Raw genomic sequence first — 54626 nt, 5'->3', positions numbered from 1 at the left:
ATCTCGCGTCAGGGCCGTCGGATTTCCGGGAGGTGCGTGACGGGCGGCACGGCGGGGACGCCCACCGGGTGCCGTTCTCCGGTCCCGGGGCGGCCGGGGAGGAGCGGTTGCGTCAGCCCGGAGGACGTGGTGGGGCGGGGGGCCTCGGAGCGGTCCTCAGTTGCGGTAGGCCTCGACTTCGGAGGCCGGGCGCAGGGCGGCCGTGTCGGGGTCCTCGCCGAACTCCGCCTTCGCGCGGCGCTGGCGCAGCAGGTCCCAGCACTGGTCGAGGCGCACCTCCAACTCGGCGAGCCGGGTGCGTTCCTCGGGAAGGAGGCCGCCGGTCCGCTGCCGCAGGGCCCGCTCCTCTTCGACGAGGGCGCCGATGTCGTCCAGGATCTCCTCGTTGTCCATGCCTTCCAGCGTGGCCGATCAGCGCTCGCCGCGCAGGTCGAGAGCGGCGAGGACGGCGCGGTGGTCGGAGCCGGCGAGGTCGAGGAAGCGGAGGCGGTCGACTGTGAAGTCCTCGCTGACCAGGACGTGGTCGATCTGGACGTACGGCGGGAGGGGGGCGTCCGTGGGCCAGGTGGGGGTGCGGCTGGAGTGCGCCAGCCGGGCGGCGTCCTGGAGCCGGCCGGCGCGCAGGACCGCACGGAAGGCGGCGTGGTCCTGGGAGGCGTTGAAGTCTCCCGCCATCAGGAACGGCTGGTCGGGGGCGCGTCCGGCGGCGGTGTCCGCGAGCCGGCCGAGTTCCCGCTTCCACCGGTGCACCTGGCGGGGCAGCGGCGGCAGCGGGTGGGCCAGTTGGAGCCGGACCGGCCGTCCGGCGATCTCGACGGTGGCGCCCGGCATGCCCATGGCCGCGGGAACGACCCGTTCGTCGCGCAGCGGGTAGGCGCTGAGCAGCACGGAGCCGACGGAGCCGTCCGCGTCGACGGCGGCCCGGTGGGGGAGCTCGGCGGCGAGTGCGGTGGCGAGGGACCGCCCGCAGGCGCGGTCGCACTCGGAGACGAAGACGAGGTGGGGGCGTTCGCGTCGGACGGTGGCGACCAGTGCGTCGGTGGCCCGGCCGAACTGCACGTTGGCGGCCAGCACGCGGACCCGGGCGAGCGGCAGCCCGTACGAGGTGACCAGGCGCGGCGTGTGGGGCAGGGAGGCCCAGCCGGTGGCGGTGAGGACGAGGACCGAGAGGAAGACGAGGGCGCGCCGGCGGGCGGCGGCGGCGAGCAGCACGGCGAGGCCGGCGGGGAGGGCGAGCCAGGGGAGGAAGGAGAGCAGTTGCGGCACGGGGGTGACGGCATCCGTGTCGAGCGCCCGGCAGGTGGCGGCCAGGGCGGGGGCGAGGAGGAGCAGCCCTGCGGCCCGGGCGGCGAGTCGTCGTCCGGGCCGGAGCGGTGGCGGCTCGGGGGCCGCCGGGACGGTGTGCGTGTGCGTGTCCGTGACGGGGTCGGTGGGCCGGTCGGGCTCGATCGGCTCGGTGGGCCGGTCGGGTTCGGGGGGCCCGATCGGCTCGGTGGTGAGGGCTCGGTCCACGTGCTTCAGTGTCGCAGCGCCTGCCCGACCTCCGCCGTGGGTTCGCCCGAGAGGGTCCGATTGCTGCGTGCCGTACCGGACTTGGAGGCGCCGGGTTCGACGCCGTTGATGTTGAGGACGACGGCGTCGAGCAGATTGCCGTCCTTGTCGCGGAAGTTGACCAGGATCGTGTAGTCGGCGCTCTTGTCCTTGGGGTTGGTCGCGGTGATCTCCGCGACCGTGCGGTCCCCGTCGGTGCTCGTCGGCCCGGCGGTCACGTCCGCGCCGGCGTTCACCCCGTCCTTGACCTCGTCCAACTTCTCCTGGGCGGCCGAGGCGACGGCGGCCGTGGCGGACGAGACGATCTCGCCCGCCTTGTCGCCGACGCTGTCGCAGCCGCTGAGGGCGAGGAGGGTGGCGGCGGCGAGTGCGGCTCCGGTGGTGCGTCGCATGTCCCGGCGCCTCAGAAGGTCTCGTTCGAGCCGTACGACTCGTCCGTGGCCAGCGCCCAGATCACGAAGATCGAGATGGCCATGGAGAAGAGCGCCCACCAGGGCTGGTACGGCAGGAAGAGGAACTGGAAAAGGATGTTGAGGGAGGCCAGGGAGATGCCGGCGATCCTGCCCCATTCGGCGCCCTTGAGGATGCCGAAGCCGGTGACGGCGATGATGACGCCGAGGATCAGGTGGATCCAGCCCCAGGTGGTGAGGTCGAACTTGAAGACGTAGTCGCCGATGCGGGTGTAGACCTCGTCCTCGGCGATGCCGGCGATGCCCTGGAAGATGTCCATGAAGCCGATGACCAGCATGAGGACGCCGGCGAAGAGCGTGCCGCCGGCGGCCCAGGCGCCGGCGGTGCTCGGCTTGCGGGGTGCGGTGTTCTGGCTCATGTCCCCATCGTCGGGGCGCTTTCCGGTGCGCGATCGTTCAACGGGTCCGAACGAGTGAGCCGAGGAAGGCGTCGAGTGCCGCGTCGAACTCCTCGGGCCGTTCCAGGTTGGGCAGGTGGGCGGCCCGTTCGATGACGGCGAGCGTGGAGTGCGGCAGCAGGGCGTGCATCTCCTCCGCGTCCGCCACCGGCGTGTAGGTGTCCTCCCGGCCGACCACGACCAGCGCGGGGACCGCGAGCGCGGCGAGCGTCTCCCGGTAGTCGGGCCGCTCGGCCCGACCGCGCAGCGCGGCGGCTGCGGCGACCGGGTCGGTGGCGCACATCATGCGGTGGACGTGGGGTGCGGCATGGGTGTTGTGCGGGGCGACCATCCGGTCGAGGACCTCGTCGGCGTACCCCCGCATGCCCTCCCGCAGGAGCCGGTCGGCCAGGGCGTTCCGGGCCCGCTTGCCGTCCTCGGTCTCGGCGGCGGGGAAGGTGTCGGCGAGGACGAGGCCCCGGACGCGCCCGGGGTGGCGGCGGACCAGTTCCATGGCGATCTGGCCGCCCATGGACAGGCCGGCGAGGACGCACTCCTCGATGCCCAGGTCGTCGAGGAGGGCGACGAGGTCCTCGGCGAAGACGCCGAGCTCGGTGGAGCCGGGGGAGGCGCCGAGCGGGCTGTCGCCGTAGCCGCGCAGGTCGGGGGCGAGGACCCGGTGTCCGGCGCGGGAGAAGCGGTCGACCTGCGGCTGCCACATGGTGCGGTCGAAGGGGTGGCCGTGGACCAGCAGGAGGGCGGGTCCGGAGCCCCGGTCCGTGTAGGAGGTCTCGGCGTGGACGGTGCGGGAGACGGGCATGGCGGCAGGCTAGGCAGCCCGCACCGATCGGTGCAATAAGATCTTTGCTCTCGGTGCAATGGGGGAGGGGTTCGCATGGACGAGTACCGCAGGATCGCGGACCGGGTCGAAGCGGCCGTGCGGGGCGGGCGGCTCAAGCCCGGCGATCGGATGCCCCCGCAGCGCGTCTTCGCCCGCCGCCACGGGATCGCGAACTCGACGGCGATCCGCGTCTACGGGGAGTTGGCCCGCCGCGGCCTGGTCGTCGGAGAGGTCGGTCGCGGCACCTTCGTCCGGGCCGCGCCCCCGCTGCCCGGCCCGGCCCTCGCCGAGGCCACCGGCGCCGCGCCCGTCGACCTCCAGCTCAACTACCCGACCGTGCCCGGGCAGTCGGAGCTCATGGCCCGTGCGCTCGCCGCCCTCGCCCGGCCCGACGTCCTCGCCGAGGCCGTCTCCCGCCCCGCCGCCGCCGGCGGCACCCCGCAGGCCCGGGAAGCGGCGGCGACCGTGCTCGCCCGGCCCGGTTGGGCTCCCGATCCCGAAGGGGTCCTCTTCGCCGGGAACGGCAGACAGGCCCTCGCCGCCGCGCTCTCCGCGCTCGTCCCGACCGGCGGCCGGCTCGGCGTCGAAGCGCTCACGTACCCCCTGGTCAAAGCGGTCGCGGAGCGGCTCGGCATCCGACTCGTCCCGCTCGCCCTCGACGCGGAGGGCGTACGGCCCGAGGCCCTGGAGGCCGCCCACCGGTCCGCACCCCTCGCCGCCGTCTACCTCCAACCGACCCTGCACAATCCGCTCGCCACCACCCTCGGCGAGCAGCGGCGCGCCGAACTGGCCGAACTCCTCAGGCACTTGGACCTGACGGCCGTCGAAGACACCACCTGGGCCTTCCTGGTCCCCGACGCGCCCGCCCCGCTCGCCGCCCACGCCCCCGAACGCGTCCTCCTCGTCGACAGCCTCTCCAAGCGGCTCGCCCCCGGGCTGACCGTCGGCTACGTCGTGGCGCCGGGACGGCTGCGGAACACGGTGGCCGACGCCCTGCGCTCCGGCGCCTGGACGGCGGGCGGCCTCGCCCTCGCCGCCGCGACCCGATGGGCCGGCGACGGAACGGTCGCCGAGGCCGTCGCCGCCAAGCGGGCCGATGCCAGGGCCCGGCACGCCCTGGTCGCCCGCCACCTCGGCGACCGGACCGTCCGGACCTCGCCCCACGCCTACTCCTGCTGGTGGGAACTGCCCGCCCCGTGGCGCGCCGAGACCTTCACGGCCGCCGCGGCGGCCCGTGCGGGCGTGGCGGTCACCCCGGGCAGCGCCTTCGCCGTGGGCCGCGGCGGCGCGCCCGATGCGATCAGGATCGGGCTCGCCTCCCCGCCCCACCCGGTCCTGGACGAGGCCCTGGCCCGGCTGGCGGCCCTGGCCGCCGGGGGCCCGGCGACCGGACCCGGCCCTGATCCACTTGCGGGCCGTCCGGCGGGGGTGTGACCTGGAGGGTGCGGGAACCAGGGGGGCGAGAGACGAAGGAGCTCCTGCCATGGCCGCACACGCAGCGGCGCCCACCAGGCGCCGGATCAGCATGAACGGCTGGGGAGGCCCGGTCACCATCGGCGTCCTGTACGGCCTCTACGCCGCCACCGTCGCGCGCCAGGGCGGCCCCACGACCCTGGGACAGCTGTGGCTCGGCCTCGTCTCGGCCGTGGTCCTCGCCGTCGCCATCGTCGCCCTGCGGCACTACGGCCGTGCCCTGCCCCGCGAGCCGCGCGCCGCCGCCTGGGGCGCGCTCCCCGGCATCGCGGTCGGCTTCCTCTACAGCCTGTCCGGCGCGAGCGTCTTCTCGTCGAGCGGGCTGGGACTGATGACGGCCCTGGTGTCCGGCGCCGCCGCCTACTACCTCTTCTACACGCACGAGGACGCCACGGGGCATCCGGCTCCCTGGTGAGCCGGGGCGCGCGCACCCTCCTGGTGCTCCCGCTGCTGGGCGCGGCGCTCGCCGCCTCGTGCGTCCTCGCCCCCGAGCGCTCCGCCGCCGCGCCCCGGCCGGCGCCCCCCGGCCCGTCGGCGAGCGCCCCGAGCCCCGAGCAGGCCGTGCGTGCGGCGCTCGACGGGCTCGGCCCGTCCCCCGGCCGGTACGCGCTTGCGGTCGAGGACCTGACCTCGGGCCACTGCGTGACGTACGGGGCGGTCACGGAGCCGTTCGTCTCCGCGAGCCTCATCAAGGTCGACATCCTGGCCGCCCTGTTGCTGCACGTGCAGGACCGCGGGACCCCGCTCACCGCCGGGGAGCGGCAGCTCGCTTCCGCCATGATCCGCCGGAGCGACAACGACGCGGCCCAGCAGCTCTGGATCGAGGTGGGCAGGCGCCCGGGCCTGGACGCCGCCAACGAACGGCTCGGCTTCAGCGGGGCGCACGCCGGGCAGCAAGGTCCCTGGGGGCTCACCCGGACCACGGTCCTCGACCAGCTGAACCTGTTGAGGCGCGTCTTCACCGAGGACTCGCCGCTGACCGCCGGGTCCCGGGCCTATCTGCGGTCCCTGATGGGCGGGGTCTCCGCCGGGCAGGACTGGGGCGTCAGCGCGGCGAGCTCTCCCGCCGGTGCGTTCGCCCTCAAGAACGGTTGGCTGCAGCGGGACGCGACGCACCGCTGGGTCGTCCACAGCATCGGCAGGGTGGAACACGGGGGGCACGTCCTGCTGGTGGCCGTCCTCACCGACGGGCAGCTCGCGTACGAGGACGGGGTCTCGCTCGTCGAGCGGACCGCGGCGACGGCGGTCCGCGCCCTGACGGAGAACTCCTGAGGAGAACTCCTGACGCCGGGCCCCGGCCTCCGACCGTGGGCGGCCTCCGACCGTGGGCGGTCGGCGGGCCGGCGCCGGGGGCCGGCACCGGCCCGGGACGTCGCTCCCGGAGCGGATCAGTCGAGCCGCAGGTCCGCCAACTGCTGCTCGAACGGGATGACCTCGTCCTCCTCCGCCCGCCGGGCGGGCCGTGCCGCGACCGCGTCCGCGAACTCGTTCCCGGCCCGGGTGATCCGGGTGGGCAGCCCCTCCTGCCCGAAACCGGTCGGCGCCGCGCCGCCGCCGGTGCCCCAGTCCTCGGAGGCCGCGTAGACCGCGGTGGGGACGACGAGGGCCCGCAGGTGGGCGAAGAGCGGTCGCAGGGCGTGGTCCAGGACCAGGGAGTGGCGGGCCGTGCCGCCGGTCGCTCCGAGGAGGACCGGGGTGCCGGTCAGCGCGGCCGGGTCCATCAGGTCGAAGAAGGACTTGAAGAGCCCGCTGTACGAGCCGGTGAAGACCGGGGTCACCGCGATGACGCCGTCCGCTCCGGTCACCGCGTCGATCGCCTCCTGCAGAGCGGCCGACGGGAATCCCGTCACGAAGTGCTTCGCGACGTCCACGGCGAGGTCGCGCAGTTCGACGACCCGGACGTCGACGGCGTACTCCTGCTCGGCGAGCCGGTACCGGGCCGCCCGGAGCAGCCGGTCGGTGAGGAGCCGGGTCGAGGACGGGCTGCTGAGTCCGGCCGAGACGGCGACCAGCTTCAGGGTCTGCATGGCCTCAGGCCTCCTTCTTCGCGGAAACGGCGGGGTGGAGCGGGGCGGTCTCCGGCACGCCGGCCGGACGCAGGTTGGCGAACTCCTTGCGGAGCACCGGGACGACCTCCTCGCCGAGGAGGTCGAGCTGCTCCAGGACCGTCTTGAGGGGGAGTCCCGCGTGGTCGATCAGGAACAGCTGGCGCTGGTAGTCGCCCACGTACGCGCGGAAGGACAGGGTGCGCTCGATGACCTCCTGCGGGGAGCCGACGGTCAGCGGGGTCTCCCGGCTGAACTCCTCCAGGGAGGGGCCGTGGCCGTAGACCGGTGCGTTGTCGAAGTACGGGCGGAACTCCCGTACGGCGTCCTGCGAGTTCTTCCGCACGAAGACCTGTCCGCCCAGGCCGACGATCGCCTGCTCGGGGGTGCCGTGGCCGTAGTGCGCGTACCGCTGCCGGTAGAGGCGGACCATCTTCTCGGTGTGCTGCTTGGGCCAGAAGATGTGGTTCGCGAAGAAGCCGTCGCCGTAGTAGGCGGCCTGTTCGGCGATCTCCGGGGAGCGGATGGAGCCGTGCCAGACGAACGGCGGGACGCCGTCGAGCGGGCGCGGGGTGGACGTGAAGCCCTGGAGCGCGGTGCGGAACGTGCCCTCCCAGTCGACCACGTCCTCCCGCCACAGCTTGTGGAGGAGCGCGTAGTGCTCGATGGCGAGCGGGATGCCCTGTCGGATGTCCTGGCCGAACCACGGGTAGACCGGGCCGGTGTTGCCGCGGCCCATCATCAGGTCCACCCGGCCGTCGGCGAGGTGCTGGAGGGTCGCGTAGTCCTCGGCGATCTTCACCGGGTCATTGGTGGTGATGAGGGTCGTGGAGGTGGAGAGGACCAGGTCCTCGGTGCGGGCGGCGATGTGCCCGAGGAGGGTGGTGGGGGAGGACGGCACGAACGGCGGGTTGTGGTGCTCCCCGGTCGCGAAGACGTCGAGCCCGACCTCCTCGGCCTTGAGCGCGAGGGCGACGGTGTTCTTGATGCGCTCGTGCTCGGTGGGGGTGCGGCCGGTGGTGGGGTCGGTCGTCACGTCGCCGACGGTGAAGATCCCGAACTGCATCGTGCTCACCTCTCGCCCTTCGATGCCTGGAAGCCGGTGGTTGAATATTGAATCATCGGCTTCAACGGCACGCCCCCCTTCCCTATTCCGGCCCGTACCCTGGACCGCATGACGACACCCGAGACCGACGGCGAGCGCTGGAAGGAGCGGGGCGTGATGCTCCGCGTCTTCGTGTACGTCTTCGCCACCCACGCCTTCGCCGGCTTCGTCTGGCTGCTCTTCTACGTCGGGCAGAACGCCCAGAAGTAGGAGCCGACCGGGGCTCACGTAGAGTCGCCGACGTGAACGGTGCGATAGCGGTCGTCGGAATCGGCGCGGACGGCTGGGACGGACTCCCCGAGACCTCCCGCCGCGTCCTGGGCGCCGCCGAGGTCCTCCTCGGCGCCCCCCGCCAGCTCGACCTGCTGCCCGCCGCGGACTGCCCCGGCGAACGGATCGCCTGGCCCTCCCCCCTCCGCCCCGCCGTCCCCGGACTGCTCGCCGCCCACCGGGGCCGCGCCCTCGCCGTCCTCGCCAGCGGGGACCCCTCCTTCCACGGCATCGCCCGCACCCTCCTGGAGTCCGGGGCCGCCGACGCCGAACGGCTCCGCATCCACCCGCACCCGTCCTCCGTCTCCTACGCCTGCGCCCGCCTCGGCTGGCCCCTGGAGGACACCGAGACCGTCTCCCTCGTCGCCCGCCCCCTCGCCGCGCTCTCCGCCGCCCTCCACCACGGCCGCCGCCTCCTCGTCCTCAGCGAGGGCGCCGACACCGCCGCCCGGGTCGCCGAACTGCTGCGCGCCACGGGCTGGGGCGGCACCCGCATCCGGGTCCTGGAGCAGCTGGGCGGTCCCGCCGAACGCCTCCTCGACGGCACGGCCGAGCACTGGCCGCACGGCCGCACCGCTCCCCTCAACGTCCTCGCGCTCGACTGCGCCCGCGACCCGGAGGCCCTCCGGCTCGGCTCGGCGCCCGGGCTCCCCGACGCGGCGTACGAGCACGACGGGCAGCTCACCAAGCGCCACGTGCGGGCCGCCACCCTCGCCGCCCTCGCCCCCGCCCCCGGCGAACTGCTCTGGGACGTCGGCGGCGGCTCCGGCTCCATCGGCGTCGAATGGATGCGTACCCACCGCTCCTGCCGGGCGATCGCCATCGAGAGGTCCCCCGAGCGGGCCGCCCGGATCACCCGCAACGCGGACGCCCTCGGCGTCCCCGGCCTGCGCGTCGTCCGGGCCGCCGCACCGGAGGGCCTCGCCGGCCTGGAGACCCCCGACGCCGTCTTCATCGGCGGCGGCCTCACCGTGCCCGGCCTGCTCGACGCCTGCTGGGACGTCCTGCCCCCCGGCGGTCGGCTCGTCGCCAACACCGTGACGCTGGAGTCCGAGGCCCTGCTCGCCGACCGCTACCGCCGCCACGGCGGCGAACTCGTCCGGCTCGCGGTCTCCACCGCCGTGCCCGTCGGCGGCTTCACGGGCTGGCGCCAGGCCATGCCCGTCACCCAGTGGTCCGTAACGAAAGGTTCTGAAGAGGGATGACCGTCTACTTCATCGGCGCGGGCCCCGGCGCGGCCGACCTGATCACCGTGCGCGGTGCGCGGACCCTCGCGGCCTGCGGCGTCTGCCTCTACGCCGGCTCCCTCGTCCCCACCGAGCTCCTCGCCGAGTGCCCGCCGGACGCCAAGCTCGTCGACACGGCCCGGCTCGACCTGGACCAGATCATCGCCGAGATCACCGCCGCCCACGAGGCCGGCCGGGACGTGGCCCGACTGCACTCCGGCGACCCGTCCGTCTTCAGCGCCGTCGCGGAGCAGATGCGCCGCCTCGACGCCGCGGGGATCCCCTACGAGGTCGTGCCGGGCGTCCCGGCCTTCGCCGCCGCGGCGGCGGCCCTCAAGCGGGAACTCACCGTCCCCACGGTCGGCCAGACCGTCATCCTCACGCGGATCGCCCAGCAGGCCACGCCCATGCCCGAGGGGGAGGACCTCGCCACCCTCGGCCGCAGCGGCGCCCTGCTCGTCCTGCACCTCGCCGCGCGCTACGTCGACCGGATCGTCACCGAACTCGTCCCCCACTACGGCGCCGACTGCCCGGTCGCCGTCGTCGCGATGGCCAGCCGCCCCGACGAGGTGGTGCTGCGCGGCACCCTCGACGACATCGCGTCCCAGGTGAAGACCGCGGGCATCACCAAGACCGCCGTCATCATCGTCGGCCGCACCCTCGCGGCCTCGGAGTTCCGCGACAGCCACCTCTACGACCCGGCCCGGGACCGTCACAGCTGCTGACCGCCCCGGACCGGCCGGAATCAGGCGTTGGGCCGCTTGCCGTGGTTCGCCTTCTTCTTCTTGCGGGCCCGCTTCTTGTTGCCGCGCTTCGCCATGGGACTCCCTCTCACCCAACTCACTAGGGGACGGTGCCCTGGCAAGCCTAGGGTCGGGGTGCAGGGCCCGCACGTCGATCCGTCGAAGCCGTGCGGTCTCATGGAGGCATGACCGTCTACGACGTGGCCCGGGCGCTGCCGGGCATCGAGGAACTGCGCGACCACAGCCGGGCGCTCGCCATGGCGGAGGCCGTGCTCTGCCCGGAGTGGGAGGGCCGCTCCTACTCCTTCGACGCCCACTGGTCGGAGGACGAGCAACTGGCGTCGATGAGGGACGGTGAGGGCGGCGAGTACACGATCGTCCTCTCCCCCGCGGGGGCCTTCGCCCGCGCCTTCGACCACGAGTCGCCGCTCAGCCCGTTCGGACCGCTCGCGGACGGCCGGACCTGGCCCGGCCTGCTCGACGGGGTTCCGGAGCCCTTCGGGGAGTACCTGACCGAGCCCGCGTTCACCGACGAGGACGGGGTCCACGTGACCACCGCCTGCCTGTGGCGGGAGGCCGCGGACACCGCCTGGAGCACCGGGCCGGTCGAGTTCCCGGACCTGGACGGGCACCCGGACCCGGACGGCTCCGGCCGTCTCTTCCGCCTGCTGACGGACCGCTCGGCGGAGGCGTACGCGGAGTGGGCCGAGGAGTACTACGAGCGCCCGGTGGACCGCGGGGCCGTCCGCCGGCTGCTCGCCCTGCACCCGCTGACGGCGGAGCTCGTCGCCGCCCTCAACCCCGAGGTGACGCTCGCGGACCTCGCCGAGGACATCCAGGAGATCGGCTACCCGACGGCCTGAGCACCGCCCGGCCGCGCTCCGGCGGGGCGGGCCGCCGGGGCGCAGCGGGTCAGGGGCCCTGCACCGCCGACCGTCCCACCACGACCCCCGCGCGGTCGATGCAGACCACGTCCACCGCGATCGGGGCGCCCCGCAGCACGGACAGGGCCTCGTCGCGGGCGCGGGCGGCCACCAGGTCGCCCAGCGGGACGGCGGCGGCCTCGCAGAGGCGGAGGGCGGCGAGGCCCGTGTTGGCGGCGGCGACCTCCGCCGCCAGGGGCTCCGGGGCACCGCCGGCGCGGGCCAGCTCCGCCAGGAACGCCTTGTCGACCTGCGAGCGGGCCGAATGGAGGTCCAGATGACCGGCGGCGAGCTTGGAGAGCTTGGCGAAGCCGCCGCAGAGGGTGAGCCGGTCGACCGGATGCCGACGGAGGTACTTGAGGACGGCGCCCGCGAAGTCGCCCATGTCCAGGAGCGCGATCTCCGGCAGCTCGTACAGGCCCCTCACCGTGCGCTCCGAGGTCGAGCCCGTGCAGCCCGCCACATGGGTGAGGCCGCCGGCACGGGCCACGTCGACGCCCCGGCGGATGGAGTCGATCCAGGCCGAGCAGGAGTACGGGACGACGACCCCGGTCGTGCCGAGGATCGACAGGCCGCCGAGGATGCCGATGCGGGGGTTCCAGGTGGAACGGGCGATCTCGGCGCCGTTGTCGACGGAGATCGTGACCTCCACGTCGCCGGGGGCGCCGTGCGCGGCGGCGACCGCGGCCACGTGCTCCCGCATCAGCTGCCGGGGCACCGGGTTGATCGCCGGCTCGCCGACGTCGAGGGGCAGCCCGGGCAGGGTGACCGTGCCGACCCCGGGGCCCGCCCGGAAGACCACGCCGGAACCGGCCGGCAACAGCCGCACCGTGGAGCGGATCACGGCCCCGTGGGTGACGTCCGGGTCGTCGCCCGCGTCCTTGACCACCGCCGCCATGGCGGTGCCGCCCGCCAGGGACTCCGCCGTCAGCGCGAAGGACGGCGTCTGCCCCTTCGGCAGGGTGATGGTCACCGGGTCGGGGAACCCGCCGGTCAACAGGGCCGTGTACGCGGCGGTGGTGGCCGCCGTCGCACAGGCACCGGTCGTCCAGCCCGGGCGGAGGCCGGTGTGCTTGAGTTGGGCCTCACGCCCGCCGCCTGACGTCACCGAGGGGCTCCTGTGCACGTACTCATTCTCGGGGGGACCACCGAGGCCCGCGCCCTCGCCGGACTGCTGCACGGCGAGGTCCGGGTGACCAGCTCCCTCGCGGGGCGGGTCGCGAGTCCCCGCCTGCCGGCCGGGGAGGTCCGGATCGGTGGCTTCGGCGGTGCCGAAGGGCTGGCCACGTGGGTGCGGGAGCACGCCGTGGACGCGGTCATCGACGCCACCCATCCCTTCGCCGAGCGGATCAGTTTCAACGCGGCCCGGGCGACCGCCACCGCCCATGTTCCCCTGCTGGCGCTGCGCCGTCCCGGCTGGGTCCCGGCGGAGGGCGACGACTGGCGTTCGGCGGCGACCCTGGAGGAGGCGGCCCGGGCCCTCGGCGACCTCGGCGACCGGGTCTTCCTGACGACGGGCCGCATGGGCCTCGCCGCCTTCGCCGACTGCCCGCAGTGGTTCCTGGTCCGCTCGGTGGACGCCCCGGACGTCCCCGTGCCGGCCCGCACCGAAGTCCTCCTCGACCGGGGCCCCTTCACCCTGGACGGCGAGCGGGAGCTCCTCGCCCGGCACCGCATCGACGTCCTGGTGACGAAGGACAGCGGAGGCGCGGCGACCGCCCCCAAGCTGACCGCCGCCCGGGAGGCGGGCATCCCGGTCGTGGTGGTCCGCCGCCCCCCGGTCCCGGACGGGGTCGCGGTGGCGGCGACCTCCGAGGAGGCCGCCGCCTGGGTGCGCGGTCGCGGACGTCAGCCGTAGCGGCGCGGCGTCCACGCGATCGTGCGGCCGTCGCCCCGTTCGACCGCGCGGGTCTGCGAGGACCCGATGAGGAGCAGGGTGCGCATGTCGACCTCGGAGGGGTCCAGGGTCTTGAGGGTCAGCACCCGGACCGACTGCTCCGGCCCGCCCACGTCACGGGCGACGACCACCGGGGTCTCGGGGGAGCGGAGTTCGAGGAGGAGGTCGCGGGCGGCGGCCACCTGGTGGGTGCGGGACTTGGAGCCCGGGTTGTAGAGGGCGATGACCAGGTCGGCCGAGGCGGCTGCCCGGAGCCGGGCCTCGATGACGTCCCAGGGCTTGAGCCGGTCGGAGAGGGAGATCGTGGCGTAGTCGTGGCCCAGGGGGGCGCCGGCCGCCGCGGCGGCGGCGTTGGCCGCGGTCACGCCCGGGAGGACCCGGACGGGCACGTCCGCGTACGCCGGCTCGCAGGCGACCTCCAGGACCGCCGTCGCCATGGCGAAGACGCCGGGGTCGCCGCCCGAGACGACCGCCACCTTCCGGCCGCGCCGGGCCAGGTCGAGGGCGAACTCGGCGCGCTCGGACTCGACCTTGTTGTCGGAGCCGTGCCGGATCTGCCCGGGCCGCAGCTCCGGCACCCGGTCGAGGTAGGTGGTGTAGCCGACGAGGACGTCGGCGTTGACGAGGGCGCCGCGCGACTCGGGGGTGAGCCAGGGCGCTCCGGCGGGCCCGGTGCCGACGACGGTGACCTCGCCCGCCTCCCGTACGGGGGGCTCCTGGTCGATGCGGGAGGGCAGCACGGCGACCGAGAAGTACGGGACGGACGCGGGGTCGACCTCCGTCAGCTTCTCCGTCCGCTCGCCGGCCATGAACGCCCGCTCCACGTACCGCGCGTCGTCCAGGCGGCCGGCCCGTTCCAGGGCCCGCTTCACGGTGGGGAAGGTGCGGCCGAGCTTCATGACGACCGCCGAGTCGGTGCCCGCGAGGCGGGCCGTCAGCTCGTCCTCCGGCAGGGTGCCGGGGATGATCGTGAGGACCTCTTCCGCCTCGCACAGCGGCTCGCCGAGCCGGGCGGCGGCGGCGCTCACCGAGGTGACGCCGGGGATGACGGTGGTGTCGTAGCGGTCGGCGAGCCGCTTGTGCATGTGCTGGTAGGAGCCGTAGAAGAGCGGGTCGCCCTCGGCGAGGACGGCGACGGTGCGGCCGGCGTCGAGGTGGGCGGCGAGGCGGGTCGCGGCCTCCTCGTAGAAGTCGTTCAGGGCCCCCCGGTAGCCGCCGGGGTGGTCCGTGGTCTCCACCGTGAGCGGGTACACCAGCCGCTCTTCGAGGTGGTCCTCGCGGATGTGCTCGGCGGCGATGGAGCGGGCGATGGAGCGGCCGTGGCGGGCGGAGTGGTAAGCGATGACGTCGGCTTCGGCGATCGCCCTCACGGCGGCCACGGTCATCAGGTTCGGGTCGCCGGGGCCGAGGCCCACGCCGTAGAGCTTGCCGGTCACTGCTGGATCTCCGCTTCGTGGGCGAGGGCGTTGAGCGCGGCGGCGGTCATCGCGCTGCCGCCGCGCCGGCCCCGTACGACCAGGTAGTCGAGGCCGAGGGCGTTTTCGGCCAGCGCCTCCTTGGATTCGGCGGCGCCGATGAAGCCGACGGGTATGCCGAGGACGGCGGCGGGCTTCCCGGCCCCCTTCGCGATCATCTCCAGGAGGTGGAAGAGGGCGGTGGGGGCGTTGCCGATGGCGACGACGGACCCTTCGAGCCGGTCCCGCCACAGCTCGAACGCGGCGGCGGAGCGGGTGGTGCCGAGCTCGGCGGCGAGGCCCGGGACGGCCGGGTCGGAGAGGCCGCAGAGCACCTCGTTGTCGGCGGGCAGCCGCTTGCGGGTGACGCCGCTGGCGACCATCTGCGCGTCGCAGAGGATGGGCGCACCGGCGCGGAGGGCGGTGCGGGCGCGGGCGACGACGCCGGGGGAGTACGCGATGTCCTGCACGAGGTCGGTCATGCCGCAGGCGTGGATCATCCGGACCGCCACCTGGGCGACGTCGGCGGGCAGGCCCGCGAGGTCCGCCTCGGCGCGGATGGTGGCAAAGGACCGGCGGTAGATTTCCGTCCCGTCCTTCTCGTAGTCGAACATCCTGTTGTTCTCGCTCATCTCGTGTGGGTCGGCAGGCTGCGGGCCGCCGAGACTGCTGCGGTCAGGGAGGTGCGGGGGGTGGGGACGCCGTCCACCAGGTAGCCGTCGTCGCCGGTGGCGAGGACGTCGATCCAGGTGCCGTGCGGGTGTCCGCAGCGGCGTGCGCAGCCGGAGAAGTGCACGGGCAGGGGTCCGGGGGGTGCGGCGGGGGCGTCGGCCCGGACGTCGGCGAGGGACTTGGCGCAGCCGGGCCGTCCGGTGCAGGCGGTGACCCGGGCGCCGGGTGCGTCGGAGCGGGTGAGCAGGCCGTGTGACGCCAGCTCGGCGAGCCGCGCCGGGAGGGAACCGACCGGGGTGCTTCCGCCGGCGGCCGGGGTGGGGGCGGAGGCTCGCCCGGCGGCCGGGACGGCGGCGGGGCGGTCCGCGGCCGGGGCGGCTGCGGCGCCCACCACGACGACCCCCCGCCACGGCGTGAGCCGGATCTCGGCGGCCGGCAGCAGGGCCCGCAGCTGGACGGCGGTGAGCCGGCCGAGCGGGGCGAGGACGTGCAGGGCGCCGTCGCCGAGCGGCCCGGGTTCGGGCGACCGGGGCACGGGCAGGGGCGGTACCGGTACGGGCTCGGCGGTGATCCCGGCCCGTGTCAGGGCGCCGGCCCAGTCCGGCAGGTGCCCCTCGGGCAGTTCGCGGGGGCGCCAGGCCCCGTTCCCGGCGGCCCCGGCGGCGTCCAGGAAGGCGAGGGCGGCGGTGAGGGCGGCCCGGACGGCGTCCGCGGCGGCGAGCCGGAAGGCCCGCGAGCCGAGCCGCAGCAGGACCGATCCGTCCGGTTCTGCGATCAAGCTCACATCGCCGCCCAGCCCGGCCACGTCTCCGCGCCCGTCGTCCAGGACGAACAGGAACCGCCCCGAAAGGGACGCCGCCCGGGCCTCGGCACACAGCGCGGCGTCCAGCTCGCGCGCCCACAACTGCACGTCGGCGTGGCCGAGTCCGTCGAGGCCCGCAGCGGGCGAGGCCACGATGTTGCGGACCCGTTCGTGGGTGGGGGAGGGCAGCAGGCCCGCCTCCGCCAGGAGCTCCGCCAGCCGCGCTCCGCAGTCCTCGGCGAGGCCGCGCAGCTCCGCGTTGCCGCGCGAGGTGATGCTGATCCGTCCGTCGCCGAGGGCATCGGCCGCACCGGCCAGGACCTCCACCTGAGCTGCCGTCAGACGGCCCGCGGGCAGGCGGAGTCGGGCCAGGCGGCCGTCGTCGGCGGCGTGCAGGCGCAGCGCCCCGGGGCAGGCGTCGCCACGGTCCCGCGTGCGGGCCTCGCCCGCTTCGGGCTTCGGGGGTGGGGTGGGCGGCATGGCGGCGAGCATACCCACGGGGAACCGGCCGGCCACCGGGTGTGATCCGGTCGACGTCCCCGCTCCCTGGGGGCCCGCCGGCGCCACGATCTAGGATGCAGACCGGCATGGGGTCCCAGGACCCCGGGGAGGAAGCCCGGTGAGATTCCGGCGCGGTCCCGCCACTGTGAGCCCGTACCAGCGATGGGGCGGGTGAGTCAGGAACTCCCTTTCCCGCGCTCTCGGCTTCGGCCGAGCGAGGGGAGGCCCCCATTCACACGACCACCCGGGGCGCGGACAACCCCGAGGAAGGCCTGAGCTCGCCATGCTCCTGCTGCTGTCGCACTCCGACACCGACCTGCTCAGCGCCCGTGCGGCGAACGCCGCGGCGCCCGGGGACGGACCGGTCGAGTACCGCTTCGCCAACCCCTCCCGCCTGCCCCTCGCCGACCTGCCGGCCCTGCTCGACGGCGTCGACCTGGTCGTCGTCCGCCTCCTCGGCGGCCTCCGCTCCTGGCAGGAGGGGCTGGACGTGCTCCTCGCCGCCGGAAAGCCGGTCGTCGTGCTCAGTGGCGAACAGGCCCCCGACGCCCAGCTGATGGCGGCCTCCACCGTGCCGATCGGCGTCGCCACCGAGGCGCACGCCTACCTGGCGCACGGCGGCCCGGCCAACCTGGCGCAGCTGGCCCACTTCCTCTCCGACACCGTGCTCCTCACCGGCCACGGCTTCGAGGCCCCGGCCGCCACCCCCACCTGGGGCCCCCTGGAGCGCACGGCGCGGAACGAGACCGGCCCGACCGTCGCCGTGCTCTACTACCGCGCCCACCACATGAGCGGGAACACCGCCTTCGTCGACGCCCTGTGCGGGGCGATCGAGGACGCCGGGGCCCGCGCCCTGCCGCTCTACGTGGCCTCCCTGCGCGCCCCCGAGGCGGAGCTCGTCGACACCCTCCGCACCGCCGACGCGATCGTCACCACCGTCCTCGCGGCCGGCGGCACCAAGCCGGCCGAGGCGCAGGCGGGCGGGGACGAGGAGGCCTGGGACGCGGGGGCGCTCGCCGCGCTCGACGTGCCGGTGCTGCAGGCGCTGTGCCTGACCGGCTCGCGCTCCGCCTGGGAGGAGAACGACGAGGGCCTGTCCCCGCTGGACGCGGCCAACCAGATCGCCGTGCCCGAGTTCGACGGCCGGCTGATCACCGTGCCGTTCTCCTTCAAGGAGATCGACGCGGACGGCCTGCCGGCGTACGTGGCGGATGCCGAGCGCGCCGCCCGGGTGGCCGGGATCGCCGTCCGGCACGCCCGGCTGCGGCACGTCCCGAACGCCGAGAAGAAGCTGGCCCTCGTCCTCTCCGCGTACCCGACGAAGCACTCCCGCATCGGCAACGCGGTCGGCCTGGACACCCCGGCCTCCGCCGTCGCCCTGCTGCGGCGCCTGATCGCGGAGGGGTACGACTTCGGGCCCGAGGAGGAGCTGCCCGGTCTGGTCTCCGGCGACGGGGACGAGCTGATCTACGCCCTCATCGAGGCCGGCGGCCACGACCAGGACTGGCTCACCGAGGAACAGCTCGCGAAGAACCCGGTCCGCATCCCCGCCGCCGACTACAAGCGCTGGTACGCGCTCCTCCCGGAGGAGCTGCGCACCGAGGTCGAGGAGCACTGGGGCCCGCCGCCGGGCGAGATGTTCCTGGACCGCTCCCGCAACCCCGAGGGCGACATCGTCCTCGCCGCCCTGCGGCGCGGGAACCTGCTGGTCCTCATCCAGCCGCCGCGCGGCTTCGGGGAGAACCCGATCGCGATCTACCACGACCCCGACCTCCCGCCGTCCCACCACTACCTGGCCGCCTACCGCTGGATCGCCGCCGGCGCCGAGGACGGCGGCTTCGGCGCCGACGCCATGGTCCACCTGGGCAAGCACGGCAACCTGGAGTGGCTGCCGGGCAAGAACGCCGGCCTGTCCGCGGCCTGCGGCCCCGACGCGGCCCTCGGCGACCTGCCCCTGGTCTACCCGTTCCTCGTCAACGACCCGGGCGAGGGCACCCAGGCCAAGCGGCGCGTGCACGCGACCCTCGTCGACCACCTGGTGCCCCCGATGGCCCGCGCCGACTCGTACGGCGACATCGCGCGCCTGGAGCAACTGCTCGACGAGTACGCCCAGATCTCTTCCATGGACCCGGCGAAGCTGCCCGCGATCCGCGCCCAGATCTGGACCCTGATCCAGGCCGCCAAGCTCGACCACGACCTCGGCCTCGACGAGCGCCCCGAGGACGACGGCTTCGACGACTTCCTGCTGCACGTCGACGGTTGGCTGTGCGAGGTCAAGGACGCCCAGATCCGCGACGGCCTGCACGTCCTCGGCGGCGCCCCGGTCGGGGAGGGCAGGGTCAACCTGGTGCTCTCCATCCTGCGGGCCCGCCAGATCTGGGGCGGGACGCAGGCCCTGCCGGGGCTGCGCGAGGCCCTGGGCCTGGACGAGTCGGCCGCCACCCGCACCACCGCCGACGAGGCCGAGGCGAAGGCCCGCGAGCTGGTCGAGGCGATGGAGGCCGCCGGTTGGGACGCGGCGGCCGTCCCCGAGGGGTACGGCCCCGAGGTCCAGGCCGTGCTGCGCTTCGCCTGTGAGCAGGTCGTGCCGCGGCTGGCCGCCACCACGGACGAACTGGCGCACGCCGTGCACGCCCTGAACGGCGGCTTCGTCCCGGCCGGCCCGTCCGGTTCCCCGCTGCGGGGCCTGGTCAACGTGCTGCCCACCGGCCGCAACTTCTACTCCGTCGACCCGAAGGCGGTGCCGTCCCGGCTCGCCTGGGAGACCGGCCAGGCGCTCGCCGACTCGCTCCTGGAGCGCTACCGCACGGACAACGGCGAGTGGCCGACCTCGGTGGGCCTCTCCCTGTGGGGCACGAGCGCGATGCGCACCGCCGGCGACGACGTCGCCGAGGCCCTCGCGCTGCTCGGCGTCCGTCCGCTGTGGGACGAGGCCTCGCGCCGCGTGAACGGCCTGGAGCCGATCCCGCTCGCCGAGCTCGGTCGCCCGCGCATCGACGTCACGCTGCGCATCTCGGGCTTCTTCCGGGACGCCTTCCCGCACGTCATCGGCCTCCTGGACGACGCCGTACGGTTGGTGGCCGGGCTCGACGAGCCGGCCTCGGACAACCACGTGCGGGCGCACGCGCAGGCCGACCTGGCCGAGCACGGCGACGAGCGGCGCGCCACCACCCGCATCTTCGGCTCGCGGCCGGGGACGTACGGCGCGGGCATCCTCCAGCTGATCGACTCGCGCGACTGGCGCACGGACGCCGACCTCGCCGAGGTGTACACGGTGTGGGGCGGGTACGCGTACGGCCGCGGGCTCGAAGGCCGCCCGGCGCGCGACGAGATGGAGACCGCGTACAAGCGGATCGCGGTCGCCGCGAAGAACACGGACACGCGCGAGCACGACATCGCCGACTCCGACGACTACTTCCAGTACCACGGCGGCATGGTCGCGACCGTCCGCGCGCTGAAGGGCACGGCCCCCGAGGCGTACATCGGCGACTCGACCCGCCCGGAGACCGTCCGCACCCGCACGCTCGTCGAGGAGACCTCCCGGGTCTTCCGCGCCCGGGTGGTCAACCCGCGGTGGATCGAGGCGATGCGCCGCCACGGCTACAAGGGCGCGTTCGAGCTCGCGGCGACCGTCGACTACCTCTTCGGGTACGACGCGACGACCGGGGTCGTCGCGGACTGGATGTACGACAAGCTGACGCAGGAGTACGTCCTCGACGCGGAGAACCAGGCCTTCTTGAAGGAGGCCAACCCGTGGGCCCTGCACGGCATCGCGGAGCGGCTCCTCGAAGCGGAGTCGCGGGGGATGTGGGAGAAGCCGGACCCGGAGACCCTGGCCGCCCTGCGCCAGGTGTTCCTGGAGACCGAGGGCGACCTGGAGGGCGAGGACTGATCCCCGCGGGGCGGGTGCCGGAGCCGTGCGGGGGAGCCGCTCCGTAACCCGCCCCGCGGCCCCCGGCCGGCCGGGGGAACCCCTTCGGCGCGCCGGTGGACCGCGCCCCGCTCCGGCGGGCCCGGTGCGGCCGTCCGTGGGCGGCCCCCCGGGCGGGGCTACTGCCCCTTCGCGGCCTGCACCGCTGCCGCCGCGTCGACGTTCCCGAGCCCCAATTTGGGCAGTTGGCCGGGGTTGGCGGCGGTGTCGCGGATCGTCTGCATGATCGCCGCCGGGTCCAGGCCCTGCTGGTGCAGGAGCGCGGCCACGGCGGAGACGTACGGCGCGGCCATCGAGGTGCCGGACAGCCTCCCGTACCCCGTGGTGTTCTTCACGGTCTCCTTCGCGGTGTGGGTCGGGAGCGTCGAGACGATGTCGACGCCGGGGGCCGACACGGCGTTCTGCGCGCCGAAGTTGGTGAAGGAGGCCGGTGCCCCGTTCCGGTCGGACGCGTTGACCACCAGGACCGGGGTGTCGACCTTGTAGGGCTGGAGCACGGTGGCGTCGTTGCCCGCCGCGGCGACCACCACCGCGCCCTTGCCGTTCGCGTGGGTGATGGCCTGGTTGAGGATGCCGCCCTTGAGGAGGCGGGCCATCAGGCCGGACTCTCCGAGGGAGAGGTTGATGACGTGGGCGCCGTGGTCGGCGGCCCAGACGATGCCCTTGGTGATGTTCGCGTCGCTGCCGCTGCCGTTCGCGCCGAGCACCCGGACCGGCATGATCTTGGCCTCGGGGGCGCCGCCCGCGATGCCGACGCCGTTGTCGGCGCCGGCGGCGGCGATGCCGGAGACGTGGGTCCCGTGGCCGTTGAGGTCCGTGGGCTCGTCGTCGCCGTCGACGAAGTCGTAGCCGTCGACGAGCCGCCCCTTCAGATCGGGGTGGTCGGGGTCCACGCCGGTGTCGACGACGGCGATGACGGTGTCCGTGCCCTTGGCGGTGCCCCAGGCGTCCGGGAGCTTCAGCGCGTCCAGGGCCCACTGCTCGCCGCGCAGCGGGTCGGGCTCGCCGTCGTCGCCGCAGCCGGTGACGAGGCCGGCGGTGAGGACGGCGAAGGCGGCGAAGGAGGCGAGGGCGGTGGGCCGGCGGCGCATGAAGATCTCCCCGTTCGTCGGCATGTGGCCCAGTGAACAGCCGGTTTCGGTGCCCCGCATCTCGACGGGACCTCGACGGCAACCCCTATTGTTCTAGTAGAGTGCAAACAAGGGAGGTTTTCCGTGAACCGTGCCACGCTCCGTCTCCGCGCGCTCGCCGCGCTGCCCTTCGTCCTCGCGCTCGTCGCCCAGCTGCTGCTGCTCGCCCTCTTCCACGACCGGCTGCCCGATCGACTGGCCGTCCACTTCGGCCCCGAAGGCGCCGACGGCTTCGCCGGTCGCACTGCCTACGGCGTGATCAGCGCCGCCCTGCTCCTCGGACTCGGCACCGGCTGGACGCTCCTCGTCCGCCGCACCGCCCTGTGGGGCGCCTGGGCGACCGCCGGCTTCACCGGCGCGCTCCTCGCCCTCCTGGTACGGGACAACCTGGACGCCGTCGATGCGGCCCGGGTCGTCTCGCCCCCCACCGACCTCGCCCTCGCGGCGGCCGCCGCCGCCCTCCTCGCCGCCGTCGGCCTGGCCCTCACCCGGCTCGTCCCCGAAGGGGAGCCGGCCGGCGTCTCCGTCGACGCGGACGCCCCGCGGCTTCCGCTCGGCGCGGGCGAGGTCGCCGGCTGGACCCGCACCACCGGCTCCCGGCCGCTCACCGCCCTCGCGGTGCTCGCGCTCGTCGCGGCCCCGGTCGTCCTCCTCCTCGCGCCCTGGCCGCTCGCCCTGCTCGGCCTCGTCGGCCTCGTCATCGGCGTGCCCGGCCTCGCCCTCGCCCGCATCCGGGTCAGCGTCGACCGGCACGGCCTCACCGTCCGGCCCTCGTTCGCCTCCCGGCCCCGCGTCCGGGTCCCGCTCGACGAGGTCGCCGGCGCCGACGTCCGGAACGTCGACGCCCTCGCCGACTTCGGCGGTTGGGGTTACCGGGTCCGGGCCCACCGGACGGGCGTGGTGCTGCGCTCCGGCGAAGCCCTCGTCGTGCGGCGCCCCGGCGGCCGGGAGTTCGCGGTCACCGTGCCCGACGCGCGGACCGCCGCCGCCCTGCTCAACACCCTTGCCGAACGGCATGGGAAGGTCTGACCGTGCTCTTCCGTGTCGACCCGGCCTCCGCCGTGCCCCTCGGCGACCAGATCGCCGCCTGCGTCCGCGGTGCGCTCGCCGACGGCTCCGCCGCCCCCGGCGAGCGCCTCCCGGCCGCCCGGGAACTCGCCGACTCCCTCGGCGTCAACGTCCACACCGTCCTGCGCGGCTACCAGCGGCTCCGCGAGGAGGGCCTGATCGAACTCCGGCGCGGCAGGGGCGCCGTCGTCATCCCCGGGGCCACCGCACCCGGTCGGGCCCGGCTCCTCGCCCGGCTCCGCGAGGCGGCGGAGGAGGCCCGTGGGCTCGGACTGACGGAGGCGGAGTTCCTGGAACTGGCGCGCACGAGCCTGGGGTAGGGGACTCCGCACCCGCTCCGGTCCGCGGATCAGCGCCCCCGCCGGGAGCGTCGCGAGGCCCTCGACCGCCCGACCGAAGGGGCGCCCGTCGTTCCCTTCCGTCCCGCGGCCCGGACGGGGGAGGGCGGGGACGCCCGGCGGGGTCCACGGCGGGTCGTCGGCGGGCAGCGGTTCCGCCCCGTGCGCATCGGGTCCCGCCCCTGCGATCCGCCCCCGTTATGTTTTCGCGGTCCTGCAAGAGGGCCGCTGGCCTCCGGGCCCGGCATGACCGTGTCCCCCTGTCGAACGGATGACCCGGGGGGGTGGTGTCACCGGGCCCGAGGGGTGCCGTCGGAGACGCTGATAAGAGGTCCGACCACCGCCTGACCAGGCGCGATGCCTGGTCGTTCGCGGGCGGCAGGTCTGCACGACGTGGATGCGCGCGCACGACACCGATGCCAAGGCCAGTCCACCTCCGTATCGGCGCCCTCCCTGACCGTCGCCCGCGATGCGGGCTGCCAGGTCGCCTACCTGCCCGGCCTTGCCATGCGGCGGATCGCCGACCTCTACCCCGGCGAGGCGAAGACCGACGCGAAGGACGCGGCGGTGATCGCGGACGGTGCCCGCACCATGCCGCACACCCTGCGCTCGCTGGAGCTGACCGCCGAGATCACCGCCGAGCGCACCGTCCTGACCGGCTTCGACTGGAGCCTCATGCCCCGGTGCCCAGGTGTCCACGACCAAGGGGAAGCTTCAACTCATCGCACAACCCTATGGCCTGTCTGGTGGTCGAACGGCCGAGAGATCCACAGCACGTCCGGCCTTTGGGGGGGCGGGTAGCCCACAAGGGGGGCAGTGGAGCCGGTACGAACGACAGATGGACGATGCAGGTGGAACAGAAGACAGCGGTCGGCTTCGAGGCGGGGCGCGCCGAGCGCGTGGTGACCGGGTCGAGGGTGGTGGTGCTGCCGTCTGCCCGTCGGGACCGGCTCGCGGCCCTGGACGGGCTGCGGTTCCTGGCCGCGCTTGCCGTCGTCCTGTTCCACTTCGTCGGGCAGACCAGGTGGGCGATGATCCACATCTGGGGGCTGCCGTACCAGAGCCTGTTCCCCCAAGCGCACGAGTACTTCGCCTTCGGTAGGCTCGGGGTCGACCTGTTCTTCCTGATCAGCGGGTTCGTCATCTGCATGAGCGCGTGGGGGCGCTCACCACGTGACTTCTTCATCTCCCGGGTGACCCGCCTGTACCCGATGTACTGGATCGCGATCGTGGTGTCGGCGTGCGTCGTCTACACGGTCGACACGCCGTTCGGCCGTCCCAATCCGCGGGTGCTGTTCTCCAACTTCACGATGCTCCAGATGCCGCTCGGGATGGAGAGCCTGGACCCGGTCTACTGGACCCTCTGGCCCGAGCTGTGCTTCTACCTGGCCTTCGCGGTCGTGGTGTGGAAGGGCCTCACCTACCAGCGCGTCGTGGTCTTCTGCGGGGTGTGGACGGTCGCCGCGGTGCTCACGCCCGCCGCGGGCGTGCCGCTGCTGACGGTGTTGGTCAACCCGGCGTCGGCGCCGTACTTCATTGCCGGCATGGCCTTCTACCTCATGTACCGGTTCCGGCCGACCCCGGTCCTGTGGGGCGTCGTCGGCATGTCGTGGTTGCTGTCGCTGCACTTCCTTCTGAACCCGCACGGTCGCAACAACTGGGCCACGTGGGCGCCCTGGCGCGGCTGGCTGGTGCTGGTGGTCACGGTGTTCTTCCTGCTCATAGCTGCCATCGCGCTGGGCTGGACGCGGCGGATCCGCTGGCGCGGGCTGACCGTCGCGGGGACGCTGACCTTCCCGCTGTACCTGCTGCACGACGTCATCGGCATGACCATCGTGCACCACTACGGCACGAAGGTGGACCCCTGGGTGCTGGTCGGGGTCACGGTCGCCGGTCTGATCGTCCTGTCGTACCTGGTGCAGCGTTTCCTCGAACGTCCGCTCGCGAAGTTCGTGGGACGGTCGCTGCGGAGCGCGGCCTTCGACCTTCCGCTCGGGCGTCCCCGGGGCAGCTGCTGAAAGAAGAGGGGGGGTGAGGGCCCTCGTCCAAGAGGGCGAGCAGGCTGTCGGGGGCACCGGTGCGGCTGACGGTGTGGAGCCGGTCGGGGTGTGCGAGCTTGCGGTAGATCTCGACGTCGGTGTGGTTCTCGTCGGCAAGGTCCATGGCGTACTTCCGTGAAGCGGAGCGGCTGCGGGCGGTGGGAGCGGCACCGCGGGCGCGCCCAGGCGGCGAGGGCTGGTGGCCTGGCTCACTGGTGAGTGCCGTCGTCGCCCCGCGCAGGCCCGCAGCAGTGCACCGCCGTCGACGGGGCCCGCCCGAGAGGCGTCGGCGGGGTGCGCGGACGGGACCCGTACGCCATGCCCCGGGCGACAAAGCGGACCGACATGCACAGAATCGTCCTGGAACATTCCCTCGGGAGAGGTGGGCGACATGGGCGACCCCGCTGGTGACGGCAGCGACGAACTCTCGCTGCTCCGGGCCCGGGTGGCCGCCCTCGAAGCGGACCGGACCGCCGCTCCGCCGCCCCGCCACCGCCTCCGCTCCTTCTGTGCCGCCCTGCTCATCGTGATCGGCTGCCTCCTCGTCCCGCTGGGCATCGTCGCCTCCTGGACCGCGGACATCGTCGGCGACACCGACCGTTACGTGCAGACGGTCACCCCCCTCGCCTCGGACCCGGACGTCCAGGCCGCCGTCGCCGACCGGGTCACCACCGCCGTCATGGAGCACGTCGACCTGCCCGCCCTGCTCCAGGGCGTGGCACCCGACCAGCGCCCCCTCGCGGAGAAGGCCCTCGGCGCCCTGGGCGACTCGCTGCAGAGCGCGGTCGCCAGCTTCGTCCACGACCGGGCGCAGGACGTGGTCGCCTCCTCGGCGTTCAAGACGATCTGGGTCGATGCCAACCGGGCGATCCACACCTCCCTCGACCGGGCGCTGACCGGCAGCGACGACGGAGCCGTGAAGATCGAGACGGACGAGGTCACCATCGACCTGGCGCCGCTGATCGAACGGGTGAAGGAACGCCTCGTCGACTCCGGGCTCACGGTCGCGGGCAGCATCCCCGAGATCCACACCGACTTCACGGTGGTCAGGTCCGATGACATCGGCAAGGTGAAGACCGGTTTCGGGCTGCTCCAACTGTTGGGCGTGTGGCTGCCGGTGATCGCCGTGCTGCTCGTCGCGGGCGGCGTGCTGCTCGCCGTGCGCCGCCGCCGCACCCTGATCGCCGCGGCCCTCGGCGTCGCCGTCGCGGCCCTCGTCCTCGGCGTCGCCCTCACCGTCTTCCGCACGGTCTACCTGAACGCCCTGCCCGCCGACGTCTCCCCCGCGGCCGCCGGCGCCGTCTACGACACCCTGATCCGCTTCCTCCGCACCTCGGTCCGGGTGTTCGCGACCCTCGGCGTCCTGATCGCCCTCGCCGCCTGGCTCTCCGGCCCGAGCCGCCCCGCCGTGCTCACCCGCGGCCTCTGGCGCTCCGGCATCACCGCGACCCGCGCCACCGCCGACCGCGCGGGCCTGCGGCTGGGCCCGGTGGGGCCGTTCGTCCGCCAGTACCGCAGCTGGATCACCTGGATCCTCGTCGCGGCGGCTGCCGCGGCCTGCGTCTTCTGGCCCCACCCCACCGGCTGGGTCATCGTCGGCATCGCCCTCGGCCTGCTCTTCGCCCTGGCCGTGACGGCCTTCCTGGCGGAGGAACCCGCCGAGCACGTGCCGTAGCCGGGGGGCACGCCCCCCACCGGCACTCCGGGCGCACGGGCACGTTCGTGCCGGCGCGGGCGTGCGCTCCGGAGCGCAGGTGGGCGGGCTTCCGGCCCGGGGCGTCCCCTCCCGCGCCTCCGCCCGCACCGCGGCGCACGTCGACACCGCGCCGCGCCAAGGACCCCCGCACCGGGGGCCCGCGCGCCTAGAATCGACTTCCATGTCGATCCCTGACGAGTTGCTCGTCGACGTCGCCGCCACCGTGGAATCCGGGCGGAGCAACCAGATGTCCCTGACCGTGGTCGCGGGAGGCGTGGTCATCACCGGGCGGTTGGCGCCCGAAGCCCTGTGGAGACAGCGGGTGTCGGAGGTCCTGACGGATTCGGACCGGCTGGGCGAGTTCTCCCGGGTGTTCTCCCCGGTGGACCGCAAGCACGAGAAGCCCCCCACCCACCTCCACTTCCACCTCGCCCGGATCCTCCAGGGCACGGTGGGCATGCCCGCGACCGGCGGGATGTACCGGGTCGCCATCGCCGACGTCAGCGCCTGGACGGTGGGGGACTTCAGCTACTCCGACAGCTGATCGGCACGGCTACTGCTTGACCCCGGACACCACGAGGAACGGCGGGTGCCCCGCTTCCGCGGGGTCGCCCCCGAGCTGCGCCGACCGGTGGGTGAGGACCGGTTCGTGGACGTCCAGGTCGGTGAAGCCGGCCTTGCCGAGCACGTCGAGGTAGGTCTGGCACGGCCAGTGGTGGTCGACGAACTCCAGCGGATCGTCCGTGCCGGGCCGTTCGCGACGGGACCGTCGCCGCTCGCCCTTGGTGTAGACGCGACCGGGTTCGCCGCTGCGGAAGGTGGAGAACCGGATGCCCGTGGTGCGGGGGTTGGCGTCCAGGACGGCGCACCGGCCGCCGGGGCGCAGCACCCGGTGCATCTCTGCGGCGATGTCGTGCAGGACGGCGACCTCGCCGGCGGTGACGAAGACGAAGCAGGCCATGGCGGCGTCGACGGAACCGTCGGCGAGGAAGGCGGGCCCCTCGTCGCCGATCAGCCGGTAGTCGATGCGCGGGTGCGGGCGTCGCCCGCGGGCGATCTCCAACATGCGGGGCGAGACGTCGACGGCCACCACGCTCGCTTCGGAGGCCTCCACGACCCGGGTGGCGACCTTGCCGGGCCCGCAGCCGTAGTCCAGGACCGTGCGCACGGCGGAGGAGCCGATGCCGAGGGCGTGGAAGACGGCCGGGTAGCCGATCAGGCGCTCGGGCAGGTCGTCGTACGCCTCGATCGCCTCGGCGGGGTCGGAGTCGTCGACGGGCCCGGCGGGGTCCTGCCGGTCGGTGCCGCTGAAGGCGTGGGGGGTCATGTGAAGGGCCTTTCCGCTCTCGGCGTCCGCTCGCGACTTCCGCCGGTGATCCACTTCGTCCGGAACGTACTGGTCGGAGGGGCGGTAGGACAGGGCCTCGGCGTCCCGCTCACCCGGGTGGGCCAATGCGGGGGCCGACCGTCGGGCGCCCCCTCCCGCCCCGTGCGTTGATGGGGAGGAACGTCGAGAAGCACCGCCGATCGAAGGGGGAGCCGTGGCGCTCCACGAGATGAAGGGCCCGACGGGCGCGGACGCGGCCACGGACGTGTTCGCCTCCGCCCTCAGCGAGCGGGTCCTGCCGAAGCACCGGATGCCGGAGGACTCCAACCTCCCCAGGGTCGTCTACGCCATGCTCCACAACGAGCTGCTGCTCGACGGCAACGCGGCGCAGAACCTGGCGACCTTCTGCACCACGTGGTCGGACGACGAGGTGCGCCGGCTGATGGGCGAGTGCCTCGACAAGAACATGATCGACAAGGACGAGTACCCGCAGACCGCCGAGATCGAGTCGCGGTGCGTGAACATCCTGGCCGACCTGTGGAACGCCCCCGGCAGCGCGACCGGTGAGGGCACCGCGATCGGCTGCTCCACCACCGGCTCCAGCGAGGCCGCCATGCTCGGGGGGCTCGCCCTGAAGTGGCGGTGGCGCGAACGGCGGCGCGCCGAGGGCAAGTCCACCGACCGCCCCAACCTCGTCACCGGTCCCGTGCAGATCTGCTGGGACAAGTTCGCCCGGTACTTCGACGTCGAACTGCGGCAGGTGCCCCTGGAGCCCGGCGCCACCGGGCTGCGTCCGCACCAACTCCGCGACCACGTCGACGAGAACACCATCGGCGTCGTCGCCATCCTCGGCGTCACCTTCACCTGCGACTACGAGCCGGTCGCCGAGATCGCCGCCGAACTCGACCGCATCCAGCAGGAGACGGGACTCGACGTCCCGATCCACGTCGACGCGGCCAGCGGCGGCTTCATCGCCCCCTTCCTCCACCGCGACCTCGTCTGGGACTTCCGGCTCCCGCGGGTCTCCTCCATCAACGCCTCCGGCCACAAGTACGGCCTCGCGCCCCTCGGCGTGGGCTGGGCCGTCTGGCGCACCGCGGACCTGCTGCCGGAGGACCTCGTCTTCCGGGTGAACTACCTGGGCGGCGACATCCCGACCTTCGCGCTGAACTTCTCCCGTCCCGGCGGCGAGATCATCGCCCAGTACTACACCTTCCTCCGCCTGGGACGGGCCGGCTACCGGCGCGTCCAGCAGGCCTGTGCGCTGACCGCCCAGTACCTGGCCGAACAGGTCGCGGCCATGGGCCCGTTCACCCTGCTCTACGACGGGAAGGGGGCGCTGCCGGCCGTCTCGTACACCCTCACCGACCCGGCGGGCGCGGGCTTCAGCCTCTACGACCTCTCCGACCAGCTCCGGATGCGCGGCTGGCAGGTTCCGGCCTACCCGCTGCCCGCCGACCGGCAGGAGACGGTCATCCAGCGCGTCCTGATCCGGCACGGCATCGGCCGCGACGAGATCGACCTCCTGGTCCAGGACCTCCGCCGCTCGCTGGACCGTCTGACGAAGGGCGTGCCGGCGGACGCGCAGCGCGGCGGATTCCACCACTGAGACGACCTCGCAGGACCGGTGCCGGAACGTCCGTCCGGCACCGGTCAGAATTCGAGAAGCGCCGTGCCCGGGGCCGCCACTAGCGTGAGGGCCATGGACATCACCATTCACACCAGCGTCCTGCCGCACGAGGACCCGGACGCCTCCGTGGCGTTCTACCGGGACGCCCTCGGCTTCGAGGTGCGGAGCGACGTCGGGCAGGGCGCCATGCGCTGGATCACGGTCGGCCCCGTCGGCCGGCCGGACACGTCCCTCCTGCTGGCCCCGCCGGCCGCCGACCCCGGCGTCACCGAGGCCGAGCGGCGCACCATCGCCGAGATGATGGCCAAGGGCACCTACGGCTGGATCCTCCTCGCCACCCCGGACCTCGACGCCGTCTTCGAGAAGGTGCGGGCCGCCGACGCGGAGGTCGTGCAGGAGCCGACGGAGCAGCCGTACGGGGTCCGCGACTGTGCGTTCCGCGACCCCGCGGGCAATCTGATCCGCATCCAGGAACTGCGCTGACCCCGTCGCACCGGACGGTTCCCGCGGGTGCCGCGACCCCTCGTCGGCCCGCGGCTCCCCCACCTCCCACCGAGAGGAGTTCCCGTGTGCCACCCGGGATGGGCACGTGCCCGCACGACCGCGCAACGCCTGGACGACCTCGCACGACTGCGCCGCGTGCGCGACCGGATCGACCGTGAGCACGACCGCCCCCTGGACGTCCTGGCGCTGGCCCGCGACGCGGGCACGACGGCCGGCCTGCTGAGCCGCCAGTTCCGGACCGCGTACGGGGACACCCCGTACGGCTACCTCCTCCGGCGCCGGGCGGAGCGTGCGGCGAGGCTGCAGCACCCCACCACGACACCCCCGCCCGCCCCGCGGGAACGACTCGACACGGAGAGGTCGGCGACATGACGGAGGCGCCGCCGCGCGGACTCGCGCAGCGACTGGAGGACACCCGGGCCCGGCTGGAGGAGGACGTCGACCTCTGGATCGCCTCGGCGGGCCCCTCGGAGACCTCCGGAGCCCACCTCGTCCCGCTCTCCTTCCTGTGGGACGGGACCGCGCTCCTGATCTCGACGCCGCGCGCCTCGATCACCGGCCGCAACCTGCTCGCGGACGGTCGGGTGCGCGCGGCCCTCGGCCCGACCCGCGACGTCGTCCTCGTCGACGGCACCGCAGAACCGGTGGACCTGGCCGACCTGCCTCCCGGAACGGGCGAGGCGTTCAAGGACAAGACGGGCTTCGACCCGCGCGAACTCAAAGACTCCTATCAGTACTTCCTGATCAGACCGCACCGCGTGCAGGCCTGGCGCGAGGCGAACGAACTGCAGGGCCGCACCCTGATGCGCAACGGCGCATGGCTGGCCTGACCACCCCACGGAGAGAGGATCCCACCATGACCGACGAGCAGGCTTCCGGCGCGTCCTACGACGGCTTCACGGCGGAGGAGCGGGACGCGATGAAGGAGCGCGCCAAGGAGCTGAAGGCGACCACCCGCCGCGGGGCGCGCAAAGCGAAGGCGGACACCGAACCGGAGGTCCTCGCGAAGATGGCCGAGATGCCGGACGAGGACCGGGTCCTCGCCGAGCGGGTGCACGCCCTCGTCAAGGAGCACGCACCGCACCTCACCGCGAAGCTCTGGTACGGCATGCCGGCCTACGCCAGGGACGGCAAGGTCGTCTGCTTCTTCCAGAGCGCCCAGAAGTTCAAGTCCCGCTACGCGACGCTCGGTTTCAGCGACCAGGCCGGTCTCGACGAGGACGTCATGTGGCCCACCGCGTACGCCCTCACGGCCCTGGACCCCGCCACCGAGAAGCGCATCGCCGCCCTCCTCGCCCGGGCCGCGGGCTGAGCGGGGCGGCAACCGGAGCGGGTCCCCGACGCCGTTCGGGCAGGCATTTCGAGAAAAGTCCGCGGCGACCGATGAGTTCCTTCATGATCGGCAGTCGTCATACATGGTTGGTGCGCAACGGCCCCGGACGGGGGCGCGGCGTGCGGACCGCTCCACACCGGACACGAGACACTGAGGATCTGGCATGCGCACTCTCATCAGCACCGCGTTCATCTCGCTCGACGGCGTCGTCGAGGCCCCCGGTGGCGAGCCCGGCTACCGGAACTCGGGGTGGACCTTCAAGCACACCGAGTTCCTGCCCGAGGCGTTCGAGATCAAGGAGCGGGAGCAGAAGGAGTCCACCGCCATCCTGATGGGCCGCACCAGCTACGAGGCCTTCAGCCCCGTGTGGCCGGACATGGCGGACTTCGCCGACTACAAGACGATGCCGAAGTACGTCGTCTCCACCACGCTCACCGAGGACGACCTGGTCGACAACTGGGGCGAGACCACGATCCTGCGCTCGCTCGACGAGGTCGCCGCCCTGAAGGAGACCGAGGGCGGCCCGATCATCGTCCACGGCAGTGCCTCCCTCAACCAGGCCCTTTCCGACGCCGGGCTGATCGACCGCTACCACCTCCTGGTCTTCCCGCTGCTGCTCGGCGCCGGCAAGCGCCTGTTCAGCACGACGGACAAGGACGTGCAGAAGCTGAAGCTGGTCGAGCACGAGGCCTACCCCAACGGCCTGCAGAAGAACGTCTTCGACGTCGTCCGCTGATGCGTGCGGCGGGCGCGGGGCACCCGTGGGGGCCCGGGCAGGCGGACCGGGCCCCACGTCACCACGTCAGCACGTCCGCTCCGGCCCGGGTCACGGGGACAGGAAGGCCGTGACGACACCGGTCAGCGCGGGGTGGGCCAGGACGTCGTAGTGGCTGGCGCCGGGAAGGACGGCCAGTCGGGCGCCCGAAGGGTCCGCCCCGTGGAAGCCGGCGTCCTTCAGGCCGCCGCCGAGCAGGGCGTAGAACTCCACCATGTGTGCGGGGCGGACGGCATCGGCATCGCCGAAGACGAGCAGGGCGGGCGCGGTGATGGTGGAGACCTCGGTGGTCCAGTCGTAGTCCTGGTGCTTCAACTCGGCCGTCTTGCCGACCAGTACGGTCCAGTCCTCGGGGCGGGGCGCGAGCCGGTCGTAGAGCCGGTGGACCGGCGAGTCCCGCAACACCTCGGCGGTCTCGGCGCTCATCCCGTCCATCGCGGCGATGACCTCGGAGTGCCAGCCGTCCCGCTTGCAGGGGGTGGAGACGACCACGAGCCGCCGCACCGCCCGCGGGTGCCGGACGGCGACCTGGAGCGCCACGTCCGCGCCCGTGGAGTAGCCCAGCAGATCGGCCCGTTCGACGCCGAGGTGCTTGAGCAGGGCGGCGATGTCGTCCGCCATCAGTTCCGGGCGCAGTGGCCGGTCGATGTCCGCCGTGCGTCCGTGCCCCTGCAGGTCCACCAGGATCACCCGGTGGGCCTCCGCGAGCCGCGGCACCAGCGGGGCGAACGTCTCTGCGGAGCCCAGGCCGCCGTGCAGGAGGACCAGCGGTTCACCGGAACCGTGCTCCTCGACGTACAGGGACAGGCCGTTGACCTCTGCGTAGCTCACTGTTCTCCCCTTCGTCGTGATCGTCTTCTTGTCACCGGGAGTGCAGACTCCGGCGGTGCCCGGAACTCATCGGGGGTTCCGCCGTCCCGAGCGCGATCGGGGTGTCCGCGGGTGCACCCGGTCTCGGGACGGGCGGTCCGGCAGCCGGTGGCGACGGGGACGGGAGGGACGCGGAACCCGTGGCGGCTGCCCGTCGGTCGCCGCCGTCACGAGAGGAGGGCGAGCACCAGTCGTCCCGGAAAGAGGTAGAAGGTGGCGGCCAGGCTCGCGGCGAAGAGCGGCAGCGCGACCGCCACGCCGAGCGGCAGCCACAGGACGGACCAGAACCCGAGGAGCTCGGCCCCGCCCCCGCGGCTCGGCAGGTACCAGACGCGCTGCTGCGGCAAGGGCTTCGCGGAGGGGTCGCTCGTCTTCCGGACCCGCTCGTACCGCCGCCCGGAGACGTCGGCGACGGCGTACACGTCCCGGCGGCCCGAGGAGGTCGCTTCCGAGCGGTCGAAGTCCGCGCGGGTCAGACGGCCCCGGCGGATCAGGCGCCACAGGCGGGGCCCCCACGAGGCGAGGTGGAAGCCCGACACCACGGCGATGGCCGGCGGCGCGTAGCCGGCGGCGAGGTAGAGGACCGCTCCCGTTCGGTCGCCCACGGCGAACAGCACGGCCGCGTACCCGATGAAGGCGGCGGCCAGTCCCGAGAGCGCCAGCTTGTCCGGGGCGATCCGGCCGCGCAGCGGCGGCGCCGGAGCCGCCGGGAGCCGAGCGGGGTGGCCGCTGGCGATCGGGAGGGAACCCTCGCGCAGGCGCACCGCGTCCGCCGCGCACACCGGGACGTTGCGCCGGGTCCCGGCGGGAGGCATCCAGGGGACTTCGGCGGTCGACGGTCCGTGTCGGGGGTCGAAGAAGCAGGGCGGGAGTCGTGCGGGCGGCGGTTCGCCCACCAGGCGGGACTCCAGACAGGCCATGGCGTGCCGACCGTCGTCCAGGTGCCGGAGGACGCCTTCGCGGTCGTTCCGGCGCAGGGCCCGGCAGGCCGCCTCGTACGCGTCGAGCGCGTGCGTCCAGTCCGTCACCGCGTCCGGCGGCGTTCCGGGGCTTCCCGGTGGGAAGGGGTGGGCGGCCAGCAGTTCGCCGAAGGCCATCACCTCGACCATGAGGACCGGATCCTGCCCCGTCCGCCGTTTCCCGAGGTGCCACACGGTCCCTCCCGTGGTCTCGTCGTGTGCCGTGGCCGTCTCCCCGGGCGGACGTGGCAGCTGCCGGTGCACGCCCGGGCACGGGTGACGTTCCCCATGGTCCCCGGGCCGCGGGAGGGACACCATGCCGTCGACCAGCAGAACGCCCCCGCCCTCGTTGCCGGCGGACGGTTTCCGTTCGGTCGGTCGGGACGTGCACCTGGAGAACGAGCCTGACGGTCCGTTGGTTCTGCCCGGTCGGTCCCTCGTCGAGGAGCATCAGGAGGGCGGCGCGGCGGGGGAGCTCGGAGCGAGGGCGTCGTCGTAGAGGCGGAACAGCCGGGGGCGGCCGGGTGCCCGGTCGTCCCGCTCGGCGAGGGCCTCCCAGCAGGCTGCCGCCAGGGCCCGGGCGCGGCTGCCGGGCCAGGGCCGGGGGAGCAGTTCGGGGGGCAGCAGGGGGTCGGGCGCCATGGCGGTGGTGAAGGCCGTCGCCAGTTCGATCGCGTACGTCAGGAGCTCGGTGTCCGTGGGGCGTTCCGGGCCGGACAGCCGGGCCAGGCGGTCCGTGGCCAGGGCGGCGAGGGCCTCGTGGCGGTTCGCGATCTGCCGGAGCGGCCAGAGCAGGGCGGCCAGCCGGTCCGGGGCGTCCTCGTCCCCGACCCGGAGGTCGCGGCTGGTGAGGCGGGTGAGGGAGGACCGGACGTCCAGGTGGCGGGCGTGTGCGTCGACGACGTCTCCGATGGCGTTGGCGCTGACGTAGAGCCCGCCCTGGAGGGGCGCGGCGCCGAGGTGGACCAGGGTGTCGCGCAGGGCGTCGCGGGCCTGCCTGGCGGTTTCGGGGATGGCGAAGGCGAAGAGGTGCCAGGTGCCGTCCCAGGGGGCGAGCCCCCGGTCCTGCCGGTAGGCGTGGCGCACGTACTCCACGTCCGGAGCGATGGCCCCGGTGGCGTCGGCGGTGGCGTGCAGACGTGCCTTGCGGCCCCGCCCCTCGTGGGTGAACCGCCCTTCCGCGACCAGCCGCTTGATGCAGAGCCGGACCTGCTGGTCGGTCATGCCGAGGGCCTCGGCGACGGCGTACAGCTCGCCCGCGTCGACGGCGCCGTCCTCGCGGACGAGGGCGAACACCAGGGTCCGGGTGCCGATTCCGGGCGCGGTGGGTTCCGGGCCGGTCGCCGCCGGGGTCTCGTCGGTCATCGTGGCTGCTCCTTCGTGCCGTCCGGACCCGCAGGGACCGCGCGATGCATCGTAGTCACGGCGCCGAAGCCCATCAGGCTCCGGAGGAACGGGGTCTGCTCGGTGTGCACGGCGGTGTAGCCGTGGCGCTCGTACAGGGCCCTGGCCCGCGGGTTGACGTCGATGACGTCCAGGCGGACCCGCGAGCACCCGTGTGCCGCGGCGATCTCGCCGATCTCGGCGAGCAGCAGGCCGCCGATGCCCGCACCCCGGTGGGCGGGGTGGACGGCGATGCCGTCCATGACGAGTTCCCCCGGCCCGGGAGTGCGTTCGAGCAGTGCCAGCACGGCGAGTCGTGGCAGGCCGCGGAGCGGCCCGTAGGCGGAGAGCACGTCGCGCACCCCGCCGCCGGTGAGGCCGCGACCGCCGAGCTGGTAGCCGGCCACGCCCGTGACGCGGCCGTCGTCGGGGTCGAGCGCGACGACGGCGCGGTCGTGGTGGAGGTGGCGGGCGATGAAGGCCCGGCCCCGTTCGGCCGGGCCGAGGGCGGCCCCGAGTTTGCGCCCGAAGGCCTCCCAGTACAGCTCGGCGACCTGTGCCTCGGCGCCCCGGGGCACGCCGTGTCCGATGACGGGTGCGGTGTCCATGGCTCCTCCGCTCCTTCTTCCTGTTGTCTCGCCCTTCATGAGTGAACATAGTACGGTCGTAATGGAAACGATCGTTTGTTGATTGATAGTTATTGGGGGGACGGATGGTGAAGGGAACACGGGGCGCCGCCCCGACGCGCCGCCGCCGGGCGCTGCGGGCCGTGCTCGCGACCCTGGCCGCACTGGCGGTCACGGCGACCGGTCTGATGGGCCTCGTGGTCTGGCAGCACACCTACGAGCTGCGGGAAGAAGCGGTCACCGTGCGGCACGGCGGCCGGACCCTGCACGGCGTGCTGGCCCTGCCCGAACGGGGGGAGGGGCCCTTCCCCCTCGTGGTCTTCGTCCACGGGGACGGCCCGGTCGACGCCACCCACGACACCTTCTACCGGCCGATCTGGGAGGCCTTCGCCCGGGCCGGATACGCCTCGCTGTCCTGGAACAAGCCGGGCGTGGCCGGGGCGCCGGGCGACTGGCTCGACCAGACCATGGACGACCGGGCCCGGGAGGCCGTCGACGCGATCGCCTGGGCGCGACGGCGACCGGAGGTCGACGGCGACCGGATCGGCCTGTGGGGCGCCAGCCAGGCCGGCTGGGTGTTGCCCAAGATCGCCGCCGAGGACGGCCGGATCCGTTTCGCCGTCGCCGTCTCCCCCGCCGTCAACTGGCACCGGCAGGGCCGCTACAACCTCCTCGCCGAACTGCGCCGCGACGGCGCCTCCCCGTCCGAGGTCGCCGCCGCCCTGAGCCGCCGCGAGACCGTACTGGAACTGCTCGGGCGGGGCGCCCCCTACGAGGAGTACGTACGGGCGGTCGGGGACCCGCAGGGCATGACGGCCGCCCGCTGGCGGTTCGTCTCCGAGAACCACACCGCCGACGCCGGCGCCGACCTGCCGGCCCTGCGCGGCGTCCCCGTCCTGCTGGTGCTCGCCGGGCACGACGTGAACGTGGACACCGCCGACACCGAGGCCGCCTACCGCCGTCTGCTCCCCGGACCGTCACTGCGCATCGCCCGGTACCCCGGTGCCACCCACGGCCTGGTCAAGCACGAGGTGGAGGCCTCGCCCCTGCGCCTGACCCTGACCGCGCTGTGCGCGCCGCGGGCCCTCTTCGCCGAGGGCTTCCTGGCCGACCAGCAGCACTTCCTGGCCACCCTGGACGCCGGAGGGGAGGACCGGTGACCACCGGACCCGCGGGGGCCGCACGGCGGGTCGACCCCCACGGGGCGCCCCCTACCCCTCCGGGAACCAGTCGCGGCCCTCAGCCCAGTGGGTCACCCAGCCCGTGAAACCGGGGGTGCCCGGCATCAGGGCGTCGGGCGACGGGGAGCCGAAGGGCACCGCGCCCTCACCGGCGATCTGCCAGACGTGACCGCGCTGCGGACCGGTGACGATCAAGTGCCAGTACATGCCGCAACCGTCGGTGCCCAGCAGCAGCGATCCGTGATCGAACACGGGGGCCGTCCGGGCCTCGAACTCCTCGGTCGACAGGGCCGTTTCGTCGTCGTCCTCTTCCTCTTCCCACAGCCATGCCGCCGTCAGCGGGAAGGGCTCGGCGAGCAGGCGCTCGGGACGTTGCGCGCCCCAGTCCGGGGGCGTCTGCGAGAGGGGCAGCAGACCGTAGTGGGGCGGCCCGGCGCGCAGCCCGTCGCAGATCTCCGCCACGAAGGTGCGGTACGGCTCCGGGAGCACGATGCGGTGCTCCGCCTCGAAGGACCGCACCGCCTCCCAGCCGGCCGGCGGCGCCGCCCCGGGGCAGGAGGCGAAGACCTCGCGGAGGGCAGCCAGTTCGGTGGGCTCGCATGTTTCCGTGTTCATGTCGCCCATCATGCGAGGTCCGCACGGGGCGGCGCCGTCCCCGACCATGAGCCCCCACGGCAGGCGGAGCCGAAGCGTGTGGCACGAGGCCGTGCCCGGGCAGGTCGGGGGCCCGCCCGGGAGCTGCCTAGGCTCCGGCGCGTCCGGCGGAGGCCGGGCGCCGCCGCACGAGGAAGCGCACGAAGGCCCAGATCGCGGCGGCGTTGACCAGGGCGCCGATCAGGACGGCGGCGTGGAAGCCGAGAACCGACCACGGCTCCGGCCCGAGGGCCGTGGTGGTGTCGGGGGTCCAGTCGGCCGGGAGCGGAGTGTTCTCGGGGGAGAGCTCCGCGGACAGCGGGGTGGGCGGCTGATCGCCGTAGTGGGGCACCACCTCGGGCGCCGGGCCTGCCGCGGCCTGCATCGCGGGGCCGAAGAGGCCCAGGAGCAGCAGGCTCACGGGTGCGGTGGCCAGCAGCGGCCAGATCCCGGCGAAGCCGGCGTCGCCGGTGCGCCCGAGCGCGTACGTCCAGAACTCCAGCGCCAGCACGAGGACCAGGTAGCCACCGGGCACCCACATCTCGGCCTTCGACCAGCGCCGTTCCATCGCGTTCCCCTTCCCGTTCTGCTCGTTGTGCGATCAGTTTCGAGGGGGCGGGGGTTCCGTCGCCTGAGCACGCCTACTCATCCCTGCCGGGCTCCCTACTCGGGCCGGGACGTGCAGGTGCACCGGTGCGGCGGTCGAATGCGAGGCCCCTCGGCTGAGGGGGCCGGACGGGCACGAAGCCCCGGCGTGCCGACCCGGGCCTCCGTCCGCGCTTCGTCCGGTGCGGACCCCCGCCGTCGCGAACCGTCCGACCGCTCACCTTGCCAAGGGGGAACGGTGCCTCAGGTACCCCTCGGGGTGGTCCGGCCCCCCACCGGGCCGCGGGCGTCGACGAGGCTTCCCGGAGGGGCGGGGAGCCGGGCGAAGAGGGAGCAGAGCTGGCTGCGTGAACGTACGCCGAGCTTCCGGTAGACGCGTGTGAGGGTGCCCTCCACCGTCTTTGCGCTGAGGAACAACCGGGATGCGGCCTCACGGTTGCTCGCACCGGCGCCGACCAGCACCGCGACCCGTGCCTCGGCATCGGTCAGCGCAGCGAGTCCGACGGTCGACCCGTCAGCGGCCGTGTCCCCGGGGGCTCTACGGCCACCTCCGTTCTCACAACGGAGCAGGGCGTGCTCCGCCTGCTCCACCCAAGGCCGGGCATCACAGGCCGCGAAGAGCGCGCGGGCCTCCTCGACGGCCCGCAGGGCAGCGGTGCGGCGCCGCCGTCGGTGCTCCAGGCCGCCGGCCAGCAGCAGACACTGCCCTTCCTCCAGCGGCTGCCCCAGCTCGGCGAAGTGGTCGCGGGCCGAATGCAACAGTGCGGTTGCCCGGTCGGGGGCGCGCTCGGCCCACGCCGTCAGGGCTTCGGCGCGCAGCAGCTGTCCCGCCACGGCTCCGCCCGAGCGGTCCTCGACCGAGAGCGCCCCCCGGGTCTCGGCGATCAACTCGGCGGCCTCGACGGTGCGGTGCAGCCGGGCCAGCCCCATCGCGAGATCGCCGTGCCAGCGCAGTACCAGCGGTGACGCCGGCCCGCATCGGCGCTCGCCCTCGCGCACCCTTTCCAAGACCCTCACCGCTTCGGCGGGTTCGCCCTGCCAGAGCAGGGCCTTGCCCAGGACGTGCAGGCAACGGCCGAGATGGATGCTGTCGTGTTCCTGCTCGGAGGCCCGCGCGCCCCGCTCGGCGAAGACGACGGCGCGGCCCAGGCTGCCGCCGGCCAGTTCGGCCACGGCCCGGGTGTACCAGGTCGGTCCGGGGCTGGTGCCGCACTCGCTGGCGATGCGCCCCGCGCGGTGCGCGTAGTGCAGGGCGTCCCGGCAGCGGCCCATGCGGGCACAGACCTCGGCCAGGCTGCGCAGGACCAGCACGAGTTCGTCGCCCTTGCCCCGCTCCACCTGACCGAGCATCCGCAGCAGTTGGGCGCGGGACTCGGCCAGCCGGTCGTCGAAGAACGCGAAGCGGGCGGTGTAGAAGCGGGGCGACAGCGGAAGCAGTCCGTCGGGTACCGGCGCGGCCGGGGCGAGGGCCCTGGCGAGGGTGCGGCCGGCTTCGGCAGGGCGGGCGGTCACCCGCAGGACGACGGCCTGCACGGTGAGCGCCAGTGCCTCGGTGCTGCGGTCGGCCACGGAGCGGGCGAGCACGGCGGCGAGCACGGCCTCGCTGCGGGAACCGGGCAGGTCCCCTGCGACGAGCAGGGACCATGCCAGCCGGATCCGCACCCGGGCCGTCAGCGCGGGGTCGCCCTCCGCGTCCTCCAGCGCTCCGGCCAGCACTTCGTCCATGCTGCTCAGGGCCTGGCTGGACAGGTCGGCGAGGGCGAGTCGTACGCGGACCCGGTGGCAGGGGAGCGCGTCCGCGGACAGCACCGTGTCGGCAGCTCGGTGCACGATTTCCGGTAGGGACTCGGCGGCGCCCAACTCGGCTGCCAAGACGCACCGTTCGAGGCGTTCGTCGCTGTCTTCGGCCGGTGTCCGGTCGGCGGCGAGTAGGAACAGCTCGGCCGCCAGCGTCCGGGCACCGTTGCTCAACGCGGCCTGTGCGGCGACGGCCAACGAGCGTCCCTGGGTTCGGTCCTGCGAGGCCAGCGCGCGGTGCCGAATGCGTCCGGCGGTCTGTGGCACCGCGGTGGCGAGGGCCCGATGGCTCGCGGCACGCTGCCCTGCGGTGGCCGCGTGCACGAGTGCGGCTGCGACGGCGGGCGGGGTGAAGCGGATGGTGGCGTCCTGGTGCACGAGCAGTCCGGCGGCGGCGGCCAGGGCGATGTCGCGCTCGGCCGTGTCGTGGCCCGCCCGTTCCAGCAGGTCGACGGTGGGAGCGGTGGCGAGGGCCGCGGTGAGCAGGGTGTCGCCGGCCCGTGCGGGCAGTTCCTCCAGACGCTCTGCGATCAGCGCCCGCAGCGCCGGCGGCAGCGGCACCGGGCGCAGGTCGCCGACCGGCCGTTCGGCGACCGCGGCAGCCAGGGAGAGCGCCAGGTACGGGTTGCCGCCGGCATCGGCGTGCACGGTGTTCGCGACGCGGTCGGGGAGGGCGAAGGGAGCGAGCAGGTCGCCGAGGTGCTCCGAGGTGAGCACGGGAACCGGGACTTCCACGGCCCCGGGCAGCGGCCGGGCGCCGGGCAGGGCGGTGCACGCGCAGGCGAGCCCGGCGGCACCGAGTCGGCGCACGGCGTAGGCGATGACGTCGGCGGATTCGGTGTCGAGGAAAGGGAGGTCGTCCACCAGCAGCAGGACCGGTCGCTCCTGGAGGCACCTGCTCAACAGGGTGTGGACCGCCAGTCGTGCGCCGTGCGGGTCGGGTCCCCGGCCGGTTCGGGAACACGTGCGCGCGAGGATCGCTTCGACGGCTGCGCGCTGGCCGTCCGGGAGGTCATCGGCACCCGACGGGTAGAGCTGTCGCAGTAGGTCGGCGGCAGCGGTCCAGGGGATCCACCGCTCGCCCTCCGTTCCCGCGACCCACAAGACGCGGTCGTCGGGCCCTCCGGTTTCACCGAGGGCACGGAGCACGGTGCTCTTGCCGATGCCCCTGGGGCCGGTGAGGAGCACCGGTCGGTCGGCCCGCAGGTGGGACCGGACGGTGTCGAGGAGGGCGTCCCTTCCGATCGGGGCGCGGGCGGGGTTCGCGGCCGGGATCGGGTGGGGGGCGGGCTGCCTGCTGATGTCCCCTCCAGTGCTGACGCGGTGACGGGGCCCGCACCCTAACCGTGGCCCGACAGCGTGTCCATGGTCCTGCCGAGCGGGGGGAGGCCCGTCCGGTGGTGGGGAGCCCCGGCGCTCCCCACCACCGGACGGGCCGGCTCACGGACGTCGTGTCCGCTGTGGCACGGACGGCGTCAGCGGTGTCACACGGTGGTCAGCGTGACGTCGTCCAGGACGAACGTGGTCGCCCAGATCCAGTCCTCGGCGTACGTGAAGCGCAGCGTGACGTCCTGCCCGGCGAATGCGGAGAGGTCCACCGTGTGCCTGAAGTATCCGTTCGCGCCGTACCCGTCCCTGTTGTCGAAGGTCTTCACGGTCTTCAGGACACTGGTGCCGTCCGCGTTGAGCACCTGCACCTTCAGGGTGTCCCAGGGGCCGTTGGACGACTCGGCGGTCTTGACCTGCAGCCAGAGGTCCAGGTTGTACAGGGCGCAGCCGGTGGGCAGCGACACCTTCTGGCTGATCGCGTCCGTGGCGGTCTCTCCCTTGCCGCCCATCACCGCATTGCCGCTGCCGGTGCGGGCGGGCCAGTCGGGGTGGGTGCCGATGACGCCGGCCGAGGCCGTCCAGGCAGAGGTGACGCTGCCGTTGCCCCCGCCGTCACCGGGCTTCTTCTTGGCACTGGTCCCGAACTGGGCCGGTGCGGCGCCTTCGAAGCCGGGGTCGGCCAGTAGCTGGCCGGCCTGGCACTGTGCGGTGGAGACGTACAGGTCGTAGGGGGCCGTGTGGGAGATGCCCGGACCCGAGGCGGTGACCGTGAGCGGGTGGAGCCCGCCGGGGGTCGAGGCGGAGGTGGTGATGGTCAGGGTCGTGCTGTCACCGGTGCTCACGGTGGTCGGGGCGAAGGTGGCCTGTGCACCTGCCGGGAGGCCCTCGACGGTGAACGACAGGGTCTGCGGGTCGCCCTTGACCAGGGTGGTGTCCACGGTCGTGGTGAGCGAGTCCGTGCCCTTGGCCGTGCCGCTGGACGACGACAGGCTCATCTTGAAGTCGTTCGGCAGGGCTGCCGTGCTGGCCCGCAGCAGCTGGTTCGGGGAGCCGGCGCCGGGACCGGTGACCACGCCGGCGGTGGAGTCGGCCAGCATCTCGTCGCGGATCTGCTCGGGCGTCCAGGTGGGGTGCACCGAGGCGATCAGGGCGGCGTTGCCCGCGACGTGCGGCGTGGCCATGGAGGTGCCGCTGATCGTGTTGGTGGCGCTGTCTCCGTCGTTCCAGGCCGAGGTGATGAAGGAACCGGGGGCGAAGAGGTCCAGGCAGGTGCCCCAGTTGGAGTACGACGCACGGGTGTCGTCGAAGGCCGTGGCGCCGACGGTGAGGGCGGCGGGGGTCCGTGCCGGGGAGAAGTTGCAGGCGTCGGCGTTGTCGTTGCCGCCGGCCACGGCATAGGTGATGCCCGCGGCGGAGGACGCGGCCACGGCGTCGTCGAGGCTCTGGGAGGCGCCGCCGCCGAGGCTCATGTTGGCCACCGCGGGCTTGACGGCATGGCTGGTGACCCAGTCCACGCCGGCGATGACGGTCTCGTCCGTTCCGCTGCCCTCGCAGTTGAGGACCTTGACGGCGACGAGCGACACGTCCTTCGCCACGCCGTGGGTCGCACCGCCGGTGGTGCCGGCGACGTGGGTCCCGTGGCCGTGGCAGTCGGCGTTGATGGAGTCACCACTGGTGTTGATGCCCCAGGTGGCTCGGCCGCCGAAGTCGTAGTGGGTGGTGCGGATGCCGGTGTCGATGATGTACGCATGCACGTTGGAGGCCGTGCCGTAGTACGTGAACGACTTGTCCAGCGGAAGGTTCGCCTGGTCGATGCGGTCCAGGCCCCACGACGGCGGGTTCGGCTGCACGTCGGAGACCCTGACGGTGTGGTTGGCCTCGACCCGCAGGACGTCCGCCTCCGCGGCCAGCGCGAGGGCGTTCTTCTCGCTCATGGTCACCGAGAAGCCGTTGAGGGCACTGCGGAAGACGCGCTTGACCTTGCCGCCGTGCTTCTTCGCCAGTCTCTCCGCGCCGCTGGTCGGGGCGACCCCGTTCTTGAGGGTGACGATGTAGCTGTCCTTGACGCGGCCGGTGTCGTTCGCGCCGACGATCTTCCCGGATCCTGCGCCCTGGGAGGGCCGCGCGGACGCGGGGGCGACTGACGCCAGGGACAACGACCCCGCGGCCAGGGCGGAGACCAGGAGCGTCCCCAGGGCGGCTCGGCGGATGCGTCTGCGGGGGCGCGGAGCCCGCACAGGATTTGAAGGTGACATGACATTATGCGGCATGGAGGGAGCCCTTGTTCTGTGAGTGCGGACGTGTGCCCCGCCCTCGGGGAGGGGAACCGGGTGTCATCGGCCGGGATCGGCCCGATGTCCTGCCCACCCCGGCTGGCAGCTCACTCTAGGAACCCCTCCGCCTGCTGTAAGCGGGGAAACCCCCTGTTCTCTTGCGCGGGGCGCGCCCCGGTGTGCTGCCGGGCCCCGACGAAGCGGCCGCAGGGGTCTCCGCCGGCGGGTCCCGAACGCCGGGTGGAGGCGCGCGGTTCAGCGGGCCTCGTCGGTCGGAGCCGGGGCTGAAGGGCGCACGGACGGTGAGGCCCGTCTGTCAACGAACGGGCCCCGAGTCGGCGACCCGGGGCCCGGCGTGGAACGGATGGGGGGAGTCGGACCCGTGCCGTGTCGACGGGGAACGGGGGGCGATCCCTGTGCCGTGCCGACGGGGAGGGGCAGCGGGACGGGCCGGGCCGGCACCTTTCACGGGGTGACCGGCGCGCGGTACGCGGCGAGGAAGGCGCGGACGCCGGCCGTTGCGTAGAGGTCGAGATCGGCTTCGGTGTGCTGGGCGCTGCCGTGGAACATCGCCTGGTTCACGGGGATCCACAGGAGGAGCCCCGCGAAGTGGTGTGCGGCCAGCACGGGATCGTCGGTGCGCAGTGCGCCCCGGTCGGCGAGCTGCCGGAAGGTGGCGGCCAGGGTGAGCAGGACCCGCTCGAAGCCCCGCTCGTACCAGGCGGCGCCGAGTGCGGGGAAGGCGTCGGCGTTGGCAATGATCAGTCGACGCAGCCGGATGACCTCGGGCTGGGTGAGCGTCGTCAGGAATTGGCGGGCGAGCCGGGTCAGGTTCTCGTCCAGGTCGTCGGTCGTGGCGGGGACGTCGGCCACCAGGTGGATCATGCCGTCGATGCGGTCGGTGGTCGCCAGGACGATCTCGGAGAAGAGCTTCTCCTTGTCCGCGAAGTGCTTGTAGACGGTCTGCTTGGAGACCGCGGCCAGTTTCGCGATGTCGTCCATGCTCGTTCCCGCGTACCCCTTGTCCAGGAACACGGCGGTCGCGGCGTCCAGGATCGCCTGGTGCTTGCGTGCCGAACGGCTGTCCATCTGCGTCTCCTCGTGCCCGGTGTCCCCCGCCCCCGAAGAGTACTGGACTGACCAGTACTCGTATGGGTACTGTACCGTCTAGTTCCGGAGTGGCGGTTCTTCCGACCGCACCGCATACCCAGGGGGTCTCACATGGACAGGGTCTTCTCGGCCGACGGCACCGCCATCGCCTTCGAGCAACGGGGCTCCGGCCCCGCGCTGGTGCTCGTCGGCGGCGCCTTCATGACGCGGCACGCCTCCGCGGAACTCGCCGACCTGCTGTCCGATCGCTTCACGGTGTTCACCTACGACCGCCGTGGCCGTGGCGACAGCGGCGACGGGCCGTCCTACGACGTGCGGCACGAGGTCGAGGACCTGGACGCGCTGATCGAGCGCGCGGGCGGCGAGGCCATGCTCTTCGGCATGTCCTCCGGCGCCGTGCTGGCTCTGGAGGCCGCGGCCCGGGGCAGCGCCGTGACCCGGCTCGCCCTGTACGAGCCGCCCTTCGTCACCGACGACAGCCGCCCGCCGCTGCCCGCCGACTACGTCGCCCACCTGGAAGGGCTCGTGGAGCGGGGCGCGCACGGCGATGCGGTGGCCTACTTCATGACCGCGGCCGTGGGCCTGCCGGCCGAGGCGGTCGCCGGCATGCGGCAGGCCCCCTTCTGGGCCGACCTGGAGGCCACCGCCGCCACGCTGCCCCACGATGGACGGATCATGGGCGAGACCATGTCCGGCCGTCCCCTTCCCGGCGACCGCTGGCGGACGGTGACGGTCCCCGTCCTCGTCGGCAGCGGTGACGCGGGCGCCCCGCACATGCTCACCGGAGCACGGGAACTCGCCGCGCTCGGAGGGAACTTCACCCTCCAGGTCTTCCCCGGTCAGGAGCACACCATCGCCCCGAAGGTCCTCGCCCCCGCCCTGGCGGCCTTCCTCACCGCCGAGGAGCAGGCATGAGCAAGGTCTTCGCCAGTCTGGGCATGTCCCTCGACGGCTTCATCGCCGGCCCCGGCGCCCGACCCGGAAACCCGCTCGGCGACGGCGGAACCCGCATCCACGAATGGGTCTACGACGTCGAGACCTGGCGGGCCCGGCAGAACGTCGAGGGCGGGCGGGCCGAGCAGGACGACGACGTCGTCCGGGAGAACTTCGACCGCTCCGGCGCCTACGTCATGGGGCGCCGCATGTTCGCCGAGGGGGAGGTCGGCTGGCCCGACCCACCGCCCTTCCGCGCCCCCGTCTTCGTCCTCACCCACACGCCCCGCGAACCGTGGGTCCGACAGGGCGGCACCACCTTCGCCTTCGTCACCGACGGCATCCACAGCGCCCTCGACCAGGCCCGGAAGGCCGCCGCGGGCAAGGACGTCCAGATCTCCGGCGGAGCCGAGACCGTACGACAGTTCATCGAGGCCGGACTCCTGGACGAACTCCAGATCCACCTGGCGCCCCTCGTCCTCGGTGCGGGCGTCCGCCTCTTCGACGGCGTCTCGCCGGCCCTCGGCCTCGAACCCGCACGGGTGGTCGCCTCTCCCCGGGTCACCCACCTCACCTATCTGCTCACCGCCCCCCGCGCCTAAGGACCGGGTCCGGGTCCGGGCCGGGTCCGGGCCGCGCCCGGCCGGCCGGCCGTGCGGCCGGCGGGAACACCGGGGAGGATGGGGCAGTCGATCTCGAACGCACGGCGGGCTGCTCCTCCGGCACCACCCGGCGGCGGCCCGCCGATTCTTCCGGAGGTACCCCATGGGTGCGACGGCACTCCCCACCACTGCTGCCGCCGGACTGCCCGGCCCACTCGTCAGCACCGATTGGCTGGCCGCACGGCAGGGGACGGGCACGGTGCTCTTCGACGCCTCCGTCGGCGCCCACCGGGGCGCGGCCCGGCGCATCCCCGGGGCCCGGCCCTTCGACCTCGACGGTGAACTGTCCGATCACACCTCCGCCGTGCCGCACACCCTGCCCGGCGCCCAGCCGTTCACCGAGGCCATGCGCGCGCTCGGCGTGCACGACACCGACACGGTCGTCGTCTACGACGCGCAGGGCATCTACTCCAGCGCCCGCGCCTGGTGGATGCTGCGCACCATGGGCTTCGACCGGGTCGCCGTCCTCGACGGCGGCCTGCCCGCCTGGACCGCGGCCGACCATCCGGTCGAGCCCGTGCCCGCCGCGTACGACGGCCCGCGCGGCAGCTTCACCGCCCGGCCACGACCCGGTCTGGTCGTGGACGCCGCCGCCGTCTCCGCCGCCCTCGCCGACCCGGCCGCCGCCGTCCTCGACGCCCGCACCCGCGAGCGGTACGCCGGCACCGCGCCCGAGCCGCGCCCGGGCCTGCGCGGCGGCCACATGCCGGGTTCCGCCAGCCTGCCCTTCGGGGAGCTCCAGCGGGACGGTGGGCTGATGCGGCCGGCGGACGAGCTGCGCACCGCGTTCGAGGCCGCGGCGGGCAAGCGCGAGCAGCTGTACTTCAGTTGCGGCTCCGGGGTCACCGCCTGCGTCCTCGCGCTCGGGGCCACCCTCGCCGGCTACCGCGACCTCGCCGTGTACGACGGCTCGTGGAGCGAGTGGGGCCTGCCCTCCGGCCGGCCCGTGGCCACCGGAGGAGCGGCCTGAGCGAGCGGCGCACCGCGACCGGCCGAGCCCGCGCAGCAGGACGACGGGCGGCCGTCCTCACCCCGCGACTGCCCACCGGGCGGCCGCGACCACACCCAGGAGGAGCGGCGCGGCACGCCACCACGAGCCCAGGGCGCGACGGGCCGACGGAAGCGAAGCGATCAGCAGGGCGAGTCCGCTCGCGGCGAGGGCGAGGGCGAGGGCACAGGACAGCTCGATCCCGGCCCGCGCCCCGTCGTCCCAGCCGCCCGCGGGCCGGAGGGTGAGGGCCAGGTACACCCACCATGCGGCGATCGCGTGGAGGAGCACCAGCGGGACCGCCATGGCCCGTCGCAGGCACCCTTCGTCGCCGGCCGTACCATCGGCCCTGGCACCGCTCCGGCATCGTCTGCTTCGACATCGCCTGTTCCGGCGGAACGGGTCATCGCGGGGCATCCCCTCGAAGCGCTTGTCAGCAGCTGCGCCGGTACGGGATCAGCAGTCGGAGAAGTTCCAGAACATGCCGACCTCGGTGTCCGAGACGACGACGAGGCCGCAGTCCTCGGTGAAGACGCTCAGTGGGCTGTAGCCCCAGCCCGGGGTCGTGAAGTCGAGTGTGCCGGGTACGGCGCCGGGCCGGTCGACGTTGGTGTAGTGGGCGGCAGCGTCCCCGTATCGCGCGAGGACCGTGCGCGCCATGACCCGCAGTTCCTCCTCGGTCTCCTCGAAGCGCTTCAGGTTGGACAGGGTGCAGCGGTCGTCGGTGAGGGCCAGGAGCAGGTTCTCGGCGCTGTCCCGGTCGATCTCGCGCAAGCGCGTTCTGATGTGGTCCGGGGGGTGGGCGATGAAGGGGTGCGTGGGGGACGCCGCGCGCTCCGGGTCCTGTGCCGCGTCGTCGAGACCGGCCCAGCCCCGGGGGTCCGGGACCCTGGCCATCAGCGCGAGGACGTCGAGGACCCAGTCCTCGTGTCGACGCGCGCCGGTGGCGTCGTAGGAGGACGCGTCTTCGTACAGGTGGCGTACCGCGGTTTCCCAGGACGCCCGGTCGACGGTCATGTCGCTCTGTCCTTCCTCGACGGGGCCCCGGAACATGGGGGCCATCGACATCATGACGGTGAACGACGGTCTGCGACCGCGGTCGCAGCGCAGCCGCGCACCGATGCCGGTTGAGCGGCGGCCGGCGAAGCTGCGCCCAGACGGACCGGCGGCGTCGAACCGCTCACGGGCGGGGGACGCCCCCTCAGACCTGACGGCCGCTGTGGACTTCGGTGGGGCGGACTGGTTTCCTCATCATCCGGGGTCAGGCGCCGGGGGGTGTCCTGTGGCCGTGCCGTGCCAAGGGCCCTCCCCGTCGTCGCTCGGGCGCCACCGATGTGCCCGAGCGGTACGGGGGGAACGGGAGACACATGGAATACGGCCCTGTGACGGGCGGTCGGGTACTCCGCCGCCGGTCCTTCCGGGTGCTTGCGCTGCTCCTCCTCGCGCTGGTGGGGGGTGGGACCGCCTTGGCCCTCCACGACGCGCTGTTGCGGGACGACCCGGACGGTTGGATCGCTGCGGCGCTGATGCTCGTCTCCGGTTCGTGCTGCTACCGCGTCGTGCGCTCCCGGGTGCACCTCGGCGAGAACTCCCTCACCGTGGTCAATCCGCTGTTCAGCTACGAGGTTCCCTACGGGGCGATCCGGAAGGTCGAGGTCGATTCGTCCGGGAGTCTGACCGTGCTCCCCAAGGAGACCGTGGCGGACGCCGAGGACGACGGATACCTCGCCGTCGGATTCGCCGGCTCGCTGCTCGACAGGGTCTTCAAGAGTTCGGACAAGGCGGCCGTGGAGCTCAGGAAGCACCACAAGCGGCGACGCCGTGCGCCGGGGGCGAACGGCCCGGTACGACGCCGGCTGGTCGCCGATGCGGTGGCGGAGGCGCTGCTGCTGTCAGCGGCCGTCTGCGCAGCATGCGCCGTGGTCCTGCGCTGGTGATGACGGCGCGGGGGTGTGGGTTCCTAGCGGGTGAGTGGGGTTTCGGAGGTGAGGTGGGTGAGCTTTTCGGGGTTGCGGACGAAGTAGAGGCCGGCGATGCGGGTGTTCTCGACTCGTAGGGCCATGACGCCGTCGAGCGTGCCGTCCACGTAGGCGGCGAGTGCGGGGCTGCCGTTGACGATGGTGGGTTCCCAGGTGACGGTGGCCTGGAGCTTGGCGGTGCCGCCCAGGTAGAAGCGGACGATCTTCTCGGCGCCCACGATCGGGCGCAGGGCCGCCTTCTTGAGACCGCCGCCGTCGCTGAGCAGCACGACGTCGGGGGCGAGGACGTCGAGGAGGGCCTGGGGGTTGCCGGTCTCGACGGCGTGCCGGAACGACTCCAGGGCGGTCTGGGCCTGGCTGCGGGATGCCGTGGTGCGGGGGCGGCGGGCGCCGACGTGCTTGCGGGCGCGGTGGGCGATCTGGCGGACCGCGTCGGGGGTCTTGTCGACGGCCTCGGCGATCTCGTCGTAGCCGACTTCGAAGACCTCGCGCAGGACGAACACCGCCCGTTCGGTGGGGGAGAGGCTCTCCAGGACGAGCATCATCGCCATCGACATGCTCTCGGCGAGCTCGACGTCCTCGGCCACGTCCGGTGCGGTGACCAGCGGCTCGGGCAGCCACGGGCCGACGTATGCCTCGCGGCGGCGCTTGAGGGTGCGCAGCCGGTTGAGCGCCTGCCGGGTCGTGATCCGCACCAGATAGGCCCGTTGGTCGCTCACCCGTCCGAGGTCGACCCTGACCCAGCGCAGCCAGGTCTCCTGCAGCACGTCCTCGGCGTCCGCTGCCGAGCCGAGCATCTCGTAGGCGACGGTGAACAGCAGGTTGCGATGGGTGATGAACACGTCGGTCGCCGGGTCGGTGGTGTCCTCGGTCATCTCAGGGCCTCGTTTCTGGCGGGGGCGGCGGGGCGACAGGAGGGGCAGGGGCAGCAGGGGCGGCAGGGTGGTTCAGCCGCGGGCGGCCCCTCCGCTTCCGACCGGGCGGGTCGCCGTCCCGCCGTTCGGTTCCGGCGTGTCGGTCAGGCGTCGCCTCCGGGTGGGGAGGCCGAAGGTGGGGTGGGAGGTGGTCCACAGCGACATGCTGAGGATGCCGGCCTTGATCCGTGCGGCTTTCCGACCGCCCAGGTACTTCGGCTTCGCCCGCGCTTCGTGGTCGACCATCTGCAAGATCCCGTCGTGCCGCCCGAGACTGATGTGGTTCCCGACGTACTCCAGCCCGGTCTGCTTGACCGTGCGCCCGGTCAGACGGGCCACGATCGCGTTCGTGGCCTGCCGGCCGGTGTAGCCGGCCGAAGCGCAGGACATCGGCAGCACAAGGCCGTTGTCGCCGATGACGTGGGCGCTGTCGCCGACGGCGTAGACGTTCGGGTGCGAGACCGAGCGCATGGTGCGGTCGACGACGATCCGGCCGTCGCCGGTGACGTCGAGGCCGGCGGCGGCGGCGATCGGGGCGACGGCGAAGCCGGCCGTCCACACGGTCGCGTCGGAGGGCAGGTCGGTGCCGTCCGCGCAGAGCAGCCGCGTCGCTTCGACGGCTTCGACACGGGTGTGCTCCAGGATGGTGATGCCCAGCCGGTCGCAGGTCAGGCGCAGGTGGTCGCGGGCTCCGTCGGAGAGCGGGGCGCCCAATGCGCCGCGGGCGATCAGGGTCACCGACAGGCCGGGCCGGGACTCGGCGATCTCGGTGGCCGTCTCGATCCCGGTGAGCCCGTCGCCGACCACCCGCACGTTTCCGCCCCGCCCGCGCGCGTCCAGAGCGTTCAGGCGCTCGCGCAGCCGCAGCGCGGAGGGCCGGCCGGCGACGTCGAAGGCGTGCTCGGCGACCCCGGGGACACCGTGGTCGGCGCCATGGCTGCCGAGCGCGTAGACGAGCGTGTCGTACCCGACCTCACCGCCGCCGTCGGTGCCGGCCACGGAGGCGACACGGCGTGCGGGATCGACGGCGGTCACCCGCGCCAGGCGGAGCCGGATCCCGGTTCCCGCGAAGACGTCGGCGAGCTGCGGGGCCTCGATCTGCTGGCCGGCCGCGAGCTGGTGCAGCCGCAGCCGCTGGACGAACTCCGGCTCGGCGTTGACCACGGTGATCTGGACACCCACCGGCGCCAGGCGTCGCGCCAGGGTCCCGGCGACGTAGGCCCCGGCGTAACCGGCGCCGAGGACGACGACGCGGTGCTTCGTGCAGTTCTTGTCGGACATGGCTTCCTCCTCCGTCTCCATGCGTTCGCCCACGAGACACCGCACCATCGCCCCCTGTGACAGGAAGTGGTCCGGATCACCTTCCCGAGGGGCCTGGTGAGGGGCGGAAGCCGGGGGAGAGCGGCTCCAGCCGACCGGGCCCGACCGGCTCGGGGCCGTCGATCGGCTTTCGCGCCGGGGGCCGTTCCGCACGGAGGGGGCCGCTGCCCGGCCCTGGCGAACGTGCCGGGGCTGGATCCTCCCCCTGAGGTGGGCCGGTCGACCCGTCTTCTTCGCGGAGTGGGTCGAGCGGGGCATGACCATGACCCCGTGGTGAATCGACGGAACCGAGCGGGGCGACGTCGACGGTCCGGTTTTGACCCGACGTCGCGGCAGGTGCCGTACGGCACGCGAGCGGCCCGGAGGAGTCTGGGCAAGGGAGAAGGCCCAGGTCGCTGACCTGGGGCTTCGCAGAAGAGCGGATGACGGGAATCGAACCCGCGCCATGGGCTTGGGAAGCTGCCGACGTTTGGGCTTCTGCATGCCGTCTGAGCTGCGATGACGTCCATGGAGACCGCGTGTGGGTCCACTCGGCGAAGCCTTTGGTGACCGCTGTTCACCGCCCCTACTGGCACGTTGTGGCACGGGCTCCCACAGCCGGCCGCCGATCACGAGAGCCGGATCAGTCGGAGGCCAGCGTTGTCGCCAGCGACTGGAACCAGGCGCCGTGGGAGAAGGGTTCGGGCGGGCCGACTTCCATGCCGAGTTCGGCGGCGGCCAGGGCGTAGTCGCCCTCGTCCAGGGGGAGGGCGAGCAGTTCGTGGAGTTCGCCGACGAGGCGGGCGACGAGTTGGGGGTGGGTGGTGGTGGCGTAGTCGGCGAGGGCGGTTTCGTGGTCGGGGAACTCGTCGACGATGTCCTGGGAGAACCAGCCGCCGAGCAGTTGCGCGGTCTCGGGGAAGCGGGCGTGCCATTCCCAGTGGGTCTGTGGGGACGTGGGCTCGGGGACGTCGCCTTCCTCGATGCTCTTCTTCAGGTGGTCGGCCAGGATCGTCAGCCAGTCGCCGATCTCGGCCTGGGGCATCCCGGTGTCGGGGATCGCGTAGAACTCGCCCAGTTCCTGTCGGAGGCGGCCCGGAGGGTTGCGGCTGTACTCGCGCAGCTGGCGTTCTGCCTCGGCGATGGCCGGGGGGCGGGTGTGCCAGGTGTGGCGGAGGTACGCCTCCAACGCGCGGCTGCGGTGCTCCGGGGTGTCGTCGGCGGGCTGTCCCAGGTAGGCGCGCATCACCTGGTCGAGTTCGCCGTACCGGCGGTCGTGTTCGAGGGGCTTCATGGGCATGTGGGTGCGGCCCCTACAGGTAGAACGGGATGGTGGTGTGGACGACGAAGCCGTGTGGGCTCGTCGGCTCGCGGCGCAGCACGACGCGCGCCGCGCGGACGTCGACGGGCCCGCGGCCGGCCAGCAGCTCGGCTTCTAGCTGGACCCGTCCCACGGGCTCTTCGCGGGAGGGCCAGGCGGCCTCGATGGTGAGGCGGGCCCGGGTGTTCTGGGCGAGCCAGCGGTGGATGACCTGCTCGTTGGCGTTCACCACCTGCTGGGTGGCCCAGTGGGCGGTCTCCCGGTCGGGATAGGAAGCGGAACGGGTCAGCACGGGGGCATCCGCTCAAAGCGGCCGTCAGGAACTGCGCCGGTACGGGATCAGTAGTCGGCGAAGGTCCAGAACATGCCGACCTCGGTGTCCGAGACGATGACGAGGCCGCAGTCCTCGGTGAAAACGCTCAGTGGGTTGTAGCCCAGGCTCTCCAGGGTGAAGTCGAGTGTGCCGGGTGCGCTGCCCCGCTTGTTGACGTTGGTGTGGTGGGTGGCCTCGTCGCCGTAGCGTGCGAGGACCGTGCGTGCCATCTCCCTTAGTTCTTCGGGGGTTTCGTCGAAGTAGCGGAGGTTGGCCAGGGTGCAGCCCTCCTCGGTGAGGGCGAGGAGCAGGTTCTCGGCGCTGTCCCGGTCGATCTCCTTGAGGCGTGGCGCGATGTACTCCGGGGGGTGGACGGCGAAGGGGTACGTGGGGTTTCCCAGGCGTTCCGGGTCCTTCTCCGGGACGTCGACGCGGGTCCAGCCGCGGGGGTCCGGTACGGCCCGGGCCATCAGCGCGAGGACGTCGAGGACCCAGTCCTCGTGGAGGCGCGGGCCCGTGGCGATGTACCCGTACGCGTCCCTGTACAGGTGGCGTACGGCGGCGTCCCAGGACGTCTGGTCGACGGACGGCATGTGGTGCGGGCCTTTCTGGAGATTTCACGGGCTAGGACTTGCAGGGCATCGAGGTCATGACCGTGAAGGGCGGGTTACGGCTGCTGTCGTACCTGATGCGGGTCTCGATTGCCCGGAGCGAACCTTCTGCAAGCCTTTCAGTCGGCGAAGGTCCAGAACATGCCGACCTCGGTGTCCGAGACGACGACGAGGCCACAGTCCTCCATGAGGACCCCGAGCGGGCTGTAGCCCAGGCTCTCCAGGGTGAAGTCGAGTGTGCCGGGTGCGCTGCCTTGCTTGCTGACGTTGGTGTGATGGGTGGCCTCGTCGCCGTAGCGTGCGAGGACCGTGCGTGCCATCTCCCTTAGTTCTTCGGGGGTTTCGTCGAAGTAGCGGAGGTTGGCCAGGGTGCAGCCGGTTTCGGTGAGGGCGAGGAGCAGGTTCTCGGCGCTGTCCCGGTCGATCTCCTTGAGGCGTGGCGCGATGTACTCCGGGGGGTGGACGGCGAAGGGGTACGTGGGGTTTCCCAGGCGTTCCGGGTCCTTCTCCGGGACGTCGACGCGGGTCCAGCCGCGGGGGTCCGGTACGGCCCGGGCCATCAGCGCGAGGACGTCGAGGACCCAGTCCTCGTGGAGGCGCGGGCCCGTGGCGATGTACGCGACCGCGTCCCTGTACAGGTGGCGTACGGCGGCGTCCCAGGACGTCTGGTCGACGGACGGCATGTGGTGCGGGCCTTTCTGGAGATTTCACGGGCTAG

Annotated in this window: 56 protein-coding genes, 1 pseudogene and 1 riboswitch; of the genes and pseudogenes, 26 read left to right on the top strand and 31 right to left on the bottom strand. The window is 73.4% G+C overall.

Annotated features, from left to right (window positions below; genetic code table 11):
- Positions 1-156: 156 nt before the first annotated feature.
- Genes ACFW22_RS04450 through ACFW22_RS04430 form a run of 5 tightly spaced genes read right to left on the bottom strand, consistent with a single transcriptional unit; the run spans position 157 to position 3218 of the window.
- The gene (locus ACFW22_RS04450) at positions 157-393 is read right to left on the bottom strand and encodes a DUF2630 family protein (RefSeq protein WP_386398729.1); all 237 of its coding nucleotides are present in this window, start codon (positions 391-393) and stop codon (positions 157-159) included.
- Positions 394-411: 18 nt separating this feature from the next.
- Positions 412-1512, bottom strand: a complete 1101-nt coding sequence (locus tag ACFW22_RS04445) for an endonuclease/exonuclease/phosphatase family protein (RefSeq protein WP_386398727.1) — start codon at positions 1510-1512, stop codon at positions 412-414.
- A 5-nt stretch (positions 1513-1517) separates the two neighbouring features.
- Complete coding sequence (locus ACFW22_RS04440) at positions 1518-1943, bottom strand: hypothetical protein (RefSeq protein WP_386398726.1); 426 nt, start codon at positions 1941-1943, stop codon at positions 1518-1520.
- Between the two features lie 11 nt (positions 1944-1954).
- Entirely contained in the window at positions 1955-2380 is a 426-nt protein-coding gene (locus ACFW22_RS04435) for a hypothetical protein (protein WP_386398724.1), read from the bottom strand.
- A 37-nt stretch (positions 2381-2417) separates the two neighbouring features.
- Positions 2418-3218, bottom strand: a complete 801-nt coding sequence (locus ACFW22_RS04430; RefSeq protein ID WP_386398722.1) for an alpha/beta fold hydrolase — start codon at positions 3216-3218, stop codon at positions 2418-2420.
- A gap of 75 nt (positions 3219-3293) precedes the next feature.
- Here ACFW22_RS04430 and ACFW22_RS04425 point away from each other — a divergent pair, with 75 nt between their 5' ends.
- Genes ACFW22_RS04425 through ACFW22_RS04415 form a run of 3 tightly spaced genes read left to right on the top strand, consistent with a single transcriptional unit; the run spans position 3294 to position 5984 of the window.
- Positions 3294-4673, top strand: a complete 1380-nt coding sequence (locus ACFW22_RS04425) for a PLP-dependent aminotransferase family protein (protein WP_386398720.1) — start codon at positions 3294-3296, stop codon at positions 4671-4673.
- Positions 4674-4722: 49 nt separating this feature from the next.
- Entirely contained in the window at positions 4723-5127 is a 405-nt protein-coding gene (locus tag ACFW22_RS04420; RefSeq protein WP_386398718.1) for a hypothetical protein, read from the top strand.
- Positions 5124-5984 carry a serine hydrolase gene (locus ACFW22_RS04415; protein WP_386398716.1) on the top strand — a complete coding sequence of 287 codons (861 nt, stop codon included), beginning with the start codon at positions 5124-5126 and terminating at the stop codon, positions 5982-5984. Before ACFW22_RS04420 ends, ACFW22_RS04415 begins: the two co-directional genes overlap by 4 nt.
- A 116-nt stretch (positions 5985-6100) precedes the next feature.
- On the opposite strand, the gene ACFW22_RS04410 is transcribed toward ACFW22_RS04415, so the two are convergent.
- Positions 6101-6739: an FMN reductase gene (locus ACFW22_RS04410; protein WP_386398714.1), complete on the bottom strand. Its 639-nt coding sequence runs from the start codon at positions 6737-6739 to the stop codon at positions 6101-6103.
- 4 nt (positions 6740-6743) lie between these two features.
- Positions 6744-7823 (bottom strand): LLM class flavin-dependent oxidoreductase, encoded by a 1080-nt coding sequence (locus ACFW22_RS04405; protein WP_386399048.1) that lies wholly within the window; start codon positions 7821-7823, stop codon positions 6744-6746.
- Positions 7824-7931: 108 nt separating this feature from the next.
- On the opposite strand from ACFW22_RS04405, the gene ACFW22_RS04400 reads away from it, so the two are divergent.
- The 3 genes from ACFW22_RS04400 to cobM are packed head-to-tail and all read left to right on the top strand — an operon-like array spanning position 7932 to position 10083.
- Positions 7932-8072, top strand: coding sequence for a DUF6126 family protein (locus tag ACFW22_RS04400; RefSeq protein WP_384872710.1), 141 nt, complete (start codon positions 7932-7934; stop codon positions 8070-8072).
- Between the two features lie 32 nt (positions 8073-8104).
- Positions 8105-9337: a precorrin-6y C5,15-methyltransferase (decarboxylating) subunit CbiE gene (gene cbiE / locus ACFW22_RS04395; protein WP_386398712.1), complete on the top strand. Its 1233-nt coding sequence runs from the start codon at positions 8105-8107 to the stop codon at positions 9335-9337.
- On the top strand, positions 9334-10083 hold the full coding sequence (gene cobM / locus ACFW22_RS04390) for a precorrin-4 C(11)-methyltransferase (protein ID WP_386398710.1): 750 nt from the start codon (positions 9334-9336) through the stop codon (positions 10081-10083). The genes cbiE and cobM overlap by 4 nt, the downstream gene beginning before the upstream one ends.
- A 20-nt stretch (positions 10084-10103) precedes the next feature.
- Here the strand turns inward: cobM and ACFW22_RS04385 are convergent, their stop codons facing one another.
- Positions 10104-10178: a 50S ribosomal protein bL37 gene (locus ACFW22_RS04385; protein ID WP_099895366.1), complete on the bottom strand. Its 75-nt coding sequence runs from the start codon at positions 10176-10178 to the stop codon at positions 10104-10106.
- A 108-nt stretch (positions 10179-10286) separates the two neighbouring features.
- Here ACFW22_RS04385 and ACFW22_RS04380 point away from each other — a divergent pair, with 108 nt between their 5' ends.
- A complete protein-coding gene (locus ACFW22_RS04380) occupies positions 10287-10964 on the top strand; it encodes a hypothetical protein (protein ID WP_386398708.1) in 678 nt (225 codons plus the stop codon).
- 49 nt (positions 10965-11013) lie between these two features.
- On the opposite strand, the gene ACFW22_RS04375 is transcribed toward ACFW22_RS04380, so the two are convergent.
- Entirely contained in the window at positions 11014-12132 is a 1119-nt protein-coding gene (locus ACFW22_RS04375) for a cobalt-precorrin-5B (C(1))-methyltransferase (protein ID WP_386398706.1), read from the bottom strand.
- 12 nt (positions 12133-12144) lie between these two features.
- Between ACFW22_RS04375 and ACFW22_RS04370 the strand changes: the two genes are divergently transcribed.
- The gene (locus ACFW22_RS04370; protein WP_386398704.1) at positions 12145-12882 is read left to right on the top strand and encodes a cobalt-precorrin-6A reductase; all 738 of its coding nucleotides are present in this window, start codon (positions 12145-12147) and stop codon (positions 12880-12882) included.
- On the opposite strand, the gene cobJ is transcribed toward ACFW22_RS04370, so the two are convergent.
- Genes cobJ through ACFW22_RS04355 form a run of 3 tightly spaced genes read right to left on the bottom strand, consistent with a single transcriptional unit; the run spans position 12873 to position 16341 of the window.
- Positions 12873-14357, bottom strand: coding sequence for a precorrin-3B C(17)-methyltransferase (cobJ, locus tag ACFW22_RS04365; RefSeq protein ID WP_386398702.1), 1485 nt, complete (start codon positions 14355-14357; stop codon positions 12873-12875). The genes ACFW22_RS04370 and cobJ overlap by 10 nt on opposite strands.
- The gene (locus tag ACFW22_RS04360) at positions 14354-14989 is read right to left on the bottom strand and encodes a precorrin-8X methylmutase (protein WP_386399045.1); all 636 of its coding nucleotides are present in this window, start codon (positions 14987-14989) and stop codon (positions 14354-14356) included. The genes cobJ and ACFW22_RS04360 overlap by 4 nt, the downstream gene beginning before the upstream one ends.
- A 14-nt stretch (positions 14990-15003) precedes the next feature.
- A complete protein-coding gene (locus tag ACFW22_RS04355) occupies positions 15004-16341 on the bottom strand; it encodes a cobalamin biosynthesis protein CobG (RefSeq protein ID WP_386399042.1) in 1338 nt (445 codons plus the stop codon).
- Positions 16342-16421: 80 nt separating this feature from the next.
- Positions 16422-16556, top strand: a riboswitch (cobalamin riboswitch).
- 77 nt (positions 16557-16633) lie between these two features.
- Between ACFW22_RS04355 and cobN the strand changes: the two genes are divergently transcribed.
- The gene (gene cobN / locus ACFW22_RS04350) at positions 16634-20242 is read left to right on the top strand and encodes a cobaltochelatase subunit CobN (protein ID WP_386398700.1); all 3609 of its coding nucleotides are present in this window, start codon (positions 16634-16636) and stop codon (positions 20240-20242) included.
- A gap of 158 nt (positions 20243-20400) precedes the next feature.
- Here the strand turns inward: cobN and ACFW22_RS04345 are convergent, their stop codons facing one another.
- On the bottom strand, positions 20401-21396 hold the full coding sequence (locus ACFW22_RS04345; RefSeq protein WP_386398698.1) for a S8 family peptidase: 996 nt from the start codon (positions 21394-21396) through the stop codon (positions 20401-20403).
- A 99-nt stretch (positions 21397-21495) separates the two neighbouring features.
- Between ACFW22_RS04345 and ACFW22_RS04340 the strand changes: the two genes are divergently transcribed.
- The 6 genes and pseudogenes from ACFW22_RS04340 (at position 21496) to ACFW22_RS04315 (ending at position 27096) form a co-directional block, all read left to right on the top strand.
- Positions 21496-22440, top strand: a complete 945-nt coding sequence (locus ACFW22_RS04340) for a hypothetical protein (protein WP_386398697.1) — start codon at positions 21496-21498, stop codon at positions 22438-22440.
- Between the two features lie 2 nt (positions 22441-22442).
- A complete protein-coding gene (locus ACFW22_RS04335; RefSeq protein ID WP_386398695.1) occupies positions 22443-22799 on the top strand; it encodes a GntR family transcriptional regulator in 357 nt (118 codons plus the stop codon).
- 462 nt (positions 22800-23261) lie between these two features.
- A pseudogene (locus ACFW22_RS04330) lies at positions 23262-23492 on the top strand (transposase); the annotation flags it as partial.
- A 170-nt stretch (positions 23493-23662) separates the two neighbouring features.
- Entirely contained in the window at positions 23663-24835 is a 1173-nt protein-coding gene (locus ACFW22_RS04325) for an acyltransferase family protein (RefSeq protein WP_386398694.1), read from the top strand.
- A 412-nt stretch (positions 24836-25247) separates the two neighbouring features.
- Positions 25248-26531 carry a hypothetical protein gene (locus tag ACFW22_RS04320; RefSeq protein WP_386398692.1) on the top strand — a complete coding sequence of 428 codons (1284 nt, stop codon included), beginning with the start codon at positions 25248-25250 and terminating at the stop codon, positions 26529-26531.
- Between the two features lie 202 nt (positions 26532-26733).
- Entirely contained in the window at positions 26734-27096 is a 363-nt protein-coding gene (locus ACFW22_RS04315) for a hypothetical protein (RefSeq protein ID WP_386398691.1), read from the top strand.
- 9 nt (positions 27097-27105) lie between these two features.
- Here the strand turns inward: ACFW22_RS04315 and ACFW22_RS04310 are convergent, their stop codons facing one another.
- Positions 27106-27879 carry a class I SAM-dependent methyltransferase gene (locus ACFW22_RS04310; RefSeq protein WP_386398689.1) on the bottom strand — a complete coding sequence of 258 codons (774 nt, stop codon included), beginning with the start codon at positions 27877-27879 and terminating at the stop codon, positions 27106-27108.
- 214 nt (positions 27880-28093) lie between these two features.
- On the opposite strand from ACFW22_RS04310, the gene ACFW22_RS04305 reads away from it, so the two are divergent.
- The 6 genes from ACFW22_RS04305 to ACFW22_RS04280 all read left to right on the top strand — a co-directional run bounded on the left by ACFW22_RS04305 (position 28094) and on the right by ACFW22_RS04280 (position 32082).
- Positions 28094-29488: a glutamate decarboxylase gene (locus tag ACFW22_RS04305; RefSeq protein ID WP_386398688.1), complete on the top strand. Its 1395-nt coding sequence runs from the start codon at positions 28094-28096 to the stop codon at positions 29486-29488.
- 93 nt (positions 29489-29581) lie between these two features.
- Complete coding sequence (locus ACFW22_RS04300; protein WP_386398686.1) at positions 29582-29992, top strand: VOC family protein; 411 nt, start codon at positions 29582-29584, stop codon at positions 29990-29992.
- An 84-nt stretch (positions 29993-30076) separates the two neighbouring features.
- Positions 30077-30385: a hypothetical protein gene (locus ACFW22_RS04295; protein ID WP_386398685.1), complete on the top strand. Its 309-nt coding sequence runs from the start codon at positions 30077-30079 to the stop codon at positions 30383-30385.
- Positions 30382-30843 (top strand): pyridoxamine 5'-phosphate oxidase family protein, encoded by a 462-nt coding sequence (locus ACFW22_RS04290; protein ID WP_386398682.1) that lies wholly within the window; start codon positions 30382-30384, stop codon positions 30841-30843. Before ACFW22_RS04295 ends, ACFW22_RS04290 begins: the two co-directional genes overlap by 4 nt.
- Before the next feature lie 26 nt (positions 30844-30869).
- Positions 30870-31325: an iron chaperone gene (locus tag ACFW22_RS04285; protein ID WP_386398680.1), complete on the top strand. Its 456-nt coding sequence runs from the start codon at positions 30870-30872 to the stop codon at positions 31323-31325.
- A gap of 184 nt (positions 31326-31509) precedes the next feature.
- Positions 31510-32082: a dihydrofolate reductase family protein gene (locus ACFW22_RS04280; protein ID WP_386398678.1), complete on the top strand. Its 573-nt coding sequence runs from the start codon at positions 31510-31512 to the stop codon at positions 32080-32082.
- Positions 32083-32172: 90 nt separating this feature from the next.
- Here the strand turns inward: ACFW22_RS04280 and ACFW22_RS04275 are convergent, their stop codons facing one another.
- The 4 genes from ACFW22_RS04275 to ACFW22_RS04260 form a co-directional block, all read right to left on the bottom strand.
- Positions 32173-32952, bottom strand: a complete 780-nt coding sequence (locus ACFW22_RS04275; protein WP_386398676.1) for an alpha/beta fold hydrolase — start codon at positions 32950-32952, stop codon at positions 32173-32175.
- A 206-nt stretch (positions 32953-33158) separates the two neighbouring features.
- Positions 33159-34100 (bottom strand): hypothetical protein, encoded by a 942-nt coding sequence (locus ACFW22_RS04270; protein WP_386398674.1) that lies wholly within the window; start codon positions 34098-34100, stop codon positions 33159-33161.
- A 300-nt stretch (positions 34101-34400) separates the two neighbouring features.
- Complete coding sequence (locus ACFW22_RS04265) at positions 34401-35315, bottom strand: PaaX family transcriptional regulator C-terminal domain-containing protein (RefSeq protein ID WP_386398672.1); 915 nt, start codon at positions 35313-35315, stop codon at positions 34401-34403.
- A complete protein-coding gene (locus tag ACFW22_RS04260; protein ID WP_386398670.1) occupies positions 35312-35941 on the bottom strand; it encodes a GNAT family N-acetyltransferase in 630 nt (209 codons plus the stop codon). The genes ACFW22_RS04265 and ACFW22_RS04260 overlap by 4 nt, the downstream gene beginning before the upstream one ends.
- A 104-nt stretch (positions 35942-36045) precedes the next feature.
- Between ACFW22_RS04260 and ACFW22_RS04255 the strand changes: the two genes are divergently transcribed.
- A complete protein-coding gene (locus ACFW22_RS04255; RefSeq protein WP_386398668.1) occupies positions 36046-37119 on the top strand; it encodes an alpha/beta hydrolase family protein in 1074 nt (357 codons plus the stop codon).
- Between the two features lie 51 nt (positions 37120-37170).
- Here the strand turns inward: ACFW22_RS04255 and ACFW22_RS04250 are convergent, their stop codons facing one another.
- The 5 genes from ACFW22_RS04250 to ACFW22_RS04230 all read right to left on the bottom strand — a co-directional run bounded on the left by ACFW22_RS04250 (position 37171) and on the right by ACFW22_RS04230 (position 44867).
- Entirely contained in the window at positions 37171-37767 is a 597-nt protein-coding gene (locus ACFW22_RS04250; RefSeq protein ID WP_386398665.1) for an SMI1/KNR4 family protein, read from the bottom strand.
- Between the two features lie 115 nt (positions 37768-37882).
- A complete protein-coding gene (locus ACFW22_RS04245) occupies positions 37883-38341 on the bottom strand; it encodes an SCO4225 family membrane protein (RefSeq protein ID WP_386398661.1) in 459 nt (152 codons plus the stop codon).
- A gap of 281 nt (positions 38342-38622) precedes the next feature.
- Positions 38623-41421, bottom strand: coding sequence for an AAA family ATPase (locus tag ACFW22_RS04240; RefSeq protein ID WP_386399040.1), 2799 nt, complete (start codon positions 41419-41421; stop codon positions 38623-38625).
- 239 nt (positions 41422-41660) lie between these two features.
- Positions 41661-43742, bottom strand: a complete 2082-nt coding sequence (locus ACFW22_RS04235) for a S8 family serine peptidase (RefSeq protein ID WP_386398659.1) — start codon at positions 43740-43742, stop codon at positions 41661-41663.
- A gap of 501 nt (positions 43743-44243) precedes the next feature.
- On the bottom strand, positions 44244-44867 hold the full coding sequence (locus ACFW22_RS04230) for a TetR/AcrR family transcriptional regulator (RefSeq protein ID WP_386398656.1): 624 nt from the start codon (positions 44865-44867) through the stop codon (positions 44244-44246).
- A 132-nt stretch (positions 44868-44999) separates the two neighbouring features.
- Here ACFW22_RS04230 and ACFW22_RS04225 point away from each other — a divergent pair, with 132 nt between their 5' ends.
- The 3 genes from ACFW22_RS04225 to ACFW22_RS04215 all read left to right on the top strand — a co-directional run bounded on the left by ACFW22_RS04225 (position 45000) and on the right by ACFW22_RS04215 (position 47453).
- On the top strand, positions 45000-45803 hold the full coding sequence (locus tag ACFW22_RS04225; protein WP_386398653.1) for an alpha/beta fold hydrolase: 804 nt from the start codon (positions 45000-45002) through the stop codon (positions 45801-45803).
- Positions 45800-46423 carry a dihydrofolate reductase family protein gene (locus ACFW22_RS04220; RefSeq protein ID WP_386398651.1) on the top strand — a complete coding sequence of 208 codons (624 nt, stop codon included), beginning with the start codon at positions 45800-45802 and terminating at the stop codon, positions 46421-46423. Before ACFW22_RS04225 ends, ACFW22_RS04220 begins: the two co-directional genes overlap by 4 nt.
- A 163-nt stretch (positions 46424-46586) precedes the next feature.
- Complete coding sequence (locus tag ACFW22_RS04215; protein ID WP_386398649.1) at positions 46587-47453, top strand: sulfurtransferase; 867 nt, start codon at positions 46587-46589, stop codon at positions 47451-47453.
- A 57-nt stretch (positions 47454-47510) separates the two neighbouring features.
- Here ACFW22_RS04215 and ACFW22_RS04210 read toward each other — a convergent pair whose 3' ends face one another.
- Together ACFW22_RS04210 and ACFW22_RS04205 are read right to left on the bottom strand one after the other, a co-directional pair.
- Positions 47511-47777 (bottom strand): hypothetical protein, encoded by a 267-nt coding sequence (locus ACFW22_RS04210; protein ID WP_386398646.1) that lies wholly within the window; start codon positions 47775-47777, stop codon positions 47511-47513.
- Between the two features lie 150 nt (positions 47778-47927).
- Positions 47928-48533: a hypothetical protein gene (locus ACFW22_RS04205; protein ID WP_386398643.1), complete on the bottom strand. Its 606-nt coding sequence runs from the start codon at positions 48531-48533 to the stop codon at positions 47928-47930.
- Positions 48534-48838: 305 nt separating this feature from the next.
- Between ACFW22_RS04205 and ACFW22_RS04200 the strand changes: the two genes are divergently transcribed.
- Positions 48839-49408 carry a PH domain-containing protein gene (locus ACFW22_RS04200; protein ID WP_386398640.1) on the top strand — a complete coding sequence of 190 codons (570 nt, stop codon included), beginning with the start codon at positions 48839-48841 and terminating at the stop codon, positions 49406-49408.
- A gap of 23 nt (positions 49409-49431) precedes the next feature.
- On the opposite strand, the gene ACFW22_RS04195 is transcribed toward ACFW22_RS04200, so the two are convergent.
- The 6 genes from ACFW22_RS04195 to ACFW22_RS04170 all read right to left on the bottom strand — a co-directional run bounded on the left by ACFW22_RS04195 (position 49432) and on the right by ACFW22_RS04170 (position 54591).
- Positions 49432-50325, bottom strand: coding sequence for an RNA polymerase sigma-70 factor (locus ACFW22_RS04195; protein WP_386398637.1), 894 nt, complete (start codon positions 50323-50325; stop codon positions 49432-49434).
- A 72-nt stretch (positions 50326-50397) separates the two neighbouring features.
- A complete protein-coding gene (locus ACFW22_RS04190) occupies positions 50398-51645 on the bottom strand; it encodes an NAD(P)/FAD-dependent oxidoreductase (RefSeq protein ID WP_386398635.1) in 1248 nt (415 codons plus the stop codon).
- Between the two features lie 661 nt (positions 51646-52306).
- The gene (locus tag ACFW22_RS04185; RefSeq protein ID WP_386398632.1) at positions 52307-52963 is read right to left on the bottom strand and encodes a contact-dependent growth inhibition system immunity protein; all 657 of its coding nucleotides are present in this window, start codon (positions 52961-52963) and stop codon (positions 52307-52309) included.
- Positions 52964-52976: 13 nt separating this feature from the next.
- Positions 52977-53276 (bottom strand): RNase A-like domain-containing protein, encoded by a 300-nt coding sequence (locus ACFW22_RS04180; protein ID WP_386398629.1) that lies wholly within the window; start codon positions 53274-53276, stop codon positions 52977-52979.
- 47 nt (positions 53277-53323) lie between these two features.
- On the bottom strand, positions 53324-53890 hold the full coding sequence (locus ACFW22_RS04175) for a hypothetical protein (RefSeq protein WP_386398626.1): 567 nt from the start codon (positions 53888-53890) through the stop codon (positions 53324-53326).
- Positions 53891-54027: 137 nt separating this feature from the next.
- Entirely contained in the window at positions 54028-54591 is a 564-nt protein-coding gene (locus tag ACFW22_RS04170) for a hypothetical protein (protein ID WP_386398623.1), read from the bottom strand.
- Between the last annotated feature and the right edge of the window lie 35 nt (positions 54592-54626).

The organism is Streptomyces sp. NPDC058872 (genome assembly GCF_042743065.1).
Lineage (GTDB): Bacteria > Actinomycetota > Actinomycetes > Streptomycetales > Streptomycetaceae > Streptomyces.
This window is presented reverse-complemented; position numbering and strand designations above follow the sequence as displayed.

Coding starts and splice junctions, on each gene's coding strand:
- ACFW22_RS04205 (WP_386398643.1), bottom strand. CDS start 48,533: ATGGCCCCCATGTTCCGGGGCCCCGTCGAGGAAGGACAGAGCGACATG.
- ACFW22_RS04425 (WP_386398720.1), top strand. CDS start 3,294: ATGGACGAGTACCGCAGGATCGCGGACCGGGTCGAAGCGGCCGTGCGG.
- ACFW22_RS04255 (WP_386398668.1), top strand. CDS start 36,046: ATGGTGAAGGGAACACGGGGCGCCGCCCCGACGCGCCGCCGCCGGGCG.
- ACFW22_RS04245 (WP_386398661.1), bottom strand. CDS start 38,341: ATGGAACGGCGCTGGTCGAAGGCCGAGATGTGGGTGCCCGGTGGCTAC.
- ACFW22_RS04355 (WP_386399042.1), bottom strand. CDS start 16,341: ATGCTCGCCGCCATGCCGCCCACCCCACCCCCGAAGCCCGAAGCGGGC.
- ACFW22_RS04185 (WP_386398632.1), bottom strand. CDS start 52,963: ATGCCCATGAAGCCCCTCGAACACGACCGCCGGTACGGCGAACTCGAC.
- ACFW22_RS04225 (WP_386398653.1), top strand. CDS start 45,000: ATGGACAGGGTCTTCTCGGCCGACGGCACCGCCATCGCCTTCGAGCAA.
- ACFW22_RS04190 (WP_386398635.1), bottom strand. CDS start 51,645: ATGTCCGACAAGAACTGCACGAAGCACCGCGTCGTCGTCCTCGGCGCC.
- ACFW22_RS04440 (WP_386398726.1), bottom strand. CDS start 1,943: ATGCGACGCACCACCGGAGCCGCACTCGCCGCCGCCACCCTCCTCGCC.
- ACFW22_RS04345 (WP_386398698.1), bottom strand. CDS start 21,396: ATGCCGACGAACGGGGAGATCTTCATGCGCCGCCGGCCCACCGCCCTC.
- ACFW22_RS04360 (WP_386399045.1), bottom strand. CDS start 14,989: ATGTTCGACTACGAGAAGGACGGGACGGAAATCTACCGCCGGTCCTTT.
- ACFW22_RS04220 (WP_386398651.1), top strand. CDS start 45,800: ATGAGCAAGGTCTTCGCCAGTCTGGGCATGTCCCTCGACGGCTTCATC.
- ACFW22_RS04195 (WP_386398637.1), bottom strand. CDS start 50,325: ATGACCGAGGACACCACCGACCCGGCGACCGACGTGTTCATCACCCAT.
- ACFW22_RS04380 (WP_386398708.1), top strand. CDS start 10,287: ATGACCGTCTACGACGTGGCCCGGGCGCTGCCGGGCATCGAGGAACTG.
- ACFW22_RS04400 (WP_384872710.1), top strand. CDS start 7,932: ATGACGACACCCGAGACCGACGGCGAGCGCTGGAAGGAGCGGGGCGTG.
- ACFW22_RS04260 (WP_386398670.1), bottom strand. CDS start 35,941: ATGGACACCGCACCCGTCATCGGACACGGCGTGCCCCGGGGCGCCGAG.
- ACFW22_RS04230 (WP_386398656.1), bottom strand. CDS start 44,867: ATGGACAGCCGTTCGGCACGCAAGCACCAGGCGATCCTGGACGCCGCG.
- ACFW22_RS04430 (WP_386398722.1), bottom strand. CDS start 3,218: ATGCCCGTCTCCCGCACCGTCCACGCCGAGACCTCCTACACGGACCGG.
- ACFW22_RS04175 (WP_386398626.1), bottom strand. CDS start 53,890: ATGCCGTCCGTCGACCAGACGTCCTGGGACGCCGCCGTACGCCACCTG.
- ACFW22_RS04170 (WP_386398623.1), bottom strand. CDS start 54,591: ATGCCGTCCGTCGACCAGACGTCCTGGGACGCCGCCGTACGCCACCTG.
- ACFW22_RS04200 (WP_386398640.1), top strand. CDS start 48,839: ATGGAATACGGCCCTGTGACGGGCGGTCGGGTACTCCGCCGCCGGTCC.
- ACFW22_RS04320 (WP_386398692.1), top strand. CDS start 25,248: ATGGGCGACCCCGCTGGTGACGGCAGCGACGAACTCTCGCTGCTCCGG.
- ACFW22_RS04215 (WP_386398649.1), top strand. CDS start 46,587: ATGGGTGCGACGGCACTCCCCACCACTGCTGCCGCCGGACTGCCCGGC.
- ACFW22_RS04325 (WP_386398694.1), top strand. CDS start 23,663: ATGCAGGTGGAACAGAAGACAGCGGTCGGCTTCGAGGCGGGGCGCGCC.
- ACFW22_RS04270 (WP_386398674.1), bottom strand. CDS start 34,100: ATGGTCGAGGTGATGGCCTTCGGCGAACTGCTGGCCGCCCACCCCTTC.
- ACFW22_RS04280 (WP_386398678.1), top strand. CDS start 31,510: ATGCGCACTCTCATCAGCACCGCGTTCATCTCGCTCGACGGCGTCGTC.
- ACFW22_RS04265 (WP_386398672.1), bottom strand. CDS start 35,315: ATGACCGACGAGACCCCGGCGGCGACCGGCCCGGAACCCACCGCGCCC.
- ACFW22_RS04210 (WP_386398646.1), bottom strand. CDS start 47,777: ATGGCGGTCCCGCTGGTGCTCCTCCACGCGATCGCCGCATGGTGGGTG.
- ACFW22_RS04405 (WP_386399048.1), bottom strand. CDS start 7,823: ATGCAGTTCGGGATCTTCACCGTCGGCGACGTGACGACCGACCCCACC.
- ACFW22_RS04450 (WP_386398729.1), bottom strand. CDS start 393: ATGGACAACGAGGAGATCCTGGACGACATCGGCGCCCTCGTCGAAGAG.
- ACFW22_RS04310 (WP_386398689.1), bottom strand. CDS start 27,879: ATGACCCCCCACGCCTTCAGCGGCACCGACCGGCAGGACCCCGCCGGG.
- ACFW22_RS04285 (WP_386398680.1), top strand. CDS start 30,870: ATGACCGACGAGCAGGCTTCCGGCGCGTCCTACGACGGCTTCACGGCG.
- cobN (WP_386398700.1), top strand. CDS start 16,634: ATGCTCCTGCTGCTGTCGCACTCCGACACCGACCTGCTCAGCGCCCGT.
- ACFW22_RS04435 (WP_386398724.1), bottom strand. CDS start 2,380: ATGAGCCAGAACACCGCACCCCGCAAGCCGAGCACCGCCGGCGCCTGG.
- ACFW22_RS04300 (WP_386398686.1), top strand. CDS start 29,582: ATGGACATCACCATTCACACCAGCGTCCTGCCGCACGAGGACCCGGAC.
- ACFW22_RS04410 (WP_386398714.1), bottom strand. CDS start 6,739: ATGCAGACCCTGAAGCTGGTCGCCGTCTCGGCCGGACTCAGCAGCCCG.
- ACFW22_RS04290 (WP_386398682.1), top strand. CDS start 30,382: ATGACGGAGGCGCCGCCGCGCGGACTCGCGCAGCGACTGGAGGACACC.
- ACFW22_RS04250 (WP_386398665.1), bottom strand. CDS start 37,767: ATGATGGGCGACATGAACACGGAAACATGCGAGCCCACCGAACTGGCT.
- ACFW22_RS04315 (WP_386398691.1), top strand. CDS start 26,734: ATGTCGATCCCTGACGAGTTGCTCGTCGACGTCGCCGCCACCGTGGAA.
- cobM (WP_386398710.1), top strand. CDS start 9,334: ATGACCGTCTACTTCATCGGCGCGGGCCCCGGCGCGGCCGACCTGATC.
- ACFW22_RS04420 (WP_386398718.1), top strand. CDS start 4,723: ATGGCCGCACACGCAGCGGCGCCCACCAGGCGCCGGATCAGCATGAAC.